The sequence below is a fragment of the Microbacterium lacus genome (assembly GCF_002812805.1).
GTDB lineage: Bacteria > Actinomycetota > Actinomycetes > Actinomycetales > Microbacteriaceae > Microbacterium > Microbacterium lacus_A.
The window spans coordinates 1-55,892 of sequence record NZ_NMUM01000011.1 but is presented as its reverse complement, the minus strand read 5'-3'; the positions used below and the strand labels follow the sequence as shown (position 1 = coordinate 55,892).

56 protein-coding genes and 1 pseudogene (1 of these 57 running past the window's edge) are annotated in these 55,892 nt (G+C 68.3%); 25 read left to right on the top strand and 32 right to left on the bottom strand.

Annotated elements, in window-relative coordinates; genetic code table 11:
- The 3 genes from CGU34_RS04250 to CGU34_RS04240 all read right to left on the bottom strand — a co-directional run.
- Positions 1-561 carry the 5' portion of a PstS family phosphate ABC transporter substrate-binding protein gene (locus CGU34_RS04250; RefSeq protein ID WP_100813366.1) on the bottom strand. It extends 411 nt beyond the left edge of the window, so the window shows 561 of its 972 coding nt (coding positions 1-561); it begins with the start codon at positions 559-561; its stop codon lies off the left edge, out of view.
- Positions 562-631: 70 nt separating this feature from the next.
- A complete protein-coding gene (locus tag CGU34_RS04245) occupies positions 632-1,519 on the bottom strand; it encodes a metalloregulator ArsR/SmtB family transcription factor (RefSeq protein WP_157811221.1) in 888 nt (295 codons plus the stop codon).
- 23 nt (positions 1,520-1,542) lie between these two features.
- Positions 1,543-1,929 carry a MerR family transcriptional regulator gene (locus CGU34_RS04240; protein WP_100813364.1) on the bottom strand — a complete coding sequence of 129 codons (387 nt, stop codon included), beginning with the start codon at positions 1,927-1,929 and terminating at the stop codon, positions 1,543-1,545.
- A gap of 172 nt (positions 1,930-2,101) precedes the next feature.
- Here CGU34_RS04240 and CGU34_RS04235 point away from each other — a divergent pair, with 172 nt between their 5' ends.
- Positions 2,102-3,625, top strand: coding sequence for a SulP family inorganic anion transporter (locus CGU34_RS04235; RefSeq protein WP_036298285.1), 1,524 nt, complete (start codon positions 2,102-2,104; stop codon positions 3,623-3,625).
- 20 nt (positions 3,626-3,645) lie between these two features.
- Here the strand turns inward: CGU34_RS04235 and CGU34_RS04230 are convergent, their stop codons facing one another.
- The 3 genes from CGU34_RS04230 to CGU34_RS17325 are packed head-to-tail and all read right to left on the bottom strand — an operon-like array spanning position 3,646 to position 5,007.
- Positions 3,646-4,401 carry a hypothetical protein gene (locus CGU34_RS04230; protein ID WP_036298283.1) on the bottom strand — a complete coding sequence of 252 codons (756 nt, stop codon included), beginning with the start codon at positions 4,399-4,401 and terminating at the stop codon, positions 3,646-3,648.
- The gene (locus CGU34_RS17675) at positions 4,385-4,531 is read right to left on the bottom strand and encodes a hypothetical protein (RefSeq protein ID WP_369122047.1); all 147 of its coding nucleotides are present in this window, start codon (positions 4,529-4,531) and stop codon (positions 4,385-4,387) included. Before CGU34_RS17675 ends, CGU34_RS04230 begins: the two co-directional genes overlap by 17 nt.
- Before the next feature lie 50 nt (positions 4,532-4,581).
- Positions 4,582-5,007: an RNA polymerase sigma factor gene (locus tag CGU34_RS17325; RefSeq protein ID WP_051513441.1), complete on the bottom strand. Its 426-nt coding sequence runs from the start codon at positions 5,005-5,007 to the stop codon at positions 4,582-4,584.
- Positions 5,008-5,206: 199 nt separating this feature from the next.
- Between CGU34_RS17325 and CGU34_RS04220 the strand changes: the two genes are divergently transcribed.
- Genes CGU34_RS04220 through CGU34_RS04210 form a run of 3 tightly spaced genes read left to right on the top strand, consistent with a single transcriptional unit; the run spans position 5,207 to position 7,488 of the window.
- Positions 5,207-5,908: a CHRD domain-containing protein gene (locus CGU34_RS04220; protein WP_100813363.1), complete on the top strand. Its 702-nt coding sequence runs from the start codon at positions 5,207-5,209 to the stop codon at positions 5,906-5,908.
- Positions 5,905-6,522 (top strand): class F sortase, encoded by a 618-nt coding sequence (locus tag CGU34_RS04215; RefSeq protein ID WP_036298279.1) that lies wholly within the window; start codon positions 5,905-5,907, stop codon positions 6,520-6,522. Before CGU34_RS04220 ends, CGU34_RS04215 begins: the two co-directional genes overlap by 4 nt.
- A 12-nt stretch (positions 6,523-6,534) precedes the next feature.
- A complete protein-coding gene (locus CGU34_RS04210; protein WP_100813362.1) occupies positions 6,535-7,488 on the top strand; it encodes an arsenic resistance protein in 954 nt (317 codons plus the stop codon).
- Between the two features lie 15 nt (positions 7,489-7,503).
- Here CGU34_RS04210 and CGU34_RS04205 read toward each other — a convergent pair whose 3' ends face one another.
- Together CGU34_RS04205 and CGU34_RS04200 are read right to left on the bottom strand one after the other, a co-directional pair.
- On the bottom strand, positions 7,504-8,226 hold the full coding sequence (locus CGU34_RS04205; protein WP_100813361.1) for an aquaporin: 723 nt from the start codon (positions 8,224-8,226) through the stop codon (positions 7,504-7,506).
- Positions 8,223-8,600, bottom strand: coding sequence for an ArsR/SmtB family transcription factor (locus CGU34_RS04200; RefSeq protein WP_036298277.1), 378 nt, complete (start codon positions 8,598-8,600; stop codon positions 8,223-8,225). Before CGU34_RS04200 ends, CGU34_RS04205 begins: the two co-directional genes overlap by 4 nt.
- Positions 8,601-8,683: 83 nt before the next feature.
- On the opposite strand from CGU34_RS04200, the gene CGU34_RS04195 reads away from it, so the two are divergent.
- The 4 genes from CGU34_RS04195 (at position 8,684) to CGU34_RS04180 (ending at position 11,688) form a co-directional block, all read left to right on the top strand.
- A complete protein-coding gene (locus tag CGU34_RS04195; RefSeq protein ID WP_100813360.1) occupies positions 8,684-10,021 on the top strand; it encodes an FAD-dependent oxidoreductase in 1,338 nt (445 codons plus the stop codon).
- The gene (locus CGU34_RS04190) at positions 10,018-10,527 is read left to right on the top strand and encodes a GNAT family N-acetyltransferase (RefSeq protein ID WP_100813359.1); all 510 of its coding nucleotides are present in this window, start codon (positions 10,018-10,020) and stop codon (positions 10,525-10,527) included. Before CGU34_RS04195 ends, CGU34_RS04190 begins: the two co-directional genes overlap by 4 nt.
- 62 nt (positions 10,528-10,589) lie before the next feature.
- Entirely contained in the window at positions 10,590-11,006 is a 417-nt protein-coding gene (locus CGU34_RS04185) for an arsenate reductase ArsC (RefSeq protein ID WP_036298273.1), read from the top strand.
- Positions 11,007-11,067: 61 nt separating this feature from the next.
- The gene (locus tag CGU34_RS04180; RefSeq protein WP_100813358.1) at positions 11,068-11,688 is read left to right on the top strand and encodes a winged helix-turn-helix transcriptional regulator; all 621 of its coding nucleotides are present in this window, start codon (positions 11,068-11,070) and stop codon (positions 11,686-11,688) included.
- Between the two features lie 16 nt (positions 11,689-11,704).
- On the opposite strand, the gene fdhD is transcribed toward CGU34_RS04180, so the two are convergent.
- Together fdhD and moaA are read right to left on the bottom strand one after the other, a co-directional pair.
- The gene (gene fdhD / locus CGU34_RS04175; RefSeq protein ID WP_100813357.1) at positions 11,705-12,580 is read right to left on the bottom strand and encodes a formate dehydrogenase accessory sulfurtransferase FdhD; all 876 of its coding nucleotides are present in this window, start codon (positions 12,578-12,580) and stop codon (positions 11,705-11,707) included.
- Positions 12,581-12,584: 4 nt separating this feature from the next.
- The gene (gene moaA, locus CGU34_RS04170) at positions 12,585-13,667 is read right to left on the bottom strand and encodes a GTP 3',8-cyclase MoaA (RefSeq protein ID WP_036298267.1); all 1,083 of its coding nucleotides are present in this window, start codon (positions 13,665-13,667) and stop codon (positions 12,585-12,587) included.
- A gap of 224 nt (positions 13,668-13,891) precedes the next feature.
- Between moaA and CGU34_RS04165 the strand changes: the two genes are divergently transcribed.
- Genes CGU34_RS04165 through cydC form a run of 4 tightly spaced genes read left to right on the top strand, consistent with a single transcriptional unit; the run spans position 13,892 to position 19,795 of the window.
- Positions 13,892-15,319, top strand: a complete 1,428-nt coding sequence (locus CGU34_RS04165; RefSeq protein ID WP_100813356.1) for a cytochrome ubiquinol oxidase subunit I — start codon at positions 13,892-13,894, stop codon at positions 15,317-15,319.
- Positions 15,320-15,329: 10 nt separating this feature from the next.
- Complete coding sequence (cydB, locus tag CGU34_RS04160) at positions 15,330-16,346, top strand: cytochrome d ubiquinol oxidase subunit II (protein ID WP_100813355.1); 1,017 nt, start codon at positions 15,330-15,332, stop codon at positions 16,344-16,346.
- A gap of 3 nt (positions 16,347-16,349) precedes the next feature.
- On the top strand, positions 16,350-18,119 hold the full coding sequence (gene cydD, locus CGU34_RS04155; RefSeq protein WP_100813354.1) for a thiol reductant ABC exporter subunit CydD: 1,770 nt from the start codon (positions 16,350-16,352) through the stop codon (positions 18,117-18,119).
- Entirely contained in the window at positions 18,116-19,795 is a 1,680-nt protein-coding gene (gene cydC / locus CGU34_RS04150) for a thiol reductant ABC exporter subunit CydC (RefSeq protein ID WP_232711528.1), read from the top strand. Before cydD ends, cydC begins: the two co-directional genes overlap by 4 nt.
- A 3-nt stretch (positions 19,796-19,798) precedes the next feature.
- Here cydC and CGU34_RS04145 read toward each other — a convergent pair whose 3' ends face one another.
- Genes CGU34_RS04145 through CGU34_RS04125 form a run of 5 tightly spaced genes read right to left on the bottom strand, consistent with a single transcriptional unit; the run spans position 19,799 to position 23,568 of the window.
- Positions 19,799-20,407, bottom strand: a complete 609-nt coding sequence (locus tag CGU34_RS04145; protein ID WP_100813352.1) for a GNAT family N-acetyltransferase — start codon at positions 20,405-20,407, stop codon at positions 19,799-19,801.
- On the bottom strand, positions 20,404-21,546 hold the full coding sequence (locus CGU34_RS04140) for a sulfate/molybdate ABC transporter ATP-binding protein (protein WP_100813351.1): 1,143 nt from the start codon (positions 21,544-21,546) through the stop codon (positions 20,404-20,406). The genes CGU34_RS04145 and CGU34_RS04140 overlap by 4 nt, the downstream gene beginning before the upstream one ends.
- Complete coding sequence (locus tag CGU34_RS04135; protein ID WP_198517676.1) at positions 21,543-22,367, bottom strand: ABC transporter permease; 825 nt, start codon at positions 22,365-22,367, stop codon at positions 21,543-21,545. Before CGU34_RS04135 ends, CGU34_RS04140 begins: the two co-directional genes overlap by 4 nt.
- Positions 22,364-23,179, bottom strand: coding sequence for a molybdate ABC transporter substrate-binding protein (modA, locus tag CGU34_RS04130; protein WP_100813350.1), 816 nt, complete (start codon positions 23,177-23,179; stop codon positions 22,364-22,366). Before modA ends, CGU34_RS04135 begins: the two co-directional genes overlap by 4 nt.
- Positions 23,176-23,568, bottom strand: coding sequence for a TOBE domain-containing protein (locus CGU34_RS04125; protein WP_100813349.1), 393 nt, complete (start codon positions 23,566-23,568; stop codon positions 23,176-23,178). The genes modA and CGU34_RS04125 overlap by 4 nt, the downstream gene beginning before the upstream one ends.
- 234 nt (positions 23,569-23,802) lie before the next feature.
- Here CGU34_RS04125 and CGU34_RS04120 point away from each other — a divergent pair, with 234 nt between their 5' ends.
- From CGU34_RS04120 to CGU34_RS04095, 6 genes are all read left to right on the top strand, one after another.
- Complete coding sequence (locus tag CGU34_RS04120) at positions 23,803-24,963, top strand: ThiF family adenylyltransferase (protein ID WP_100813348.1); 1,161 nt, start codon at positions 23,803-23,805, stop codon at positions 24,961-24,963.
- Positions 24,960-26,195, top strand: coding sequence for a molybdopterin molybdotransferase MoeA (locus CGU34_RS04115; protein WP_100813347.1), 1,236 nt, complete (start codon positions 24,960-24,962; stop codon positions 26,193-26,195). The genes CGU34_RS04120 and CGU34_RS04115 overlap by 4 nt, the downstream gene beginning before the upstream one ends.
- Positions 26,192-26,668 (top strand): cyclic pyranopterin monophosphate synthase MoaC, encoded by a 477-nt coding sequence (gene moaC / locus CGU34_RS04110; protein ID WP_036301200.1) that lies wholly within the window; start codon positions 26,192-26,194, stop codon positions 26,666-26,668. The genes CGU34_RS04115 and moaC overlap by 4 nt, the downstream gene beginning before the upstream one ends.
- A complete protein-coding gene (locus CGU34_RS17320) occupies positions 26,644-27,555 on the top strand; it encodes an NTP transferase domain-containing protein (protein ID WP_157811220.1) in 912 nt (303 codons plus the stop codon). The genes moaC and CGU34_RS17320 overlap by 25 nt, the downstream gene beginning before the upstream one ends.
- A complete protein-coding gene (locus tag CGU34_RS04100; RefSeq protein WP_036301206.1) occupies positions 27,555-27,788 on the top strand; it encodes a MoaD/ThiS family protein in 234 nt (77 codons plus the stop codon). The genes CGU34_RS17320 and CGU34_RS04100 overlap by 1 nt, the downstream gene beginning before the upstream one ends.
- 171 nt (positions 27,789-27,959) lie before the next feature.
- On the top strand, positions 27,960-29,228 hold the full coding sequence (locus CGU34_RS04095) for an HNH endonuclease signature motif containing protein (protein WP_157811219.1): 1,269 nt from the start codon (positions 27,960-27,962) through the stop codon (positions 29,226-29,228).
- Between the two features lie 105 nt (positions 29,229-29,333).
- Here CGU34_RS04095 and CGU34_RS04090 read toward each other — a convergent pair whose 3' ends face one another.
- From CGU34_RS04090 to CGU34_RS04060, 7 genes are all read right to left on the bottom strand, one after another.
- Complete coding sequence (locus CGU34_RS04090; protein WP_198517675.1) at positions 29,334-29,780, bottom strand: molybdenum cofactor biosynthesis protein MoaE; 447 nt, start codon at positions 29,778-29,780, stop codon at positions 29,334-29,336.
- Positions 29,777-30,250, bottom strand: coding sequence for a MogA/MoaB family molybdenum cofactor biosynthesis protein (locus CGU34_RS04085; protein WP_232711527.1), 474 nt, complete (start codon positions 30,248-30,250; stop codon positions 29,777-29,779). The genes CGU34_RS04090 and CGU34_RS04085 overlap by 4 nt, the downstream gene beginning before the upstream one ends.
- A gap of 36 nt (positions 30,251-30,286) precedes the next feature.
- Entirely contained in the window at positions 30,287-31,858 is a 1,572-nt protein-coding gene (locus tag CGU34_RS04080; protein ID WP_100813343.1) for an SDR family oxidoreductase, read from the bottom strand.
- A 9-nt stretch (positions 31,859-31,867) separates the two neighbouring features.
- The gene (locus CGU34_RS04075) at positions 31,868-34,315 is read right to left on the bottom strand and encodes an FdhF/YdeP family oxidoreductase (protein ID WP_100813342.1); all 2,448 of its coding nucleotides are present in this window, start codon (positions 34,313-34,315) and stop codon (positions 31,868-31,870) included.
- Between the two features lie 61 nt (positions 34,316-34,376).
- Entirely contained in the window at positions 34,377-36,158 is a 1,782-nt protein-coding gene (locus CGU34_RS04070; RefSeq protein ID WP_100813341.1) for a helicase HerA-like domain-containing protein, read from the bottom strand.
- Complete coding sequence (locus CGU34_RS04065; protein ID WP_100813340.1) at positions 36,155-36,844, bottom strand: phosphatase PAP2 family protein; 690 nt, start codon at positions 36,842-36,844, stop codon at positions 36,155-36,157. The genes CGU34_RS04070 and CGU34_RS04065 overlap by 4 nt, the downstream gene beginning before the upstream one ends.
- A 12-nt stretch (positions 36,845-36,856) precedes the next feature.
- Positions 36,857-38,086: a multidrug effflux MFS transporter gene (locus CGU34_RS04060; protein ID WP_100813388.1), complete on the bottom strand. Its 1,230-nt coding sequence runs from the start codon at positions 38,084-38,086 to the stop codon at positions 36,857-36,859.
- A gap of 258 nt (positions 38,087-38,344) precedes the next feature.
- Between CGU34_RS04060 and CGU34_RS04055 the strand changes: the two genes are divergently transcribed.
- On the top strand, positions 38,345-39,040 hold the full coding sequence (locus CGU34_RS04055; protein ID WP_100813339.1) for a DUF3105 domain-containing protein: 696 nt from the start codon (positions 38,345-38,347) through the stop codon (positions 39,038-39,040).
- A gap of 3 nt (positions 39,041-39,043) precedes the next feature.
- Complete coding sequence (locus tag CGU34_RS04050) at positions 39,044-39,706, top strand: DUF305 domain-containing protein (protein ID WP_100813338.1); 663 nt, start codon at positions 39,044-39,046, stop codon at positions 39,704-39,706.
- A 37-nt stretch (positions 39,707-39,743) separates the two neighbouring features.
- Here CGU34_RS04050 and CGU34_RS04045 read toward each other — a convergent pair whose 3' ends face one another.
- The 5 genes and pseudogenes from CGU34_RS04045 to CGU34_RS04025 all read right to left on the bottom strand — a co-directional run bounded on the left by CGU34_RS04045 (position 39,744) and on the right by CGU34_RS04025 (position 46,134).
- Positions 39,744-40,196 carry a PPC domain-containing DNA-binding protein gene (locus CGU34_RS04045; RefSeq protein WP_157811218.1) on the bottom strand — a complete coding sequence of 151 codons (453 nt, stop codon included), beginning with the start codon at positions 40,194-40,196 and terminating at the stop codon, positions 39,744-39,746.
- Positions 40,197-40,311: 115 nt separating this feature from the next.
- A pseudogene (locus CGU34_RS17315) lies at positions 40,312-42,497 on the bottom strand (HAD-IC family P-type ATPase).
- 91 nt (positions 42,498-42,588) lie between these two features.
- Entirely contained in the window at positions 42,589-43,560 is a 972-nt protein-coding gene (locus tag CGU34_RS04035) for a carbohydrate ABC transporter permease (protein WP_100813336.1), read from the bottom strand.
- Positions 43,560-44,693, bottom strand: coding sequence for a carbohydrate ABC transporter permease (locus CGU34_RS04030; protein ID WP_100813335.1), 1,134 nt, complete (start codon positions 44,691-44,693; stop codon positions 43,560-43,562). Before CGU34_RS04030 ends, CGU34_RS04035 begins: the two co-directional genes overlap by 1 nt.
- Positions 44,694-44,808: 115 nt before the next feature.
- Positions 44,809-46,134, bottom strand: a complete 1,326-nt coding sequence (locus tag CGU34_RS04025) for an ABC transporter substrate-binding protein (protein ID WP_370651753.1) — start codon at positions 46,132-46,134, stop codon at positions 44,809-44,811.
- A 277-nt stretch (positions 46,135-46,411) separates the two neighbouring features.
- On the opposite strand from CGU34_RS04025, the gene CGU34_RS04020 reads away from it, so the two are divergent.
- Positions 46,412-47,413, top strand: a complete 1,002-nt coding sequence (locus tag CGU34_RS04020; RefSeq protein WP_100813386.1) for a LacI family DNA-binding transcriptional regulator — start codon at positions 46,412-46,414, stop codon at positions 47,411-47,413.
- 96 nt (positions 47,414-47,509) lie between these two features.
- Here CGU34_RS04020 and rplL read toward each other — a convergent pair whose 3' ends face one another.
- The 3 genes from rplL to CGU34_RS04005 form a co-directional block, all read right to left on the bottom strand.
- Positions 47,510-47,899, bottom strand: a complete 390-nt coding sequence (gene rplL / locus CGU34_RS04015) for a 50S ribosomal protein L7/L12 (protein WP_100811881.1) — start codon at positions 47,897-47,899, stop codon at positions 47,510-47,512.
- A gap of 51 nt (positions 47,900-47,950) precedes the next feature.
- Positions 47,951-48,466: a 50S ribosomal protein L10 gene (rplJ, locus tag CGU34_RS04010; RefSeq protein WP_100813334.1), complete on the bottom strand. Its 516-nt coding sequence runs from the start codon at positions 48,464-48,466 to the stop codon at positions 47,951-47,953.
- 284 nt (positions 48,467-48,750) lie between these two features.
- Positions 48,751-49,776, bottom strand: a complete 1,026-nt coding sequence (locus CGU34_RS04005; protein WP_232711526.1) for a hypothetical protein — start codon at positions 49,774-49,776, stop codon at positions 48,751-48,753.
- Positions 49,777-50,042: 266 nt separating this feature from the next.
- Between CGU34_RS04005 and CGU34_RS04000 the strand changes: the two genes are divergently transcribed.
- The 4 genes from CGU34_RS04000 to CGU34_RS03985 all read left to right on the top strand — a co-directional run bounded on the left by CGU34_RS04000 (position 50,043) and on the right by CGU34_RS03985 (position 54,213).
- Positions 50,043-50,726 (top strand): YqaJ viral recombinase family protein, encoded by a 684-nt coding sequence (locus tag CGU34_RS04000; protein WP_100813332.1) that lies wholly within the window; start codon positions 50,043-50,045, stop codon positions 50,724-50,726.
- 150 nt (positions 50,727-50,876) lie between these two features.
- Entirely contained in the window at positions 50,877-52,544 is a 1,668-nt protein-coding gene (locus tag CGU34_RS03995; protein WP_440344730.1) for an MDR family MFS transporter, read from the top strand.
- A complete protein-coding gene (locus CGU34_RS03990; protein WP_036302131.1) occupies positions 52,541-53,020 on the top strand; it encodes a MarR family winged helix-turn-helix transcriptional regulator in 480 nt (159 codons plus the stop codon). Before CGU34_RS03995 ends, CGU34_RS03990 begins: the two co-directional genes overlap by 4 nt.
- Positions 53,021-53,193: 173 nt before the next feature.
- Positions 53,194-54,213, top strand: a complete 1,020-nt coding sequence (locus tag CGU34_RS03985) for an NADP-dependent oxidoreductase (protein ID WP_440344729.1) — start codon at positions 53,194-53,196, stop codon at positions 54,211-54,213.
- 10 nt (positions 54,214-54,223) lie between these two features.
- Here the strand turns inward: CGU34_RS03985 and CGU34_RS03980 are convergent, their stop codons facing one another.
- Both CGU34_RS03980 and CGU34_RS03975 read right to left on the bottom strand, forming a co-directional pair.
- Positions 54,224-54,460, bottom strand: a complete 237-nt coding sequence (locus CGU34_RS03980; protein ID WP_100813330.1) for a hypothetical protein — start codon at positions 54,458-54,460, stop codon at positions 54,224-54,226.
- A 47-nt stretch (positions 54,461-54,507) separates the two neighbouring features.
- Complete coding sequence (locus CGU34_RS03975; protein WP_100809674.1) at positions 54,508-55,776, bottom strand: IS256 family transposase; 1,269 nt, start codon at positions 55,774-55,776, stop codon at positions 54,508-54,510.
- Between the last annotated feature and the right edge of the window lie 116 nt (positions 55,777-55,892).

The window sequence follows — 55,892 nt, the reverse complement described above, 5'->3', positions numbered from 1 at the left end:
GCCCGAGTCGCCGCCAGCGCCGAAGAGAACCAGCGGCTCATCCGGAAAATCGGGATCGACCTGGTTCCAGTTCGTGATCTCGCCGTCTGAGTCGGGCGCCCAAATGGTGGCGATTTGCTCGAGGGTGAGATCCGTGGCCCAGTCGTTCTCGGGATTGATGACGACCGACAGGCCATCGTTGGCGACGATGATCTCGGTGAACTCGACGCCGGCCTCCTCGCACGTCGCTATCTCGTCGTCCGAGATCGCACGAGACGCGTTCGAGATGTCGGTCTCGCCATCGCAGAACGCCCGGAACCCGGCCGACGTGCCCGAAATCGTCTCGACCACATCGACGTCTGGCTCCACGGCCTCGAACAGGTACGAGGCGGCGTTGATGAATGGCGCTACGGTCGATGACCCATCGGTGACGACAGCGCCTTCGAGGCTGCCCGTCGACTCGGCGTCCCCCGGCTCGCCTGCGCACGCGCTCAGCGCGAGCGCGCTCGCAACGACCGCGGCGGCAACGACGGTCCGAAGGCGTCGGGTCGGGAACAGGTGCTGGGGTGATACGCCGTTCATGGTGGCTCGCTTTCCTCACTCGAAAGCATAGACCCACATCTATCAATTAGATTGAACGCGAAACCAACGATCAGGACGGAGCGAGCTCGACCAGGAGTTCTCGCACGCGCGACTCGATGTCGTCACGGATGCCCCGCACCGTCTCCAGGGACTTGCCGACCGGATCCTCGAGATCCCAGTCGAGGTATCGGCGACCGGGGTAGACCGGGCACGCGTCCCCGCACCCCATGGTCACGACGACGTCGGCGGCACGGACGGCCTCGTCGGTGAGCGGCTTGGGAAACTCTCCGCCGAGCGAGACGCCGATCTCATCGAGCGCGGCGACGACGGTCGTGCGAACGGCACCGGCGGGCGCGGACCCCGCGGTCCGGACCATCACACGGTCGCCGGCGAGTTGTCGCAGGATCCCCGCGGCGAGCTGCGACCGCCCCGCGTTCTCGACGCAGACGAAGAGGACCTCCGGCACGGCTCCACGGGGCGCGTTCGAACGAGCCAGGGCATCGAGACGACCGGTCGCGAACGCCGCGGTGCGGGACCCGATCAGCGTCGTCGGATTGTTCGCCGACATCAGGTCGTGACTCTCGGTCACATATCGCTCGATCGTCTCTCGGCTGAAGGTTCCGCGGTACCGCTCGGTGAGGCGGTCGATGATGCGGGGCAGATCGAGCTCGACGCGTGGACCCGGAGAATCGGCACCGAGGAGAGCGTCGACACGTTCGGCATTGCGCGGGTCGAGCGAATACCAGACCCGTCGGCCCTCCGGCTGGCGCGCGACGATGCCGCAGGCCGTCAGCTCCTTCATGTGATGACTGACGGTCGGCTGACGGAGTCCGAGCGCTTCCGCAAGACGCCCCACGAGCGCTCGCCCATCCGGCGAATCGCGGATCAGCCTCACGATCCGGGCGCGGGTGGGGTCGCCGAGAATCGTCCACTCCTCAGATCCATCCGCCATACTCATAGATCGAAGTCTATGCGCCGATCTCAGGCACTCGACGGTCGGCGGTCACCGGGAGCCTCGACCGACGCCAACTGGTCCAGGAACTCCTCGGCCATCGCGACCTGCTCGACGAGCTTCCGCCGCCGATCCTCCGCCGCATCGCGGATCTCTCGGATCGCGGCGAGATGCTCGACGGATGCGGGGTCCCGAGCGAGTTCGCCGAACGCGTCGAGCACGGTCCGCATCTCGTCGAGCGAGTAACCGAGCGGCTTCATCCGCCGAACGAGCATGATGCGCGCGACATCCTCTTCGGTGTACAGACGAAAGCCACCCTCGGTGCGGCCGGATGGCACGATCAGACCGATCTCGTCGTAGTGACGAAGCGTCCGCAGCGACAACGATGTGCGCTCGGCCACCTCGCCGATATGCATGGGCGCTGGGCTGGTACTCACGTCACTCCCGAGGACTCGTTCGCGGACAAACCTTACGTTACGGTAGGGTTGGGAATCGGCGCCTCGTCCGCGCCTCCCCCATCTTCTCAGGTCGACATCCTCGACCCCGCGTGCCGTCGCGCACTTCCACCCCTCCCCCGTCAGGAGCGCCATGACCGACGTCATTCCCGTGCACGATCCGAAGTCCCGTTATCGCATCGAGCCGACCGTGATGCAGGCGCTGCGGAGTCCCAGACTGCTGACCCGCGAAGTTCTCGCCGGCCTCGTCGTGGCCATCGCGCTGATCCCCGAGGCGATCGCGTTCTCGCTCATCGCGGGCGTCGATCCGCGCGTCGGCCTGTTCTCGTCGTTCGTGATGGCCGTCGCCATCGCGTTCCTCGGCGGCCGTCCGGCCATGATCACGGCCGCTACCGGTGCCATCGCGCTCGTCGTAGCCCCCGTGGCCCGCGAGTACGGCATGGACTACCTGATCGCCACCGTGCTGCTCGGTGGCGCGATCCAGATCGTGCTGGCCGCGCTCGGCGTGGCAAAGCTCATGCGCTTCATTCCGCGCTCGGTGATGGTCGGGTTCGTCAACGCCCTCGCGATCCTCATCTTCACGTCGCAGTTCCCGCAACTGATCGACGTGCCCTGGCTTGTGTACCCGCTCGTCGTCATCGGGCTGTTGATCATGTACCTGATGCCGATGATCACGAAGGCGATCCCGGCTCCCCTCATCGCGATCGTCCTGCTCACCGCTGCCGCCGTCGTTTTCGGGCTGAACGTGCCGAATGTGGGCGGCGAGGGCGACCTTCCCGAAAGCCTTCCGGAACTCTTCTTCCCCAACGTGCCGCTGACGATGGAGACGCTCGCGATCATCGCGCCCTACGCCGCCGCGGTCGCGATCGTCGGCTTGCTCGAGTCGCTCATGACGGCGAAGCTCGTCGATGAGATCACCGACACCCACTCGCGCAAGACCCGTGAGGCCTTCGGCCAGGGCGCGGCGAACATCCTCTCGGGCGCGTTCGGCGGCATGGGCGGTTGCGCGATGATCGGCCAGACGATGATCAACGTCAAGGCATCCGGCGCTCGCACGCGCATCTCGACCTTTCTCGCCGGCGTCTTCCTGCTCGTGCTCGTACTGGCGCTCGGCGACGTCGTCGCTGTCATCCCGATGGCGGCCCTGGTCGCCGTGATGATCGTCGTCTCGGTCGCGACCTTCGACTGGCACAGTGTGCGCCTGTCGACCCTCAAGCGGATGCCGAAGAGCGAGACCGCGGTCATGCTCATCACCGTCGCAATCACGGTCTGGACCCACAATCTCGCAATTGGCGTGGGAGCGGGTGTGCTGACGGCGATGGTGCTGTTCGCACGTCGCGTCGCGCACTTCGTCTCCGTGACGCGCAAGACCGACCGGGAGGCATCCGTTCCGACCGTTCGCTATACCGTCAACGGCGAACTGTTCTTCGCGTCGAGCAACGATCTGACGACGCAGTTCGAGTACACGCACGACCCCGAGCGCGTGATCATCGACATGACGAACTCGCACATCTGGGATGCCTCGACGGTAGCTGCGCTCGATGCGATCCAGACCAAGTACGAGCATCTCGGCAAGCGCGTGATCATCGAGGGCATGAACGAGGCCACGTCGAAGATGCACGGACGCCTGAGCGGCGGCCTCGGCGCGGGGCACTAGCAAGGAGCGCCCCGGGGCTTTCAGACCTGAGGCAACTCGGCTGCAGCCACCTCAGCACCGTCCGCGTCACGGATCTCGAGCCGGACGACGCTTTCGCGCAGCACCGCGGCGTTGACGCGGCAGTGAATCGCGATCTCCGAGCCGAGCATCGCTCCGGCCGAGAACTCCGCGCCGTCCTCCGCGAGCATCACGATCGAGTAGACCTCGCCGACGTCCAATCCCGAAGCATCCAGGACGGCCTCGGTGCCCCAGGTGTGCGCGACGAGCTCGGCGTCGATCAGCATTCCCTCGGGTTCGCCGGTGACATCGATGCTCTCGATCGCGCCGAGCGTGCCGGGAGGACCGGATTGCGGCGCCGAGATCACACCCGGAATCCCGATGCCGAGGGCCAAGCCGACCGCAAGGCTCGCCGCGCCCAGCGCGACGAGAGCGCCGACGGAGCGGGAACCCGAACGTCGACGACCAGTGCGGTGCCGCCCACCCCGGGCGATCCGATCGGAGGGACCAGCGCCCGCCTCGACCGAGGGAGACCCAGCGCCGATCCCCTCGATGCGAGCGCGAAGATCGGCGCTCGGCTCGGTCTTCAGCCAGGGTGTCAGAGCAGGTGCGCCGAGGCTCAACGTCCCCGCGATGTCACGCAGCTCGGCGAGCTCGCTGTCGATCGTGGGGTCCTCGGCGCGAAGCGCATCGAACTCGGCGCGCTCCGGGGCACTGAGCTCATCGGCGAGCGCTGCCGCAATCAGCTCCGCGCGTCGATCGTCATCGTTGTGCGACATCAGAATCCTCCGGTCCATCGAGGTGGGCTCTCAGCGCTCTGAGCCCGTAGAAGGCGCGCGTACGCAAGGTCGGCACGGGAATGCCGGTTCGTTTCGACAACTCTGCATAGCTCAGGCCGTCGACGTGCACGGCCAGAACGACCTCGCGATGCTCGTCCGAGATCTTCGAGAGTCCCTCGATCAAGCGGAGTCGTTCGAGGGGATCATCATCAACCGCGGGGAGATCGTCGAGGGGGTCCGCGCCGCCGCCGAGCGTCGCCCGCGGGCCGCCAGAGCATCGGCGATCACGTTTCGTGCGATCGCGAACAGCCATGTTCGCTCACTGGCTCGCGCGGGATCGAAGCGAGCGCGCGCCTTCCACGCGCGCAGGAAGACCTCTTGCACACAGTCCTCGCCCAACCCCCGGTCTCGGACCGCGTTGATGGCGAATCCCAGCAGGACACGACCGTGGGCGTCGTAGGCGGCGGCCACGTCGAACTCGGGACGATCGAAGCGGGCGCGCTCTCCGTCGGCACCGGGCATCGGGTCGGGACCGGGCATCACGTCGGGACCGCTCATCACACTCCCGCTCCGCACCGCCGGACTCGTCACCGTCACGGCGACCATTCCCTTCACTGTAAGCGCACGCGCAGGTCTGATCCGGTCGGATCGGCGGGCGTGCACCAGGGTGTACGTCACCGTGCTGTGCTCCGTTCATCCGATTCGAAAGAAATGCGAAACCCGATGAACGCATATCCCGCTCGCGCCGTATGCCCTCCCGACGGACGCACTCCGCCTCCGTCTTCGGACAGGGAGATATACGACGATGAAGACCTCCACCCGCACGTTCACCATCGGTACGATCGCGGGCGCCGCCCTCGCTCTGACAGCCGTCGCGGCACCCGCCTCGGCCGAGACCGAAGTGCCCGAACCGGATTCGTTCACGAGCGCGTTCACGGTCATGGCGACGCCCGACCAGGTGATCAACAACGACGGCGTGGCGACGCCGGGTCAGCCGGGAGCGGCGGGCGAGTTCACCTTCCGCATCAATTCCGAGCTTGAGATCATCTGCTACGACATCACCCTCACGGGTGTCTCGGGCGACTACCAGAGCCCGGCCAAGACAGCCACACACATCCACGAGGCGGCTGCCGGGCAGGCCGGGCCGCCGCGCATCTCGTTCCCGAACCCGGCACCCGTCGGTGACGGCCCGCGAACGAGCTCCGGATGCTTGCAGGGGCCCTTCACCACGGGCGTGATGGCGAACGGTGCGGACACCGGCACGGGCTTCACGCTCGCCCAGATCGAGGCGAACCCCGCCGGCTTCACGGGCGATTCGCACACGGTCGACTTCGCCGCGGGTGTCGTCCGCGGCCAGCTCACCCAGGTCCCGGTCGGCGGCCTCGAGACGGGTGCGGGCACCGCGCAGAGCAACGACATGCTCGGCTTCGGACTCGCGACAGCGGGCGTCCTCGCCGCCGCGGGCGGAGCCGCGTTCGTGCTGCGCCGCCGTGCGCGTACCGAGTGAGCGGATACCGGTGGGCGGCGATCGGTGCAGTTGCGCTGGTCGTCGCCCTCACCGTGACGTCGTGCGCGTCCGCCCCGGCCGCACAGCCGGCGCCGACCGTCTCGCCGAGACCCGCGGCATCCGAATCCCCGACGCCGACACCCGTGGCGGAGCCGCTGCCGGCACCACCGGTCGGGCTCGCTCCGGCGGGCGTCGTGATCCCCTCGATCGGCATCGATGAATCGCTGATCGATCTCGGGATCCAGGCCTCCGGCGAGATGGAGGTGCCCGAGGACTACAACGCGCTGGGATGGTTCACCGGCGGCGGACGCCCGGGCGGAACCGGACCGACCGTCATCGCGGGTCACGTGGACGACGGGTACGGACCGGCGGTGTTCCATCGGCTCGACGAGCTCGCCCCCGGCGACGAGGTGAGTGTGACGGATGTCGCGGGCACGAGGTTCCGATATGTCGTGACCGAGGTCGCCGATTACGCGAAGGCGCAGTTTCCGACGGCAAGGGTTTTCGGGGCGTCACTGCGGGACGAGCTGCGCCTGATCACCTGCATCGACTGGGACCGTGGCGCGCGGACATATGTCCAGAACCGGGTCGTCTTCGCGGAGCGGGTCGACTGACAGACTGGACGGATGCCGCGGATCATCGAGTGGGGAGAGCGGCACCAGGTCGCTCTCTACCTGGCGGCGATCGCGATCGGTGTGGCCGTCGGGCTGGGACTCCCGGCTGCGGCGCCCGCGCTCGAGGTCGCGATCACGCCCGTGCTCGGGCTTCTCCTCTACGCGACCTTCCTGGGCGTACCGTTCGCGCGGCTCGCCGGCGCCTTCCGCGACGGGCGGTTCGTCGCCACCGTACTGATCCTCAACTTCGTGATCGTGCCCCCGATCGCATTCGGGCTGTCGCGTTTCGTCGCGTTCGATCAGTCCCTGGTGGTCGGTGTGCTGCTCGTGCTGCTCACCCCGTGCGTCGACTACGTCATCGTCTTCACGGGACTCGCGGGCGGGTCGAGGGAGCGGCTGCTCGCGGCGACGCCCCTGTTGATGCTCGCGCAGATGGCACTGCTGCCCCTCTACCTGTGGGTGATGGTCGGGCCCGAGTTTGCGGCATCCGTCGATTTGCGGCCGTTCGTCGAGGCTTTCGTGTTGCTGATCGTGTTGCCCCTCACTCTCGCGGCGATCACGCAGGCGCTCGCGGTTCGGACGCGATTCGGGCGCGCGCTGACCACGGTCGGTCTCGCAGCGATGGTGCCGTTGATGATGCTGACGCTCACGGTGGTCGTCGGTTCGCAGGTCGCGGCGGTGACCGGATCGCTCGGCCCGCTGCTCGCCGTCGTGCCCCTCTTCGTCGCTTTCGCCGTGATCATGCTGGTGCTGGGGGGCATGGCCGGGCGGGTCGCGCGCTTCGACAGGCCGGCGCAGCGAGCGGTGGTGTTCAGCGGCGTCACGCGCAACTCGCTCGTCGTGCTTCCGCTCGCGCTCGCCCTGCCACCGGCCTTCGCGCTGACCCCGCTCGTCGTGGTCACTCAGACCCTCGTCGAACTGGTCGTGATGGTGGTGCTCGTCGCGGCGTTCTCTCGTCGCCGATAGGTTCTCGCGTCGCCGTTAGGAGCGCGGGCCCGCTTCCGCGACGACACCGACGACATCCACGCCGTCGGGGGCACGTTTCGCCAGCGGAAACAGCACGAGAGCGAGGGCAACACCGACGGCCGCCCCGACGATCTGAGCGCCGATGAAGGGCAGCACGGATGTCGGGGCGATTCCGGCGAAGGTGTCGCTGAATGCTCGACCGATCGTGATGGCGGGGTTGGCGAAGCTGGTCGACGAGGTGAAGAAGTAGGCGGCGCCGATATAGGCGCCGACGGCGGGCGCCGCGAGGCTGCCGCGCCCCGTGCGGACCAGCGCGAAGATCAGGAACACCAGGCCGGCGGTCGCGACGACCTCGGACAGCAGGCGGGGACCGTCGGCGCGATCGGTCGTGCTCCACGACACCGCAGCGCGCCCGAACATCAGGTTGGCGAGCATGGCCCCCGCGATGCATCCGGCGATCTGTGCGGGGAGGTAGACACCCGCAACCGACCAGGGACGACGGTGCAGCACGATGTCGGCGAGGGTCACGACGGGGTTGAAGTGGGCGCCCGACACCGGTTGCAGGATCAGGATCAGCACGCCCAGGCCGAGGGCTGTGGCGAAGGCGTTCTCGAAGAGCTGCAGTCCCACATCGCTGGGTGAGAGTTGGGCAGCCATGATGCCGGATCCGATGACGATGGCCGCGAGCAGGGCGCTGCCGAGGAATTCCGCGCCGACGGCGCGGACGGTCGCCCTCACGAGCTCGCTCCGCCCGACCCGATCAGCAGACGCGAGACGCGGTCCAGGGCACCCGGGACCAGACCGTAGTACGCCCACGTGCCACGCTTGCTGCGGGTCAGGAACCCCGCCTCGGTAAGAACCTTCAGGTGATGCGACACGGTTGGCTGGCTCAGCCCGACCGGTTCGGTCAGGTCGCAAACGCAGGCCTCCGCACCCTCCGACGCCGCAACGATCGACAGCAACCGAAGGCGGGCCGGATCGGCGAGGGCCTTCATGGTGTGCGCGAGCGCAATGGCCTGGTCGGCATCAAGAGGCTCGCGAACGAGCGCCGTGCCGCACGCGGGTGCCGACACATCCGTCACGGATACATCGGTGAGGGGAAGAAGAGTCACGCATCGATGCTAATCGATATTGACACCCATCGATAGACGGCGGATACTCGGACATCGAACACCATCGATATTCAAGGGGAATCATGACCCTGCTCGACCTCACGCCGCGAACCTCGCGCGCCAGCCGTCTCGATACTCTGCCCGTCGCGATCATCGGCGCGGGACCGATCGGGCTTGCGGCCGCCGCGCATCTGACCGAGCGGGGCATCGACTTCACGATCTTCGAGGCGGGCGACGAGGTCGGAGCAAGCGTCCGAGCCTGGGGACACACCCGCCTCTTCTCGCCGTGGGAGCACCTCATCGACCCCGCCTCGGGGCGGCTTCTCGAGGCATCCGGATGGCAGGCGCCAGCGGCATCCCGCATCCCCACCGGCGCCGAGCTTGTCTCGCGGTACCTGATGCCGTTGGCCCAGCTCGGCGCGATCGCGTCCCGCACCCAGACAGGAACCGAGGTCCTGGCCGTAACGCGCGAGGGCATGGACCGCACGCGCACGCGGGCACGCGCCGTCACCCCGTTCGCCCTGCGCATTCGGCACACCGACGGTTCGATCGAGGATGTCCCGGCCCGCGCGGTGATCGATGCCTCGGGCACGTACCGCACACCCAACAGCCTCGGCTCGAGCGGGCTGGATCCCCTGGGCCTCGGCGACGTCGCCGATCGCGTCTCGCCCGCGCTGCCCGATGTACTGGGCCGGGATCGTGCGCGATTCGCGGGCAGGCACACGACCGTCGTCGGCGCCGGACACTCCGCCGCGAACACGCTGCTCGCGCTGGTGAAGCTCGCGGCCGAGGCGCCCGGCACACGCGTCACGTGGCTGATCCGCAACGCGCGAGCCGCACGGGTCACGACGGCGCCCGACGACGAGCTCGCGGGTCGCGCCGAGCTCGGCGGACGGGTCGAGGAGCTGGTTCGCTCGGGCGCCATCGACCTCGTCGACGGGTTCGAGATCGTCGGGGCTCGTCGCGCTGCGGCCGAGAGCCATGGCGAGGCTGAGAACGGGGTCGAGCTCGTCGGGCTGCGACGCGGCGAGAGCGTGACCCACCGCACCGACGAGGTCGTGAACGCGACAGGCTTCCGCCCCGACCTCGGCATGCTGCGCGAACTCCGCCTCGAACTCGACGACATCGTCGAGGCGCCGCGACGGCTCGCGCCCCTGATCGACCCGAACGTACACTCCTGCGGAACCGTCGAGCCCCACGGGTTCCGTGAGCTCACTCATCCCGAGCAGAACTTCTTCATCGTCGGCATGAAGTCCTACGGACGCGCTCCCACGTTCTTGCTCGCGACCGGGTACGAGCAGGTCCGTTCGGTCGCGGCGCACCTCGCGGGCGATACCGAGAGCGCGCTGCAGGTCGCGCTCACCCTGCCGACCACGGGGGTGTGCTCGACCGACATCGGAGGAGGAGCCTGCTGCACATGACGACCGTTCGCCCGATGCACGCCTCGGACTGGGATGCGGTCGCCCGGATCTACGGCGAAGGCATCGAAGACGGTGAGGCGACTTTCGAGGTCGAAGTGCCGACCTGGGCTTCTTTCGATGGGTCCCGCCTGCCGGACCTTCGTCTCGTCGCGGACGACAGCGGAACGATCCTGGGCTGGGCCGCGGCAAGCCCCGTCTCGACCCGCGCCGCCTACCGTGGCGTGATCGAGCATTCCGTCTATGTTTCGCGAGAGGCGCGCGGACGCGGCGTCGGACGGATGCTGCTCTCGGCGCTCATCGACGCCGCCGAGGACGCTGGGGTCTGGTGCATCCAGTCCAGCATCTTCCCCGAGAACACGGCAAGCCTCGCGCTGCACGAGCGCGCGGGGTTCCGCACGGTCGGCCGCCGCGAACGTATCGCGCGCTCGGGACGGGGGCCACACACGGGTCACTGGCGCGACACGGTGCTGATCGAGCGCCGCAGCCAGATCAACGGCCGGGACTGACACCGGTTCGCAATCCATAGATATTCGCCTATGCTTCTACTGACGAGAGAAAGCGAGTCCCGATGACCGACAAGCCCACTGTCCTGTTCGTCTGCGTCCACAACGCGGGCCGCTCACAGATGGCCGCCGGGTACCTGCGCGCACTCGCGGGCGACTCGATCGAGGTCCTCTCTGCCGGGTCCGCTCCGAAAGACAGCATCAACCCGGTCGCCGTCGACGCCATGGCCGAAGAGGGCATCGACATCGCGCACAACACCCCGAAGGTGCTGACGGTCGAGGCCGTGCGCGAATCGGATGTCGTCATCACGATGGGCTGCGGCGACGCCTGCCCGATCTTCCCCGGCAAGCGTTACGAGGACTGGGAGCTCGACGACCCAGCCGGCCAGGGGATCGAATCCGTGCGACCGATCCGCGATGACATCCGCGCGCGCGTCGAAGCCCTGATCGCGGAGTTGCTGCCGACGGGCACGTCTGCCTGATCCCCAGCTCGTAGGACTTTAGTCACAGAACCCCCCGAGCGGGGCCGTGGATAATAGGGCCATGGGCACCCCGAGCGTCGGATATAGCGCGATCTCCAGCTACAGTCGGGTCGAGATCCTGCACCTCATTCAGGTGGAAGCACGGCAGACCGTCGCGGGCCTCGCGGCCGCGACGGCGCTACATCCCAACACCGTCCGTGAGCACCTCGAGCGTCTGCTCGAGGCCGGACACATCGTGCGCGAGACCGAGCACCGCACGACGCGCGGTCGGCCGCGGGTGCTCTACAGCGCGGCGACCGGCGCGGCCGAGGCATCCAGCCCCATTGCCCGACGCAAGGCGCGCGCGGCCGCCGAGCGCGGCGACATCATGCGGCGCGTCATGCCGTGGACCGGGGCATCCGTTCGCGAACTCGGCACCGAGAGCACGCACCAGCTCGACGCCATCGCCGATCACCTCTCCGAGTCCGGCTTCGACCCGCTGATCAACGAGCGCGACCTCACGATCGATCTCACTCCATGCCCCCACGCAACCGCGCAGTCCGCCCACCGCGAGACGCTCTGCTCGGTGCACCTCGGCATCATGCAGGGCGTGCTCGCCGAGGCGCGCGGTCCGCTCGTGGTCGAAGGCATGCGGCCGTCGTGCGACCCGACGCACTGCGTCGTGCAACTCGCGACGGCGTAGGCCCACACCCACGGGATCAGGCGGTGGTGAGTTCCTGCATCGCCGGGACCCGGATGCGGTCCGCTCGTGCGTAGACGTTCATCGACGACCCGCGGAGGAAGCCGACGAGGGTCAGACCGGATGCGTCGGCGAGCTCGACCGCCAGCGATGAGGGAGCGGACACGGCCGACAGGATCGGAAGCCCCGCCATGATCGCCTTCTGCACGAGCTCGAAGCTGGCGCGTCCGGACACCATGAGCACGTGACCCGACAGCGGCAACCTGTCGTTCAGGATCGCCCAGCCGACGACCTTATCGACGGCGTTGTGGCGTCCGACATCCTCGCGCAGCACGACCAGCTCGCCCGTCTTCGCGTCGAACAACGCCGCAGCGTGCAGCCCGCCGGTCTTGTCGAAGACCGCCTGCTGTTCCCGCAGCTTGTCGGGGAAGGTCGCCAGCATCTCGGCCGAAAGAACCGCAGCGTCCGCAGCGACGTCGTAGACCGAGACGGTCTCGACGGCCTCGATCGAGGCTTTGCCGCAGAGCCCGCACGAGCTCGTCGTGTAGAAGTTGCGGGCCAGGTCGGGGTCGGGCGGCGCGACGCCCGGGGCGAGGGTGACGTCGAGAACGTTGTAGGTGTTCTCGGTGTTGCCCGCCAGGGGTCCGCCCGTACCGGGACCTCCGCAGTGGATCGCCCCGCGGAAGTGCTCCCCTGCCGAGATCACGCCCTCCGAGACGAGAAAGCCTGCCGCGAGCTCGACATCGTGGCCGGGCGTACGCATCGTGATGGCGAGGGACGTGCCGCCGACGCGGATCTCGAGCGGCTCTTCGACCGCGAGGGTGTCGGAGCGGCGCACCGGCTCACCCCCGAGGGTGATCTTCGTCACCGGACGACGGGTCGTGATGCGTCCCATGCTGTCAACCGCCGATCGCGTTCATGCCGCGCAGCGGCTGGAGGAAAGAAGGGTCATTGATCGCGTGCCCCGGCAGCTTGCCGCGCACGCTTGATCGCAGCATCTCGTCGAGGGCGGCATCACTCGATCCCTCGGCGCGCAGGATGGGCAGCAGGTCGTACTCGGTGGTCGAGAAGAGGCAGTTGCGGATCTGCCCGTCCGCCGTCAGCCGCAGTCGGTCGCAGTCACCGCAGAACGGCGCGGTCACCGAGGCGATGACCCCGACCGTGTGCGGGCCGCCGTCCAGCGCCCAGCGCTCCGCCGGCGCGCCACCTCGGCCCGGGATCGGCACGAGCGTCCAGCGGGTCGCGAGCGCGTCGAGGATCTCTTCCCGCGTCACCATGGATGTGCGATCCCACGTGTGCCCGGCGTCGAGAGGCATCTGCTCGATGAAACGCAACTGCGCATCGTGCGCGATCGCGAACTCGGTCAGCTCGACGATCTCATCGTCGTTCACGCCGCGCATGGCGACGGCGTTGAGCTTGAGGGGACGGAGGCCGGATGCCTGGGCCGCGGCGATGCCCTCGAGCACGTCGTCGAGGCGATCGCGGCGGGTCAGCTCGTGGAAACGATCGCGCCGGATGGTGTCGATGCTGATGTTCAGCCGCTGCAGCCCCGCGTCGATGAGGTCAGGGAGGAACTCGGGCAAGCGGATACCGTTGGTCGTCATCGCGATCTGCACGGGTCCGTCCGGGCTGTCAATCGCGGCGAGGCGCCGCACGACATCGACGATGTCGGCACGAAGAAGGGGTTCGCCCCCGGTCAGGCGGAAGGTCGTGATGCCCGCCGCGGCGCCGACCCGCGCGATCCGTTCGATCTCGTCCAGGGTCAAGATGCTCGTGCGCGCCAGCCACTCATTGCCCTGCTCGGGCATGCAGTACGTGCAGCGCAGGGAACAGCGGTCGGTCAGCGAGATACGCATGTCGCGGTGCACCCGACCGTGGGTGTCGACCAGCGGACCGGATGCGCCGGCCACCGACACCGGATCACCGGCGGCCCCAGCCGGGCGCTCGACGCGGCGGGCGATCGTGACGGGCACGGCGGTCATCGGCCGCCGCCCCCTCGTCTTCCGCACACACGCATGGGTCGAGCCTATCCGCGGGTCCCCGGAAGAGGGCCGGGAAAGATGCCGGAGCCACGTTCTTTTTACACGGCCCGCGAAGCACCCCGGGCATCCCTCCGTCTGAGATCCTTGAACTACCGCGTCGGACGGAGCCCGAGCTCGTGTGACCGGTGCAACGTGGCCCGACGCGCACCGAAGGAGCGTCGCCCATGGATTTTCTCGACCCGCTGCTGCTCGCCCGTTGGCAGTTCGGCCTGACGACGCTCTATCACTACCTCTTCGTCCCCCTCACCCTGGGACTGGCGCTCGTCGTGGCGATCTTCCAGACGGCCTGGCACCGGAACGGCGACGTGAAGTGGCTGCACCTGACGCGGCTCTTCGGCAAGATCTTCCTGATCAACTTCGCGATGGGCGTCGTCACGGGCATCGTGCAGGAGTTCCAGTTCGGCATGAACTGGTCGGCCTATTCGCGCTTCGTCGGTGATGTCTTCGGCGCGCCGCTCGCCTTCGAGGGACTCATGGCGTTCTTCTTCGAGGCGACATTCATCGGGTTGTGGATCTTCGGATGGGACCGACTCCCCCGCGCCCTGCATCTCGCGTCCATCTGGATGGTCGTGCTCGGGTCGACCCTCTCGGCGTACTTCATCCTCGCCGCGAACGCCTTCATGCAGAACCCCATCGGGTACCAGATGGCGGCGGATGGCGGACGCGCCGAGCTGATCGACTTCGGTGCCGTCCTGACCAACCCCGTCGTGCTCGCGGCCTTCCCCCATACGATCTTCGCCGCATGGATGTTCGCGGCAGCCGTTGTGATCGCGGTCTCGGCCTGGCACCTCTCGCGCGGTCAGCACCTCGTCACGATGCGCTCGTCGCTCCGGTTCGGCCTCTGGTTCATGATCATCTCGTTCGCGGGCACCGCTTTGTCGGGCGACCAGCTGGGCCTCGTGATGGTCTCGACGCAGCCGATGAAGATGGCGGCGGCCGAGGCGCTGTGGAATAGCGCGTGCGGCGCGGATGCATCGTTCTCGATCTTCTCGCTCGGCACACCGGACGGCTCGGAAGAGATCTGGTCGCTTCGAGTGCCATACCTGCTGTCATTCCTGTCGACACACACGCTGGACGGATGCGTCGAGGGCCTCAACGACCTGCAGGCGCAGTACGAGACGCAGTTCGGCGAGGGCGTCAGCTACATGCCGATCATCTGGGTGACCTACTGGTCGTTCCGCTGGATGATCGGGCTGGGCGGTGCGGCCACCCTGATCGCCGTCGCGGGCCTCTGGGTGACACGAAAGAACGCCAAGCGCCCCGTCGCGAAGTGGATGTGGAAGGTCGCGATCTGGGCCGCTCCCCTGCCACTGCTCGGCAGCCTGGTCGGCTGGGTCTTCACCGAGATGGGCCGTCAACCCTGGATCGTCTTCAGCCTGATGCTCACCGAGGACGGAGTCTCGCCGAACGTTCCGGGCTGGACGGTCCTCATATCGCTCATCGCCTTCACCGCGATCTACGCCTCTCTCGCTGTCGTCGAGTTCGGGCTGATCCTCAAGGCGGCGCAGAAGGGTCCGGATCCGCTACCCGACCCGAATGATCCGGACGCCGACGGCGACCGATCCCCCCAACTCACGACGACGGTCTACTAGGAGCATCGACATGGACCTCGCCTACCTCTGGTTCTGGATCATCGGATTCTTCTTCATCGGGTACTTCCTGCTCGACGGGTTCGACTTCGGTGTCGGGATGTCCCTGCCCTTCCTCGGCAAGGACGACATCGGACGCCGCCAGATCATCAACACGATCGGGCCCGTCTGGGACCTCAACGAGACCTGGCTGATCGTCGCGGGCGCGGCTCTGTTCGCCGCGTTCCCCGAGTGGTACGCCACGCTCTTCAGCGGCTTCTATCTCGCTTTGCTGCTGATCCTCCTGGCGCTGATCCTGCGCGGGGTCTCGTTCGAGTACCGGCATCAGCGCGACAGCCTGCGCTGGAAGAAGGGATTCGACACGATGATCGTCGTCGGATCCGCCGTGCCCGCCCTGCTCTGGGGCGTCGCGTTCGCGAACATCGTGCAGGGTGTGCCCATCGATCAGGACTTCGAGTTCACCGGCACGCTGCTGACGCTGCTCAACCCGTACGCGCTTCTCGGTGGCGTGACGACCCTGCTGCTGTTCTTCACATACGGCGTGAGCTTCGTGGCGCTGAAGACCGACGGCCAGGTGCACGACGATGCTCGCAAGCTCGCCACCCGCTCGGGATTCCTCACCATCATCGTCGCGGCCGCGTTCCTGCTCTGGACGGTCATCGCGCACCCCGAGGTTCCGGTCATGGTGTTGGCGATCGCCGCGGCCGTGTTCCTCATCCTCTCGGTCGGCGCGAATCTGCGTGATCGCGAGGGGTGGGCCTTTGGCTTCGCCGCCGCGACAGTCGTTTCGGCCGTCGGCACGCTGTGGTTCGCCCTCTATCCCTACGTCATGCCCTCGACGACGGATCCCGCGTTCAGCCTGACGATCGAGAACGCCTCGAGCACGGACTACACCCTGACGATCATGTCGTGGGCCGCGCTGGTCTTCCTCCCCCTGGTGCTGGCGTACCAGGGCTGGACGTACTGGGTGTTCCGCCGCCGTGTTTCGCGCTCACACATCGAGAGCGCCGCGGAGGCAGCAGCGCACTGACGCATGGACACCGGAATCATCGGAAACCCCGGTATCTTCGACAGCGCTGTGACTCAGGATCAGGATGTCTCGGATGCGCCGTCGGCGCGGACGCCACCCGTCGACCCCCGACTGCTGAAGTACGCGACGGCGTCCCGGGCATTCTTCGCGATCATCGCGGCGATCGCCCTGCTGCAGACGGCCGTGATCGTCGCCTTCGCATGGCTTCTCACGCGAGCGATCGTCGGCGTCATCGAGGGAATGCCCGCGTCGGATCTCGCGGCGACGCTCGGGGCGCTCGCGGGGGTCGTCGCGCTGCGTGCCCTGCTCGCGTGGGTGCGGGAGCGGAGTGCCGCGGGCGCCGCGGCACGTGTTCAGTCCCAGCTACGCGCGGGGTTGCTCGATGCGATCGGGGCGCTCGGACCCGGATGGCTCGACGGTCGTAATTCGGCGAAGCTCGCCCTGACCGCGGGTCATGGACTCGACGCACTCGAAGCCTACTTCGGACGATACCTGCCGCAGCTCGTCCAGACGGCGATCGCGACCCCGGTGATCATCCTCGTGATGTGGTGGCAGGACTGGATCAGCGGTCTGACCGTCCTGCTGACGATCCCGCTGATCCCGATCTTCATGATTCTGATCGGTCTCGCGACGCGGGCGGTGCAGAAGCGACAGTGGGGCACTCTGCAGCAGCTGGCGGCCCGTTTTGCCGACACGGTCGAAGGGCTCGGCACGCTGAAAGTCTTCGGACGTCAACACCGGGCCGCAGCATCCATCGCGTCGGTGACAGAAACGTACCGCGTCGAGACCATGCGCGTGCTGCGGGTGTCGTTCCTATCCGGCTTCGCCCTCGAGTTCCTCGCGAGCATCTCGGTCGCGATCATCGCCGTGTCGATCGGGTTCCGCCTGGTCGATGGGGCGTTGCCGCTCTCGATCGGCCTGTTCGTGCTGCTTCTCGCACCCGAGGCGTACGTGCCGCTGCGTCAGGTCGGCGTGCAATTCCACGCCGCCGCGGAGGGGGTGGCGGCGACCGACGACGTCTTCGCGGTCCTCGACAGCGCGAAGGTGCCCGTTCTGCCCGCGAGAGTGCCCGTTTTGCCCGCGAGAGTGCCCGTTCCCGGCACTCTCGACGCCGAAACGGGCACCCTCGGCCGCGAAACGGGCACTCTCGCGCTGCAGGGCGTGCGGGTACGACGCGGGGATCGGATGCTCCCCGCGGTGACGTTTACCGCAGCTCCCGGGCAGATCGCGCTGATCGAGGGGCCGAGCGGAGCCGGCAAGACAAGCCTGGTCGCGGCCCTGCGCGGCGCGGCCGAGTGGGAGGGCAGCGCGACGCTCGGAGACACGGATCTGCGGGACATTTCTCCTTCGACCTGGCTCGCGTGGGCCGGACAACAACCCGGCCTCATCGCGGGGACCGTTACCGACAACGTCACCCTCGGCGACCCGACGCCCGACCCCGCCCGTGTCGACCGAGCGCTCGCGCTCGCGCAGGCGGACGGCATCGACGCATCCCTCCCCCTCGGTGTGCGGGGTGCAGGGCTCTCGGGGGGCCAGGCACAGCGTGTCGCGGTGGCTCGCGCTCTCTACCGGCACCTCGCGGGACGTGCGCCGGTGATCGCGCTCGACGAACCGAGTTCGGCTCTCGATGCCGCGACCGAGGCCGCCCTCTGGCGGAGCCTGCGTGGCATGGCGGATGCCGGGGCCACCATTCTGCTCGTCTCGCACCGCCGGAGCGCACGCGAGATCGCCGATGTCATCGTCGCCCTGCAGCCCGCGGGGGTGACCCGATGACGGCACCGCCCGCCCCGACCATGGGCACCACGTCGGCCGAGGTGCTGCGTGGCGCCATGCCGCCCGCACGCCGCTTCTGGCCCGCCCTCGCATCCGGCTTTCTCACCGAGGCCTCCGCCGTCGCGCTCCTCGCGGTGAGCGCGTGGCTGATTGTCCGAGCCAGCGAACAGCCGCCCGTCCTCTACCTCTCGGTCGCCGTCGTGGGCGTGCGTCTCTTCGCGCTCACCCGGGCGAGTTTCCGCTACCTGGAACGACTGACGGGACACGACGCGGCGCTCCGGCAGCTCGCGGCGACCCGCAGCGGCCTGGTCCGCCGGTTGATCCCGCTCGCCCCCGACGGCTTGGCACGAACACGCCGCGGCTCGGTTCTCGGCGCCCTCGTCGACGATGTCGATGACCTGCAGAACTTGCCCCTGCGCGTCGTCGAACCCCTCGCAGGGTCCGCTCTCGTCGTCATCGGCTCCGTCGTGCTCGTGACGATCGTCTATCCACCCGCCGGGCTCACACTGGCGGCCTGCCTCGTCGCCGCGGGGCTCGTCGCAACGCTCTGGGGCTGGGGGGTCGGCGGCCGGGCCGAGCGATCCATCGCTCCCCTGCGCGCGCGGCTCACCGATGCCCTGCTCGATCATTTCGGTTCGCTCGACGTGCTGGTGGCGTACGGCGCCCAGTCGGCCAGCCGTGAGCGGATCCGGTCCGCCGACGCCGCGGTGCGTCGCGCGGTCGTCCGTCGCTCGGTCGCCCAGGCAGGAACCACGGCGCTCGTCACACTTCTGGCGGGGGCGGCATCACTTGCAGCGGTCGCGGTGGCAGCACCGGCGGGGCTCGATGGCCCCTGGCTGGCGGTCATCGTGCTGGTGCCGATGGCCGTCTTCGAGGTCTTCTCGTCGGTGCCGCTCGCCGCCGCGGCCTGGCGCCAGGTGCGGGCCAGCGCCACACGAATCGCGGGGGCCCTGCCCGACGCACTCCCCTCGGGGCTGGTCGCCGAATCCGTCGCGCCTACCGGAATCGCTCCGCCGCTCGGAGCCGGTCTGAACCTGCGGGATGTCTCGGCCCGCTGGCCGCACGCCGACGGCCCGGCACTCCGCGGAGTCGACCTCGATGTCGCCCCCGGCGAGCGCCTGCTGGTCGTGGGGTCGAGCGGTGCGGGCAAGACCACGCTCGCGCACGTGCTCGTGCGCTTCCTCGATTGCGGCGGAACGTACGAGATCGGCGGCACACCCGTCGGCCAGATCGCGGGCGACGACCTGCGCCTGACGATCGGGCTCTGCGAGCAGCGGCCCATGCTCTTCGATGAGAGCATCCGACAGAACCTCTTGTTCGCACGCGAGACGGCGACGGATGCCGAGCTCGAAGCATCCCTCGATCGTGTCGGCCTCGGCACCTGGCTGCGCGAGCGCGGCGGGCTGGATGCCCGCGTCGGCGAGCGGGGTGCCCTGGTGTCGGGCGGTCAGGCGCAGCGGATCGCGCTCGCCCGCGCGCTGCTGCGCGAGTTCCCCGTGCTGGTGCTGGACGAGCCGACCGCCGGGGTCGACGCCGAGGCATCCGATGCCCTCCTGGAGGACCTGCTCACGGCTGTGCCCGCCGACAGGGCGGTCGTGTTGATCTCGCACGTCACCGTGCCAGACGGACTCGTCGACCGGGTCGTGCGCCTGGAGCATGGCCGCACAAGCGCCTGAGGGCTACAGGATCATCCCGAACGCCCGCGCGCCCTCGTCCGAGGGCAGGGCTTCGAACCCCACGCGCGGGTAGAACGCGACGGCCCCGGTGTTTGCGGAGCTCGCGATGAGGTACAGCCCCGTCACTCCTGACGCCCGCAACTTCTCGGCGAGGATCCGGATCAGCGAGCGCCCCAGTCCGCTGCCCTGGGCTTCGGGAAGGAGGTCGATGTGCAGGTGCGCCGGGTAGCGAGCCGCGTGCTCTTCGGCGCCCGCCCGGAGGCCATCGGCGTGGGCCACGAAGTGCGCATCTCGCGGGTCGAGCGCACCCGTGGCGTCGGCGTAGCGGGTGCGGCGGGCGGGCCACCACTCCTGCCGGAACCATTCGTAGAAGGCATCCGTGTTGGGTGCAGCGACGATGTACCCCGCGACGCCATTCGGGCCATCGACCACGAAGGCGAAATCCGGGTGCCTCGTCACATACGGCAGGACGAACAGATCGGGCAGGAGCGAGTCCGACGAGTACTGCCCGGACGCGTCCGCTCCCGCGTCTCCGGTCCCCACGCAGATCTCCGCGAGCCGCCCCTCATCGCCGACGAGAAACGGGCGGATGGCATATGCCGTCTGGTTCATGCGCCCGCCGGGGGCGCGAACAACCGCACGACCGCGGGCTCGACTCGGACCCGGACGGGGGCTCCCGGCGCAAAGCCCGCGTCGACGATGTCGTCGGCCGAGACATCAGCAGCGACGGCCGGTTCGGCGGTGTGCACACGTGCGCCCGCCGGCGTCTGCTCGACGCGGACGACCCGCGCGAGCCACGTTCCCGGCGTCGATTGCTCCTCCGCCGCGAGCCGCAGCGCGCCCGTCCACGTGGACTCGACGGCGCGTTCCAGGCGCACATCCGATGGCCGGAACACCGCGGCCAGGGGCGCGCCCTCCGCGGCGGACGCTGCCAGCGACACGTCGTCCGCGGCCCCGATGAGCACCTCGGGGGAAGCGGACCGCGCACGCCAACGCCCATCGTGGGCGACGCCGTGGATCAGATTCACTCCCGCCACCGTCGCCACGAAGCGCGTGGCCGGGGCCCGAAGCACGTCACGGACCGCCCCGTGCTGGGTGACACGCCCGCCCTCGACAACCATCAGGCGCGTCGCGAGGGCCGCCGCATCAACGGCGTCGTGCGTCACGACGACCGCGGTCGCGTGTGTCGCCGCGAGCTGATCGTGCAGCATGGCGCGGACATCGGCAGCCGTCTCGGGATCGAGCGACGTGAGCGGTTCGTCGAGCAGCAGCACCTGAGGCGAGGTCGCGAGCGCACGTGCGATCGCGACCCGCTGCTGTTGACCACCCGATAGTTGAGCGGGCCGACGGTCGCCCATTCCCGGCAGGCCGACGCGCCACAGCCAGTCGTCCGCATCGCCGAGCGCCACCTTGCGATCGATGCCGCGGGCGCGGGGACCGAACGCGATGTTCTCACGCGCCGTCAGGTGCGGGAACAGACGGGCGTCTTGACCCAGAAGCACCGCGCCGCGCTGGGCCGCCGGGATGTGCCGACGCGGTCTCGCGACGGATGCGACATCCCGTTCGCCGATCCGGATGTTCCCCTCGCTCAACCGGGTCAACCCCGCGATCGCCGCGAGCAGGGTCGACTTGCCCGCCCCGCTCGGGCCCATCACGGCCACGACCTCACCGGGCGCGCACGCGATCTTCGCCTCGAGCCGGAAATCTTTACGCGTCACGACGATGTCGGCGGCGAGCGCTGCGCCGGTCATCCCGCGACCCCCGTCGTTCCGCGACTCGGACGCCAAGCGCGCACGAGCAGCAGCACCAGAATCGCGGTCACGAGCAGGAGAAGGGAGAGGGCGACGGCGGTCCCCTGCCCCACCCCTGAACCGTTGAAGGCCGTGTAGATCGCGAGGGGCATCGTCTGGGTCACGCCCGGTGCATTGCCGGCGAACAGCGCTGTCGCCCCGAACTCCCCGATCGCGCGAGCGAACGCCAGGATCACGCCGGCAACCAGCCCGGGCGCGGCGAGGGGCAACGTGACCCGCCAGAGGATCCGCCATCGACCCGCCCCGAGCGTCGAGGCGGTGCGCTCGAATTCGACGCCCGCTGTGCGCATCGATCCCTCGAGGGCGAGCACGAGGAAGGGCAGCGCGACGAACGTCTGCGCGAGCACGACCGCGGTCGTCGAGAAGGGGATCTGGATGCCCCAGGTCTCCAGCGCCTGTCCGAGAGGGCCGGTGCGTCCGAACAAGAAGAGCAGCGCGACCCCGCCCACCATCGGCGGCAGCACGAGCGGCACCGTCACGATGACGCGCAGCAGCGCCGAGATGCGCGGACCCGAACGGGCGATCACGAGCGCGAGCGGAACGCCGAGGATGACGCAGATCCCGGTGGCGATGATTCCGGTGCGGAGCGACAGCCAGAGCGCGTCGAGCGCCACGGGCGATGTGATGTCGGCCCACAGCGTCGACCACTCGACCCGGGCGACGAGCGCCCCCAGGGGCACGATCAGCAGCGCGAGGCCGAGAACCGCCGGGAGAGCGAGGATCGGTGGGACGAATCCTCCCGTGGCGCGGGCAAGCCTCACGGCGTCCCGAACCCTGAGTCGGCGAGGATCTTCTGCCCTCGGGCACCCAGCACGAAGCCGACGAACGCTGCGGCTGCCTCGGGGTTGGCGGCGTCCGCGAGCGCGGCGATCGGATACCTGTTGACGACCTCCGCCGCTCCGTCGGGCACGATCGACTCGACGTCGTCGCGGTCGACGACATCCGTCCGGTAGACGAGCCCCGCGTCCGCCTCGCCCGTCGCGACCTTGGTCAGGACCGCCGTGACGTTCTGTTCGACGCTCACGGGCTGGACCTCGACGCCGGCACCGGCACCGGCAGCGGCGAGCAGCGCTGTGGAAGCGGCGCCGCACGGCACCTCGGGAGCGCACAGGACGATCGACAGATCGGGGTCCGCCAGGTCACCGAGCGATGTCACTCCCCCCGGGTTGCCGGCGGGAACGACGATCACGAGCGTGTTGCTGGCGAACAACTCGGCGGAACCGGCGACCAGCCCGGCGTCTTCAACGGTCGTCATGTTCGTCTCGTCGGCCGCCGCGAAGACGTCCGCGGGCGCTCCCTCGACGATCTGCCGCGCGAGTGTGCTCGATCCGTCGTACACGAGGGGAAGAATATCGACCCTGGGGTTCTCCGCCTCGAACTCCTCGGCGATCCGGTCGAATGCCGTCGCGAGCGAGGCCGCCGCGTAGACGGACAGAGTGCCCGAGAGTTCCCCGGAATCGGATGCCTCGGGCTCCGACCCGGGCGTCGCCGCGCATCCGGCGAGGGTGATCGCGGCGGCTGCGGCCAGCGCGGCAAACCGCGCCGGCCCCCGCACAGCGCCGCGTGCACTCATTCGCGCGGGGCTTCGACGATGACGTTGGTCGCCTTGACGACGGCCACCGCGAGGGATCCGACCTCGAGGTTCATCTCGCGAACGGCCTCCGCCGAGAGTAGAGACACGACGCGGTGCGGGCCCGCCTGAATGTCGAGCTGGGCCATGACGCCGTCGAGCTGCACGTGCGTCACGAGCCCCACGAAGCGGTTGCGGGCGCTGGAGAGGATGTCGGTCGGGTCTGCGGCGGCGCGGGCGAGCTCGACCGCGCGGGCGGCGAGTTCCGGGCCGGGGATCTCGGCGGGCGTGGCACCCGTGGTGGGGAGCAGCTCCTGCTCGACCCAGCGGCGCAGGGTGTCGTCGCTCACCCCGAGCAGCCGTGCCGCCTCGGCGATCTTGTAACTGCGCATCTCCCGATCCTAGCTCCGCATTTGCGTGTTTGTCTCGGCATTATCTCCGCTCGTGCGGATGCAGCGTGCCTCCGCCCGCGCGACGCCCTCGGCTCACCCGGTGCCGTCCGCACGATCCATCCGGCGACACCCCGCGACGGGCCCGGATGCACCGGCGTGTCGGCGACCTGTCGTGCGGACGGCACGGCGATCCCGGCCGCCCCGACCGCTCAGCCACCGGATTACCCTGGGCTCATGCCTCTCCCACCCCTCGTCGAGCCCGTCGCCGCCCTGAGCGAGAGCGAGCGCGCGCGCACCGTCCGGCACGCCAGCCTCGCCGGGTTCGGTGAACTCGGACAGCGTCGGTTGCGAGCCGCGCACGTCGCGGTCGTGGGCGCCGGGGGGCTCGGCTCGCCCGTCCTGCTCGCCCTCGCGGCCGCCGGGGTCGGCACGCTCACGGTCATCGATGACGATGTGGTCGAGGCATCCAATCTGCAACGTCAGGTGATTCACTCCCTCGCGGATGTCGGCGAACCGAAGGTCGACAGCGCCGCCCGACGGATCGCGGGGCTCTCACCCGAGACCCAGGTGGACGGCCGGAAGACCCGCATCGACCCCGCCAACGCGAAGGACCTGCTCGCGGGGGCCGACCTCGTGATCGACGGCAGCGATACCTTCGACACGCGCGAGGCCGTCGCGGCAGCCTGCGAGGCGCTGGGCACGCCGCTCGTGTGGGGCACGGTGCAGGAGTTCGCCGCCCAGGTCACCGTTTTCTGGAGCGCGCCTCCCGCGGGCACGGACCCCATTCGCCTTGGTGACCTCTACCCCTCGGGAAGCGTCGGCTTCGTGCCGACCTGCGCCGACGTCGGTGTGCTGGGGGCGCTCTGCCTGCAGGTGGGTGGCCTGATGGCGATCGAGGCGATCAAGCTCATCGCCGGTATCGGCGAACCCCTGCTCGGCCGTGTGCTCGTGATCGACAGCCTGCGCGCCCGGCAGCGCGAGGTGCCGCTGCGTCCCGCTGGTGCCGAGGCATCCGTCCCGCCGGCACCTTCCTCCCCCGCCGCGACACCGCCGATCCTCGAGATCTCGGCGCACGGACTGAGCGCAGCCCTCGCCGCAGGCACAGCCCCGACGATGATCGACGTACGGGAACAGCACGAACTCGCGAGCGGCACGGTCCCGGGCTCGCATCACCTTCCCCTGGGCGCCGTACTCGCCGACCCGAACGCATTCGCGGAGACGATCGGCGGTCCCGTCGTCGTGATCTGCCAGGCCGGTATCCGGGCCACCCGGGCGGCGCGAGCGTTGGCCGCCGTCGGCGTCGAGGCGATCGTGCTGACGGGCGGGATGGATGCCTGGGCGGCGTCCGACCTCGCGCGCCACCTCGCGACCTCCCTCACGACGGCTGACGCATGAGCCTCCGCACGGTCGAAGAGCACCTCGCCGAGATCCTCGCCGCCGTCAGCCTGACCGACACCGTCGACCTCCCGCTGGCCGCGGCATCCGGTCGCACCCTCGCCGCGCCGGTCCTCGCGCGCGTCGATATCCCCGTCTTCGACAATTCGGCGATGGATGGCTTCGCCGTTCGTTTCGCCGACGTTCGGTCGGCGACGGCCGAGGCGCCCGTGGCCCTCCGGGTCGTCGCCGATCTGCCGGCGGGCACGGATCTTGATCCCCCGCTCGGTCCCGGCGAAGCGGCCCGCATCATGACGGGGTCGCCCCTGCCCACGGCCGCCGATACGGTCGTGCCGTTCGAGGACACGGTCGGCGGCCTCGACGATTCCCTGGATCAGGCGGTTGTGCTCGTCGCGCCACGTGCGGACGGCGCCCACGTGCGGCGGCGCGGCGGCGACGCCCACACCGGTGACGAGATCATCCCCGCAGGCGTTCCGCTCAGAGCCCTGCAGCTGGCGGCCGCCGCCGCGGCGGGCGTGCCGCGCGTATCGGTCTGCCGCGCACCGCGCGTGGTCGTCCTCTCGACGGGCACCGAGCTCGCCGAACCCGGCACCGAGCTCCGCCGCGGGCAGATCCCCGAGTCCAACTCGGTGCTGCTGTCGGAACTCGCGCGTGAGGCCGGAGCCGACGTCATCCATGTCGGAAGCGTCGGGGATGACGAAGACGACTTCCGCGCTGTCCTGGCTTCCGCCGTCGACGCGGATGTCGTGATCACGTCGGGTGGGGTGAGCGCCGGCGCTTACGAGGTCGTCAAGAACGCCTTCGGTTCGGATGCTGCGATCTCGTTCGTGAAGGTCGCGATGCAGCCCGGCAAGCCGCAGGGCTTCGGAGTGCTGCCCGGGGGCGCATTGTTCTTCGGATTGCCCGGCAACCCGGTCAGCTCGGCGGTGTCGTTCGAGACCTTCGTTCGTCCCGCCCTCTTCGCGATGCAGGGACGCACGGACCTGCATCGTCCGCTCCTGCGACTGCCCGCATCCGAGGGCTGGTCGACCCCGCCCGGTCGCCGTCAGTATCTGCCGGCGGCGATCGATCGCACCGACCCCGCACGCTGGACCGTCCGCCCGGCAACGGCGGGTGGCTCGGGCTCGCACCTGGCCGGCGGTCTCGCCCGCGCCGAGGCCTACGCGATCGTGGCGGCTGAGCTCTCGCGAGTAGAACCCGGCGACGCGGTCGATGTCATGCTGGTGTCATGAGCTTCACCCATCTGGATTCCTCCGGTAATGCGCGCATGGTCGACGTCACCGACAAGCAGCCGACCGTGCGGTCAGCGACAGCCCGCGGATTCGTGCGCTGCGCCCCCGAGGTCGTCGCGTCGCTCCGCGACGGCAGTGTGCCGAAGGGCGATGTGCTCGCCGTCGCCCGCATCGCGGGCATCCAGGGCGCCAAGCGCTGCGCCGAGCTGCTCCCCCTCGCGCACATCATCGGCGTGCACGGCGCATCCGTCGACCTCGTCGTCGAAGACAGGGGCGTCGCCATCGAAGCGACCGTCCGCACCGCCGACCGCACGGGCGTCGAGATGGAGGCCCTCACGGCCGTTTCGGTCGCCGCGCTCGCGATCGTCGACATGGTGAAGGGACTCGACAAGTCGAGCTCGATCGAGAACGTCCGGATCACGGCCAAAGAAGGCGGACGATCGGGATCGTGGAAGCGCCCCGGCGAGGCGTGACGCCCGGCGGGTTCGACGCGATCGTCCTCGCGGGCGGACGGGCGTCCCGATTGGGCGGCGCGCAGAAACCACTGCTCGAGGTTGGCGGCACCGCTCTCCTGACCCGAACGATCGCCGCGGCGCGTTCCGCGGGCGCGGAACGGATCATCGTCGCGGCAGAGCAGATGCTCGATGACCCGCGGGTGCAGTGGGTCCGCGAGGACCCGCCGTTCGGCGGTCCGGTCGCGGCGATCATCGCCGCTCTCCCCCGCGTCGAGGCCGAGTGGACGCTCGTGCTCGCCTGTGACCTACCCGGAGTCGATCAGGCGCTCGCGCTGCTGCCGCTCGACGCACCGAATCAGGATGGGGCGCATCTGACGGATGCGTCGGGTCGGTCGCAGTGGCTGACCGCCCTGTACCGGACCGCCGCCTTGCGCGATGCCGCCGCATCCGTGCCCGATAGCGGACGCGACGCCCCCGTCCGAGCCCTCGTCAGCGGGCTGCGCCTGGTGGCGGTCGAAGCGCCCCTGGCCGCGACCCGGGATGTCGACACGTGGGAGGATCTTGAGTGGGCTCGTCGTCTTTCGGACGCGCCCGGAGAGGACGTCACTGTGTCTGAATCAAAGACGCCGCCTGAAGGGTCTGACCGCACCCTTCCGCCCGAGGCGCTGGATGAGTGGGCGAATGCCCTCGGCGAGCGCTTCGAACTGGCGAACGACGACGTCCACGTCTCGCTCATCCTCGATCTGGCGCGCGATGTGGCGAACGGTGTGGCTCGTCCCGCCGCGCCCGTCAGCGCGTTCGTTGCCGGACTCGTTGCCGGCCGGGCCGGTGGTTCACCCGAGTCCGTGCGCGAAGCCGTCCGCGCGATCACGGAACTCGCCGAAAAGTGGGCGGAGAAGCGCTAGTGGCGCGCGTCCGCTATTTCGCCGCCGCCGAAGAGGCCGCCGGCCGCGAAGAAGAGGTACGTTCCGAGCCGACGCTCGGTGACCTCCGTGCCGCGCTCACGAACGATTACCCCGAGCTGGGACGCATCCTTCCCCGCTGCGCCGTGCTGGTCGGCGGTTCCCGGGCGGGCGACGACGAAGCGCTCGCGAGCGATGTGCTCGTGGACGTTCTGCCCCCCTTCGCCGGGGGCTGAGTCGCGAACAGGTCACTGAGCTTGTGCCTCACGGACACTGAGCCTGTCGAAGTGACCCGCCGCATCGCCTCCCCGAAGATGTGAGAACTCTCATGTTTTCGGCGTAGTTCCGGGCTGAAATGGGCGCTTTTTGCCCTTCGGATGTCGGAGGTCGCCCGTAGAGTTTCGAACATGTATTCGATCATTCGCGAGGTCGACACCGAGTTCCGTGAACTCGCGCACGACATCGACGAAGCGCGCGCCGCGGTCGCGCAAGCCCAGGCCGCGGAAGCCCGCGTGTTCGCCCGCGCAGCCGCCGTCGGGGCGCGTCGGGTAGCAGCACTCGGCTCGCCCTCCTCCCGCGAGGCGGAGCTACCGCTGCGGGCACTGGCGGCAGAACTAGGCGCAGCTGCGCGCATGTCCGATCGGACCGTGCAACGCCACATGAACGACGCCGCCACCCTGACCGAGAAGTTCCCCGCCACATTCAACGCCTGGGAACAGGGACGAGTCAACACCGGGCACGTTCGCACGATCATGGAACACGGCCTGCCCCTCACGGACCCCGACGCGCGTGCCCTGTTCGAAACTGAAGCGCTCCTGCGTGCCGAAGAAACCACGCCGGGACGGCTGGGGGCGTCGCTCGCACGGCTTGCGGAGTCGTTGCAGCCTCGGACCTTGACCGAACGGCATCAGGAGGCGCGGGCGTCGCGGGGTGCGAGTGTGCGGGACATCGGGGACGGAATGGCGGAGTTCAGCACCATCCAGCCCGCGGTGCTTGCGCACGCGATGCACGACCGTCTCACCCAGCAAGCAAAAACGCTGAAGAACGCCGATCCGACCGACACTCGCACGCTGGATCAGATCCGGGCCGACCTCGTCGCCGACATGCTCCTCACGACGACCCCCACAGTGGAGACTGGTGCGGGGCTCTCGGACGGTTTCGGCGGACTGGGCGCGATCCGCGGGATCGTGAACGTTACCGTCCCCGCTCTCGCGCTGGCCGGCGTGACCGACGAGCCGGCCGAGTTGGTCGGGCGGTGCCCGATCGACCCCGCCACCGCTCGTCAGCTCGCCGGACACGCCACCGGGTGGGATCGGGTCTTGGCTGACCCGATCACCGGGTGTGTTCTCGCCGTCGACCGCTACACGCCCTCGGCGGACATGAAACGGTTCCTGCGGGCGAGGGATCAGCACTGCCGGTTCCCCGGATGCCGGCAACCCGCCCACCGGTGCGACCGCGATCACACCCTCGACTACGCCCTGGGCGGCGAAACCAGCACCTGCAACCTCGCCTGCCTCTGCAAGCGTCACCACACCCTGAAGGGCGAAACCGCCTGGTCGGTCCGCCAGCTCGGCGGCGGAGTTCTGGAATGGACCTCGCCCGGCGGACACGTCTACATCGACAGGCCGCCTCCAGCGATTTACTTCGTCCCGAACACGGATCCACCCCCGTTCTGAAGCACGCCGCTGCGCCCTCCGGTCACTGAGCCTGTCGAAGTGACCCGCCCCACCCTGCCCGCGGTCACTGAGCCTGTCGAAGTGACACGCAGCACTACGAGCGACTCAGCCGCCGAGGCCCTTCCATGCGGTTGTGCCGTCGGCCTCGACCTGACGCTTCCAGACCGGCAACTCGGACTTGATCGCCTCGATCACCGTGCGGCTGACCTCGTAGGCCTCCGCCCGGTGGGGCGAAGCGACGGCAATGATGACGGCGGCGTCGCCCACACTGAGCCTCCCGATGCGGTGGCTGACGGCGACGATCGCCTCGGACGATCCGATCGCCTCGGACGCGATCCGGTGCAGGGTCATCTCGGCGTCGGGGTGAGCGGTGTACTCCAGCGCGACGACGGCACCCGAGGCATCCGGATCGTGATCGCGAACGCGGCCGACAAAGGTCGTCACCGCACCGGCCGACGCGTCCTCGACGGCCGTGAGATGGCTACCGAGCTCAATCGGTTCGGTGCTGATGCGCGCCAGGCGCACACCGTCCGCACTGTGCGTGTCGGTCACGTGTGGTCCCCTCCGGCAAGTTGGTCGATGACATGGCGCGCGATCGACAGGATGACGGGGATGCCCGAGCCGACGGCCGCGGTGGAGCCGGGCAGATTCACCACGAGCGCCCCGCCACCGTCAGCGTCGACGACCCCGGCCAACCCGCGCGACAGCATGCCGCCGGGTTTCTCGGATGCGCCGATGCGACGAAGTTCCTCCGCGATGCCGGGGATCTCCCGCGTGATGACGCGAGCGGTTCCCTCCGGCGTCACGTCGCGTGGACTGACACCCGTGCCACCGGTGGTGACGATCAGCCGCGCGCCCTCGGCGAGTGCAGCGCGCAACGCCGACTCGACGCTGTCGGCGCCATCCGGCACGATGACGGGATCGGCACAGTCGAAACCGCCCACCCGCAGACCCGCGACGGCCGCGGGGCCGCTCCGGTCCTCGCGCAAGCCCGCAGCCGAACGGTCTGAGACCGTGATCACGACTGCACGATACGGGTTGGCGTTCACCCGCCCAGCCTATTCGGCGTTCGCGGGGGCGGCGCCGGCCGTCGCCTGCTCGGCGGCCGCCACGATCCGGGCCGCCATCCCGGCGAAGATGAACCCGTGGAACGGCAGCACCGCGATCCAGTACAAGCGGCCCGAGAGCCCGCGGGGGAAGAACACCGCACGCTGCTCGTAGCGCGATCCCGCACCCTCGGGGACGGCCTTCATCTCGAGCCACGCAAGGCCGGGCACCTTCATCTCGGCGCGCAGGCGCAGGACGGATGGCTCATCCCGGCCCCCGCGCTCGAGAGACTCGACGCGCCAGAAGTCCAGGGCATCGCCGACGGCGAGGCGGTCGGGGTTGCGGCGACCACGCCGGAGTCCCACTCCGCCGACGAAGCGGTCCATCCATCCGCGCACCGCCCAAGCGAGCGGCCACGAGTACCAACCGCGCGTGCCGCCGATGCCCTCGATGACGCGCCAGAGCGACTCGGCCGAGGCCGACGTCTGGGCGACGCGCGCGTCGGTGAACACCGTGCGCCCCGACCAGTCCGGGTCGGCGGGCAAGGGATCGCTCGGTGCGTTGTGGACCGCCGCGTCCAGCCAGCTGGTCTCGATGACACCCTCGCGTTCACGACCGAGAGCCAGGGCGACCGCGCGACGATACGGCGTGAGCCCACCCTCGGGCTGCGGGATCAGGTCGTCCACGTCGTGATTCGCCATGACGCAGTCATTCTGCAGCGACTCGACGAGGGGACGTGCGAGCGCGGCCGGGATGGGGGTGACAACGCCGACCCAGTGCGAAGCCAAGCGAGGCGTCAGCACCGGCAGCGGTGCGATGGGACGCTGCGGTAGGCCCGCCTCGACCGCGTAGCCGTTCATCATCTGCCCGTATCGCAGGACGTCAGGTCCGCCGATGTCGACGGTCCGCGATACCTCGGGATCGACCCGAGCGGCACCCAGCAGATAGTGCAGGACGTCCCGCACGGCGATGGGCTGAATGTGGTTGCGCACCCATTTCGGCGCCGGCATGTACGGCAGCACCTCGGTCAGGTGGCGCACCATCTCGAACGACGCGGAGCCCGATCCGATGACGACGCCGGCCTGCAGCACGAGCGTCGGCACGCCGCTGTCGAGCAGCGCCTCGCCGACCTCCACCCGGGAACGCAGGTGGCGCGAGAGCTCGACGTCCTGGGGATGCAGGCCTCCGAGATAAACGATGCGTCGCACGCCCGCCTCGGCCGATGACGACGCCACAGCACGCGCGGCGGCGAGGTCGACGTCGGCGAAATTCTTGCCCGCCGCCATCGAATGGACGAGGTAGTAGAGCACGTCGACGTCCTCGACGGCCCGAGTCACGGCCTCGGGGTCCGCGGCGTCACCCACGACGACTTCGACGTCGGAGCCCCACTCGTACGCGGCGACGCGGGATGCCTGGCGCGCCAGGACGCGGACGCGATAGCCCGCCGAGATCAGGCGCGGCACGAGGCGCGCCCCGATGTACCCCGTCGAGCCGATCACGAGAGCGCGCGGCGCCTCGCCATCCGGGCGCGGTGACGCCTGCAGTGCATCTTCACGGCCGGTGGGTGTTGCGAGGGCGCTCACCTCTTTACTTTATGCAACGTCCCGGTGCTCGAGGCGGATGATGACGGACTTGGATGTCGGAGTGCCCGAGACATCCGCCGTCGAATCCAGGGGCACGAGCACATTGGTCTCCGGATAGTACGCCGCCGCGTTGGCGCGCGGGGTGCTGTACGCGACGATGCGGAACTCCTCGGCCCGGCGCTCCTCGAGCGTCCCGTCCGGCCGACGCCACTCCGAAACGAGGTCGACGATCTCGTCTTCAGCGAAGCCGAGCGCGGCGATGTCGTCGGCGTTGACCATGACCACGCGGCGCCCGCCGTGGATGCCGCGGTACCGGTCGTCCTTGCCGTAGATCGTGGTGTTGTACTGATCGTGCGAGCGGAGCGTCTGCAGCAGCAGTCGCCCTTCGGGGATGATCGGGTACTCGAGGTCGTTGACCGTGAACATGGCCTTGCCGGTCTCGGTCGCGAACGACAGCTCATCACGGGGACCGTTGGGCAGGTAGAACGTCCGACCCTTGGCGATGCGACGGTCGTATTCCTCGAACCCGGGGATCACGTGCTCGATGTGCAGCCGGATCTGCGAGTAGTCGCGCTCGAGAGCGGCCCAGTCGGCGCGCGGGTAGTTCGCGGGGGTTCCGGCCTCCGGCGGGTCGGTCTTCGGTTCGCGCTCCTCCTGCGGCGAGCGCTCCGGATAGCCGCGATCATGGTTCCCGTTGTGCACCGGCGGCTGGCCGGACGGGTCCGACGACGGATCCGGGCGAAACAGCAGACCCGAAAGTCGCGTGAGAATCGCCACCTCGCTCAGCATGTCCTCGGCGGGGGGCACGAGCCGCCCTCGCGAGCCGTGGACGGCACCCATCGAATCCTCGACCGTGACGCGCTGCTCGACTCCGCCGCGGACGTCGCGGTCCGTGCGTCCGAGCGTCGGCAGAATGATCGCCCGGCGTCCCGTCACGAGGTGCGAGCGGTTGAGCTTGGTCGAGACCTGCACGGTCAGCTCGGTGCGGCGGAGAGCCGCCTCGGTGACTGCGGTGTCGGGCGTCGCGCTGACGAAGTTGCCCCCCATGCCCATGAACACGCGAACCCTGCCGTCGCGCATGGCCCGGATCGCCTCGACCGTGTCGTAGCCGTGCTCGCGCGGCGCGCTGAAGCCGAACTCGGCGTCGAGGGCGTCGAGGAACGCTGTGGACGGCTTCTCGTAGATGCCCATCGTGCGGTCGCCCTGGACGTTCGAGTGGCCGCGCACGGGGCAGACCCCGGCGCCGGGACGCCCGATGTTGCCCTGCAGCAGCAGAACGTTGACGACATCTCGCAGCGTCGCGACCGAGTGCTTGTGCTGGGTCAGGCCCATCGCCCAGCAGACGATCGTCGCCTTCGACAGGCGAACGCTCTCGCCCACTTCGCGGAGTTCCTTTTCGGAGACGCCGGTCGCCGTGACCAGCTCGCTCCACGGCACCTGGCGGATGAAGGCGTCGAACTCGGCGAAGCCGCTCGTGTGCGCCGCGATGAACGCTCGGTCGATGACGCCCTCGGCCTCATCGGATGCGTCGTCCGCCTCGATGAGGTGCTTGGCGATGGCCTGGAACAGCGCCTGGTCGCCGCCCAGGCGGATCTGCACGAACTGATCGGCGAGCTTCGTCCCGCCGAGAACCATGCCCTTCGGCGTCTGCGGATTCTCGAAACGCATCAGCCCGGCCTCGGGCAACGGGTTGACGGCGATGATCTTCGCGCCGCGCTCCTTGGCCTTCTCGAGCGCGCTCAGCATGCGCGGGTGGTTGGTGCCCGGGTTCTGCCCGGCCACGATCAGCAGGTCCGCCTCGTGCATGTCGGTGATCGACACCGTGCCCTTGCCGATTCCGAGCGTCTGCGTGAGCGCCGAGCCACTCGACTCGTGGCACATGTTCGAGCAGTCCGGCAGGTTGTTCGTACCCAGCCCGCGCACGAGCAACTGGTAGAGGAACGCCGCCTCGTTCGACGTGCGCCCCGAGGTGTAGAAAACGGCCTGGTCGGGATCGTCCAGGCTCGAGAGCTCATCGGCGATGGTGCGGAGCGCGTCGTCCCACGAGATCGGTCGGTAGTGCGTGGCGCCGTCGTCGAGGATCATCGGATGCGTCAGCCGCCCCTGCTGCCCGAGCCAGTAGTCGTCGTGCCCGTACAGGTCGGCGATCGAGTGCTCGGCGAAGAAGGCCGGCGGAACACGGCGGATCGTCGCCTCTTCGGCGACGGCCTTCGCTCCGTTCTCGCAGAACTCCGCAATGTGCCGCTTGTCCTCTTCGGGCCACGCGCATCCGGGACAGTCGAAACCGTCCTTCTGGTTGACCTTCAGAAGCGTCTGCGCCGTACGCGCGACACCCATCTGATCGACCGAGATCTGGAGGGCGTGCAGCACCGCCGGGATGCCGACCGCGACCTTCTTGGGGCGGGTGACATGCACGCGGGACTCGTCGATATCTGATGCGGGGGGCTTCGTCGCCATAGCGCCATCGTACGCCGACTCAGGGCGGTGTACCTCTGTCGATAGGTATTAGCGTCGGGAACTAACGCCGACCGGTTCCAAAGATCCCCCGGATGACTCCGCCCAGGATGGTCTGCGTCGCCTTCGATCCGAGCACCTGCTCGATGGTCGACTTCTGCGATCGCGAAGTCGAGGAGCGCGCCTTCTTCGTTGCCGCGGCATCCGCTCGCTCGATCGCGGCCCGCTGCTTGGCGAGTTCGGCGTCGATCTTCGCCTGGGCTTCGGCGGCGTCTTCTGCCATCTGTGCGGCGTGCGCCGCGTTCATCCGGGTCGCCAGGATTTCGCGAGCGGACTCGCGGTCGATCGCATCCCGGTATCGGGGCAGGAGCGCCGATGCCGCGATGGTCGACTCGATCACGGCTCCAGGGGCGGGCGACATCAACCCCAGTGGCGCGCGCAACCGCGTCCAGGCGACCGGCGACGGGGCACCCTTCTCGTTCATGACGGTCACGATCGCCTCGCCGGTGCCGAGCTCTTGCAGCACGCGCTCGAGGTCGTAGCCCGAGGTGGGATACGTGCCGACCGTGGCGCGCAGCGCCTTGGCATCGTCCGGAGTGAAGGCACGCAGCGCGTGCTGCACCCGCGAGCCGAGCTGCGCGAGCACGTCGCTCGGCACGTCCTTCGGGGTCTGGGTGACGAAGAACACCCCCACCCCCTTCGACCGGATGAGGCGCACCGTCTGGGTGATCGCGGCCAAGAAGTCCTTCGACGCGTCACGGAAGAGCAAGTGAGCCTCGTCGAAGAAGAAGACGAGCTTGGGCTTGTCGAGATCGCCCACCTCGGGCAGCAGCTCGAACAGCTCCGCGAGCAGATACATCAGGAACGTCGAGAAGAGCGCGGGGCGCTCGATCACGCCCGGAACCTCGAGCAGGCTGATCACCCCGCGCCCGTCGGGCGCCGTTCGCAGGAAGTCCGTCACATCGAACTCGGGCTCACCGAAGAAGACGTCGGCCCCGCCATCCGCGAACGTGATCAGCTCGCGCAGGATGACACCGGCCGTGGCCTTGGACAGACCGCCCAGCCCCTCGAGCTCGGCCTTGCCCTCGTCGCTCGTCAGATAGCTGAGCACCGAGCGCAGGTCGGACAGGTCGACCAGGGCCAGGCCGTTCCGGTCGGCGTAATGGAACACCAGTCCGAGGCTCGATTCCTGGGTCTGATTGAGGCCGAGCACCTTCGACAGGAGGAGGGGACCGAACCCCGAGACCGTCGCTCGCACGGGTACGCCCGAACCGACGCCGCCCAGTGCAAAGAACTCCGCCACGGATGCCTCGGGCCTCCAGTCCTGCCCGATCGCCGCCGTGCGAGCCAAGAGCTTCTCGCTCGACTCGCCCGCCACGGCGACCCCGCTCAGGTCGCCCTTGATGTCGGCCGCGAAGACCGGCACACCGTGCGCGGCCAGCTGCTCCGCGAGACCTTGCAGCGTTCGGGTCTTGCCCGTGCCCGTCGCCCCGGCCACGAGGCCATGCCGGTTTGTCATCGCGAGGGGGATGCGCACCTGCGCGCCCGGTACCGCCTCACCGTTGACCAGTGCGCCGAGATCGAGCGCAGCCTCGGCGAAGGAGTATCCCCGCGTGATGGTTTCGACCTGCTCGGCACTCAGCGGCCCGGCGCTCGCAGCGGGCGCAGCGGACGCAGCAGTCGATCCCGTCCCCGTCGTCGTCACGCCCAGCCGAGCGGCCGTTGCCTCGGCGTTAGCGAGCGCCGCCCGTGCCTGTGCCGCCGCAAGCTGCGCCTCTGCCAACTCGGCCTCGGCGCGGAGTCTCGCGAGTTCGACGGGGGAAACGTCCGGCGAGGGCTCACTCATGGGGTGAGCTTACCGACGCGCTCCCGTCCGGTGAGAGGGATGACTCGCGCGAATACGGCCGCCAGGATGAGCGCGGCACCCGCACCGGCGAGCGCTCCACCGAGCGTGTCGCTCAGCCAGTGCGCGCCCAGGTAGGTGCGCGAGAAGGCCATCAGCAGGACCCACGCAACTCCCGTGAGGATGACCCACAGGCGCGGGAAGATCACGGCAAACGCCACGGCGATCGTCGCCGCGTTCGCGACATGCCCCGAGGGGAACGATCCGAAGTCCGAGAACACGATGATCTCTTCGGGACGCGCGCGCCCGAACAAGCGTTTCAGGATTTGCACGACGAGCGCCGACGCCGCCGACGCCGCAAGGAAATACGCGGCCGCCCACCATCGCCTGCGGAGCGCGAACAGGCCGACAACCACGAGCGGGACGACCAGGATGCCGAACCAGCCGCCGCCCAGCCAGTTCATCGCGAACGACACCCAGAGCAGGAATGGGGTGCGACCGTCGGCCAGCCAACTCGCCCACAGGGCGTCGACCGTGAACGGGGCGTTGCCCCGGCCGACCGCGATCCACGCGCCGAGTCCGGCCGCCAGGGCGAGAAGCACGACACCCGTGATGAGCAGGGTTGTCGTGGTGCGTCTGGACGGTGCGGATGACGACGGTGCAGTTGGCGACGGGGCGGATGACGGCATCCGTCGATTCTGTCAGGGAGTGAGCGATTGCACCGAGCGTGGGCGCACGACCAGCCACAACCCGAGTACGCCGATCACCGAGCATCCGACCATCACGACGGCCATCGTGGTCGCCGTGATACCCGTGTCTCCGGCAATCCAGCCCACAAGCGGCGACACAAAACCGGCGACTCCGAAGTTGACGGCCCCGAGGATGGATGCCGCGGTACCGGCGGCCTTGCCGTGCCGGTCGAGAGCCAGGACCTGCACACACGGGAACGTGAATCCGCACGCCGTCATGAAGACGAAGAGGGGCACGAGGATGCCCCAGAGGCCCAGGCCGATCTGATCGGCGAGGATGATCGCGACGCCGGCGACGACCAGCGTCGACGTGGACCATGCCAGCACCCACTGCGGTCCATACCGGGCGGCGAGGCGCGAGGCGATCTGCACGCCGGCCACGAGTCCCAGCGAGTTCGCGGCGAAAAGGAGCCCGTACTGCTGCGCATCGAACCCGAACGACTGCTGGAAGAGGAAGGACGATGCGGAGAGGTACGAGAACAGGCCGCTGAACGTCATGCCTCCGATGATCAGCACGCCGAGGAACACGCGGTCGGTCAGGACGCTGCGATACCGCTGGCCCACGGTGGTGGACCCCAACTCGTGGCGCCGCGCGCGCGGCAGCGTCTCGGGCACCAGCGCGATCGCCGCCACGAGCATGACCGCACCGTAGATCGCGAGCACGACGAAGAGGCCGCGCCACGACATCACCAGCAGGAGCGCCGAGCCGATGAGGGGCGCGATAACGGGTGCCGCACCGCTGACGAGCGCAAGGCGCGAGAGCATGACGACAAGACGTCGACCGCCGAAGAGGTCGCGGACGATCGCCATCGCGACGACGCCGCCCGCCGCGGCACCCGCACCCATCACGACACGTGAGACGCCGAGCAGCATCAGCGTCGGGGCGATCGCGGCCGCCGCGCTCGCGAGCACGTGCAGCGCCGTCACGCCGATCAGGGGCAGGCGTCGCCCGACCTTGTCGCTGAGCGGGCCGACGAGGAGTTGACCGACGCCGAACCCGATCATCGTGCCCGTGAGGGTCAGCTGGATCGCGGCGGCGGTCGTGTCGAAGTCGGCCTCGAGCACCGGGAATGCGGGCAGATAGAGGTCGATCGTGAACGGACCGAGGGCCGTCAACGCCCCCAACAGGATGACGTAGACGATGCGACGGCCGGTCGAGATGCGATCGCCGGGGTGCAGCATGATCGGCGCTGTCGCGGGGTTCGGCCCGAGGGTACGGATGGCGCCGGTGGCGGAGTGATCGGGCACGAAGAAACCTCGGAAGAGACGGAGCGGTCGCGGAACCCGAAGAACGACGTCGCGGCATCGAATCGATTCGGTGACCCTATCCTACAGCTGCAGCGACGACGCCCAGCCCGCTCACGGATGCGGGCGAATACACTTGCAGCACACCCGCGCGCGAGCGCGACTCCCGACGCAACCCGAGCCGAGAGCCCCCGCATGTCCCCGAAGAGCACGAGCGGTAACCCCGCGAACAAGGCCCAGGCCGACCTCACGATCAAGCAGCAGCGTGAGAAGCGGCGGCAAGAGAAGCTCGCCGAGTATCAGCGCCAGGTCGCCAAGCGGCGCCGACGCGGTCTCATGTGGTGGATCGTCGGCGGGGTCGCCGCTCTCACGATTGCCGGCGTGGTCGTCGCATCCATCGTCTTCGCACCCGAGCCCGCACCCACCTTCGAGGCCGGGGGAACGGGCGCTCAGATCGAGGGTGTCGAGACGTTCACGAACGAAACCACGCACGTCGAAGGCGTCGTCGATTACGAGCAGTCCCCGCCCGCCGGCGGCCCGCACAACCAGGTCTGGCTCAACTGCGGCATCTACACCGAGCCGCAGCAGAACGAGTACGCGGTGCACTCCCTCGAGCACGGCGCCGTGTGGGTCACCTACGACCCCGCGCTCGTCCAGGGCGACGAGCTCGCGGCGCTCGAAAGCCAGCTGCCCTCGAGCTACGTCATCCTCTCGCCCTACGAGGGTCTCGACAGCCCGATCGTTCTGAGCGCCTGGAACGCGCAGCTGAAGCTCGACTCGGCCGGCGACGAGCGGGTCAGCGAGTTCTTCGAGGAGTACTGGCGCAACCAGAACGCTCCCGAGCCGAACGCGGCGTGCACGGGCGCGATCGACGGCCCCGGTAAGCAGTAGCGGATGACGGCGGAGCGGACGGGTCCCCCGCGCTGGCTGCTCATCACCCTGGCGGCCGTCGCCGTCGCCGCGCTCGCGTTCGCGATCGGCCGCTTCTCGACGTTCGGCGTGGCGGCCGAGGCATCCGCTCCCACGACCGACTCCGCAGAGGCTGGATTCGCGCGTGACATGCAGGTGCACCACGCTCAGGCAGTCGACATGGCCATGACGCTCTACCGCGAGACCGACGATGCCGACCTGCGGGCGCTCGCGTACGACATCGCCACGGCGCAGTCGGCGCAAGCGGGCGAGATGTACTCGTGGCTGGTCTCGTGGGGTCTGCCTCAGCGCGGTGGAACGCTGATGGCATGGATGGCCGACGATCCCGGCCACTTGGACCACGGTTCGTCCGCCGCGCCCGCGACCGAGGCCGAGCTGCTGCGCGATATGGGCATGGCGACCGAGGAAGAACTCGACGCGTTCGAGGCCGCTTCGGGCGTCGACGCGGACTGCCAATTCTTGACGCTCATGACGCGACACCACGAGGGTGCCATCGACATGGTCGATGCGGTCCTGCGCCTCGGGTCCGAGCCTCGGGTGCTTCAGGTCGCCCAGTCGATGAAGGACGTGCAGCAGTTCGAGCTCGACTCGATGGCCGCCGCCGCGCTCCGCCTGGGATGCTCGTAAACCTGCGGCCGACGAGGGCTTGACGAAAAAGTTTCACTCACTCGAAGAAGAGGCATCCGATCCCGTGCGCGCGAGGATCGACACGGAGGGTGAGTTCGGGAGACAGCACCTCTTGCACGACGACCTCCACCGTGTAGTGCACCTCGGCCGACAGCAGATGGCCGGCATAGGCGGCACCACCCGCGCTCTTGACGCCCGCCGCGACGTGGAGATGCACCCGTGCCGAACCGTCCTTCTGGGCGATCGAACCCGAGCCGATGCCCTCGAGATAGGCAACCTCGACCGACGTGGGCAGCGGCAGTTCCGGGTCCACGGTGTCGTCCCGACCCGCGATGAGTGTCACCGAACGGAACGCGCCGAAGAAGAGGTCGACGGTGCCCGCGCGGACTCCCGTTCGCGCACACCACTCGTCGAGGGCAGCGATGACCTCCTCGCCGGGCTCGAGAACCAGAATCCAGCGCCGCCCGAGCACGAGCTCCGTCTCGCGCACGTCAGCTGTCCAAACCGGCGAGTAGAAGAGCGTCGACCTCCGCGGCCCACACCGCGAGGTCAAGCTTCCCAGCGCCATGAATATGCAGTTCAGCGGTCGCCCACATAGATCACCCTCAGTCGTTTCCGGAGTTCAACCGACGCTCGGGAAGGCTCGTGAGCTGGCGGCGAATGTAGGTCTGCTGCACGGCACGGATGATGCCGATCAGCACGATGCCCACGGCACAGAGTCCGGCGATCAGCATCACGGCGACCTCGCGCGGCCAGACGAGCTGAAAGAAGTCGATCGCGATCGGCACATTGAGGATGATCGTGAGCCCGCCGATCATCGCGACGAGGATGGCGGCCTTGGTCCAACTGAGCGGCAGAGAGATCAGCGCCAGCACCCAGATACCCAGCACGGCGACGATGATGGTCGACCCCGTACGCAGCTCTTCAATGGGCACACCCCACAGATGCCCGGCGATGCGAGAGAACACGGTGAGGGCGAGGCCGACGACGAACCCCGCGGGAATGGCGAAACTCAGCGAACGCCTGAGGAAGCCGGGGATGTAGCGCTGCGTGTTCGGCAGCAGCGCCAGGAAGAAGGCGGGGATGCCGATCGTCAGGCCATCCGTGATCGAGAGCTGCCGTGGCAGGAACGGGATCTCCATGATCATGATGCCGAACAGGATCGCGATCGTGGTGGCGTAGGCGGTTTTCGTCAGGAACACCATCGAAACGCGTTCCATGTTCGCGATCACGCGCCGGCCCTCGGCCACCACCGCCGGCAGATGGGAGAACTTTCCGTCGAGCAGCACGAGCCGCGCGACAGCCTTCGTGGCGGCGGACCCGGAGTTCATCGCGATGCCGATGTCGGCCTGTTTGATCGCCAGCGCGTCGTTCACGCCGTCACCGGTCATCGCCACAACACGGCCTCGGGACTGCAGCGCGACGACGATGCCCTTCTTCTGCTCGGGCGAGACCCGGCCGAATACCGTGTGCTGGCTCAGCACGTCCGCGAGCGCATCGCTGTCCTCCGGCAGCTCACGCGCATCGAACCCGTGCGGCACGTCAAGTCCCAGGTCGCGCGCGATCGCGGCGACCGTCTGCGGGCTGTCCCCGGAGATGATCTTGACGTCGACGCCCTGCTCCACTTGCGCTTGGACGAGAACGGGATTTCGCGCTCCGCGACCAAGGCTGCGCCCGCGGGGAATCCTTCGGCGAGGCTCCGGGCGGTCGCGTTCGCATCGGGCGCGCGGCCGAACCAGCCGAGGGCGTCCCGCCAGCCCGTCGCGCGATCATCGAACGGGTACACCGCATCGAAGGCGATGTCGCCGTAGGTGAGCGTTCCGGTCTTGTCGAGACAGATGATGTCGACGCGGGCGAGGCCCTCCACCGCGGGGAGTTCTTGCACCAGAACCTTCTCGGCCGCGAGGCGCGCCGCTCCGACCGCGAACGCAATGCTGGTCAGCAGTACGAGCCCCAGCGGGATCATGGCAGTGATGACGGCGATCGAATCCACCGCCGCCTGGCGCCAGGACCCATCCGCGAAGGCTTCGTCCCACCCGCCCTGAACCTGCACCTGGGCGTTGGTGACCAGCAGTGCAATCGGCCCGATGCCCCACGCGACCCAGGCGAGCACCCTGTTGACGCCGCGCCGCAACTCCGATTGGACGAGCGAGAATCGCTTGGCCTCACCCGCGAATCTGTTCGCGTACGAGTCCGCGCCCACCTGCGTCGCCCGGGCATCGGCGCGCCCCGAGACCACGATCGAGGCGCTGAGGAGCTGCCCGCCCGGATGCTTGTCGATCGGGTCCGATTCACCGGTCAGCATCGACTCGTCGACCTGCAGTCCCTGCTCGCTCAGCACTTCTGCGTCCGCGGGCACCTGATCGCCGGCCCGCAGGACGAGGATGTCGTCCTGCACGACATCGGCGGGCGCTATCTCGGCCTCGACCCCGTCGCGCCGCACCCGCGCACGCGGGGCATTGAGCAGGGCGAGACGGTCGAGGGCGATCTTGGCTCGAATCTCCTGGTAGCAACCGATCAGGGCATTGAAGATCGCCGCGAGCCCGAACAGCGCATCCTGCCACCGGCCGAGTGCGAGCAACGCCGCGAAGCACGCGAACACGATCGCGTTGAAGAGGGTGAAGACGTTCGCGCGGATGATGCTCCACCAGGTGCGACTGGTGTCTGCATCGAATGCGTTCGTGCGCCCAGAGGCGACCCGCTCCGCGACATCCGCGGCGCTCAGGCCGGCTGCCGTCCGCCCCGCGCGATCGACTGCAGAAACGGTGGCCGGCGCATCCGGAACATCCATGGCACTCACCATATCGGCGGCATCCTCGAGTGCCCGGGTATGACGACGGGACGGGCGGCCCCCCGTTGCGCCGCCCGTCCCGTCCGCACAATCAGCCCTTCGTCGAGCCCGCCAGCAGGCCGCGCACGAAGAACCTCTGCAGCGCGAGGAACACGATCAGCGGCACGACGATCGCGATGAAGGCGCCCGCGGTGAGCAGGTACCAGTCCTGACCGCGGTTACCGGTGAGCTCGGCCAGCAGCTTCGTGATCGGCGCGACATTGCCGTCCGCGAAGATCAGGGCCACGAGCAGGTCGTTCCACACCCACAGGAACTGGAAGATCGCGATGGATGCGAGAGCGGGCACCGTCAACGGCAGAACGATCCGGAAATAGATCTGTCCGTGCCCGGCCCCGTCCACGCGGGCCGCCTCGATCACGTCGCCCGGGATCTCAGACGTGAAGTTGTGCAGCAGATAGATCGCCAGGGGAAGGGCGAAGATCGTGTGCGCGATCCATACCTGCGAATATCCGGACGCCCCGATCGCCTGGATCACCGGGACTCCGAAGATCGACCCCTGGGAGAAGAGCTGCAGAAGCGGGATCAGCGCCATCTGGATCGGCACGATCTGCAGCGCGAAGACGAACAGGAAGAGCAGGTTTCTGCCCTTGAAGTTCATCCACGCGAACGCGTACGCGGCGAGAGACGCGATCACGATCGGGATGACCGTCGCCGGCAGGGTGATCGCGATCGAGTTCACGAACGCGCCCGCCATGTTCAGCTGACTGTTGCCCGACTGCAGCGCCGTGCCGTAGTTGTCGAGGGTGAAGCCCCAGTTCTCGAAGATCGTCCACCACCCGGTGGTCTGGATCAACTCCCGGGGACGGAACGAGGTGATGAACAACCCGAAGGTCGGGATCGTCCACAGGATCGCGATGACGAGCGCGGCCACGGTCGCCCAGCGCGACGTCAAACGCTTCTTGGTGCGGCCGAGCATCTCCCGCTCGACCTTGCGCTCACCGCGCGAGAGCTCTTCGCGAGCCTCCTTGTCCAGCGGCAATTCGACCGGTTGTACCGCGCTCATCAGCGCACCTCCCTCTGCTTGGAGAGCTGTCTTGCGTTGTAGATGATGATCGGCATCACCAGGAGGAACAGCACCACGGCGAAGGCGGCGGATCGGCCCGTCTCGAAGCTGCGGAACTGCGTGTACATCTCATTCGCGATGACGGAGGTGCCGTTGGCCCCCGCCGTCATCGTGCGGACGATGTCGAAGACCTTCAGCGACGCGATGGAGATCGTCGTCAGGACGACGATCAGCGAGGGGCGGATCGCCGGCACGATGACGTTGATGAAGCTCTGCCATCCATTCGTGCCGTCCAACTGCGCGGCCTCGAGCTGCTCGGCGGGAACGCCCTTGATGGCGGCGGAAAGCACGACCATCGCGAAACCCGTCTGCACCCAGATCAGCACGACGATGAGGAACAGGGTGTTCCACGGCTCGGCGGCGAGGAAGTTGATCGGCTGCCCACCGAACCACACGATGATCTGGTTGAGGAATCCGATCTGATTCTGATCGTCGGGGCGCGCCGTGTACATGAAGCGCCAGATGATCGATGCACCGACGAACGAGATGGCCATCGGCAGGAACACGAGGATCTTGTAGTACTTCTCGCCGCGGGTCTTGTCGATGAAGTAGGCGTAGGCGAGACCCGCGATCGTCGAGACGATCGGGGCGACAAGCACCCAGACGATCGTGTTCAGGACGGTGCGGATACCGTTTTCGGTCGAGAAGATCCACGCGAAATTGTCGAGACCGACGAACGCCGTGCCGCGCGAGTTCATGAATGCCTGCACGATCGTCTGGATCGACGGGACCACGAGTCCAACGATGAGCAGGATGAGCGCGGGGCTCAGGAACCCGACGAGCTGGAACAGGTATCCCGCGCCGGACTTCGCGCGCATGTCGAGCCAGAAGAAGAGCAGTCCGAGCACACCCGCGGCGAGGATCGCCCAGGTGTAGGACTGCAGCACCCACAGCACGATGAGCGGGATCAGGATGCACGCCGCGAGGCGAATGATGGTGTACTTGCGGCCCTTCCGAGGGGCTATTTCGATGAAGAAGAGCAGGAGACCGATCACCACGACGAACGCGCCGATGATGATGGGAATCTCCAGCCAGGGTGAGAGGGTGCTCAACCACTGCAGGAAAGCGGCCACGGGAATCCTTTCGAGTGCTTCGTTGAACTCGGGGCGGGGCGCGAACGCTCAGCCTGCCCTCAGAGTACGGAGGTGGGGCCGCCCCTGAATAGGGGCGGCCCCGGATTCCTTCCGGTCAGCTGGACGGCCAGCCGGCTTCGATCTGTTCGAGCACGGTCTGTGTCGGAGTTCCGCCGACCCAGTCCCGCATTCCCGCGAAGAACGTTCCCACACCGACAGCACCGGGCATCAGGTCCGAAGCGTCGAAGCGGAACGTCGTCTCGGGGTCCTGCAGCAGCTCGATCGCGGCGACCAGGATCTCGCTCGACGCGTTCTCCGGGTCGAGTCCGTTGTTCGCCGAGATCACGCCACCGAGCGCGACGCGGCTGTTGGCCCATTCGGGGCTGGACAGGTACGCCTGTACCTGCTGCACGGCCTCGCGGTCGCTGAACGCGCCGACGATCTCGCCGCCACCGGTCACGACCGAACCCTCGGCACCTTCCTCGAAGGGAGGCGTCAGGAACGCCCAGATGTCGCCGTCTTCGGCCACTGTGCCGCCGGCGTCCACGATGAACCCGTCGTAGAACGAAGCCTGGTGGTGGAGCAGGCAGTCACCCGCGACAAGCGCCGTGGCCGGGTCGCCGAACGGCGTCGTGCCGATCGACTGGACGTCGCCGTAGCCGGCGTTGACATAGTCCGGGTTGAGGATGATCTTGCCGACCTCGTCGAACGCCGACGCGATCTGCGGGTCGGTGAACGAGATCTCGTTCGTGACCCACTGGTCGTAGACGTCCGTGCCCGACTGACGGAGCACGACGTCCTCGATCCAGTCGGTGCCCGGCCATCCGGTGGCCGCGTCCGAACCGAACCCGACGCACCAGGGCGCGGCGCCGGTCGTCGACTGGATCTCTGCCGTCAGGTCGAGAAGTCCCTGCCACGTGGTGGGGACCTCCCAGCCGTTCTCGGCGAAGGTCGCGGGCGAGTACCAGACCCAACCCTTCACGCTGGCCATGAGGGGCGCCCCGTAAAGGGTGCCGTCCACGGTGCCGTACGCGGCCCAGTCCTCGGACCAGTACTCCGCGACGTTCTCCTGGACGCTCTCGGGCGCGGGCACGAGGTATCCGCGGTCCGCCATGTCTGCCAGGAGCCCGGGCTGCGGGAAGATCGCGAGGTCGGGCGGGTTACCACCCTGGGCACGAACCGCGATCTGCGCCTCGAACTCCTGAGAGGCTTCGTACTCGATGTCGATGCCGTTCTCTTCTTCCCACTCCGCCCACGATTCGTTGAGCAGATCGGCCTCGGTGTTGCTGATGGTGCCGTAGACCGTGACGACGTTGTCGTCGCCGCCGTCGCCACCGCCGTTCGATTCCCCGGGTCCGCCCGTGCAGCCGGCGAGCGTGAGGCCGCCGATCGCGAGCATGGATCCCAGGACGAGGATCCTGCCCCGTCGCATTGTCTTCATCTGGTCCTCCTCATCGAGTGCGCGCGTAGTCGCGCCGAAGAATCGTCCGGTCCATACGGGCCTTGGAACCGATTCCATCACCACCGTAGATGACTCCAGACCGGCCCACAATCGACACAAAGTCACGACTCGATAACCCTCAAGAATTGAGCAATTTGCGCCGTGATATGGTCACCCTGAGGGTCTCGATCTCCCTGCTCGCCGTCGCATGCCGTATGGAAACGATTCCTTCACCGAGGCTATCCGCGCCTCCGCGGGCTACATCAAGGGAGATGCGATGAGCGGTATCGCCGATGTGGCGAGCCGGGCCGGCGTGTCGAAGGCCACGGCCAGCCGGGCGCTCACCGGCCATGGTTATGTCGCACCGGAGACTCGCGAGCGGGTTCAGCAGGCAGCGCGCGACCTGGGATATGTCGCGTCGAGCAGCGCCGCGAGCCTGGTCACGGGGCGGACTCACACGATCGCCCTCGTCGTACCCCGGGTCGGGCGCTGGTACTTCGGCGAGATCATCGAGGGAATAGAGCGCTCGCTCATGCGGTTGGGTTACGACCTCACGCTTTACGTGGCCGAGCCTGACTCGCGCGACCGGGACCGCCTGTATCGGCATTTCCTGGCCCGCAAGCGATTCGATGGGGTGATCGCCGTTGCACTCGAGCCCGACGATTCCGATCTCGAGAGCCTGGTCGGATTTGCCAAACCCACCGTCTGCATCGGCAACACGTTGGCGGGGATCGTCACCCTCGGCATCGACAATGTCGCCATCGGTCGCATGATCACGCAGCACCTGCTGGCGCTCGGCCACACGAGGGTCGCCTTCATCGGCGCGACGCCGGAGGGCGACCCGCCTGCCCGCGATGTCGACGACCGACAAGAGGGCTACGTCCAGGCCATGCGTGAGGCGGGGCTCCCGGTGACGGTGCACCCCTCAGCCCTCACCATCACCGCGGGCTATTCCGCCGCGACGTCCGCCCTCGCTGATGCCGACGCCCGCCCGACGGCAATTGTGGGGGCGTGTGACGAGGTCGCGATCGGGGCGATCATCGCCGCTCAGCGCCTGGGGATCGCCGTCCCCTCGCAGTTGAGCGCAATCGGCGTGGATGGGCACGACTATGCGGAGATGTTCGCCCTCACCACGGTCGAGCAGGACCCGTGTCGTCAGGGCGAAGATGCGGTCGCGATGCTCATGTCGATGATGGACGGCACCCAACCCCCCGAGCGCACGACCGCTCCCGCCCGTATGGTGATGCGCGCGTCGACGGCGGCTCCGCCAAGCACCTGACGTACCCGGGCACGCAGAAAGCCCCGGATGCGGACATCCGAGGCTTTCTGACGGGAGACGATTTCGGGGCGTTGAACGCCCGTCGATCGTTCCGAATTACTTGAGGGTGACGGTTGCGCCGGCCTCTTCGAGCGAAGCCTTCGCCTTCTCGGCGGCTTCCTTGGTCGCGCCCTCGAGCACAGCCTTCGGGGCACCGTCGACGACAGCCTTCGCCTCGCCGAGACCCAGGCTGGTCAGCTCGCGAACGACCTTGATGACCTGGATCTTCTTCTCGCCAGCAGCCTCGAGGACGACGTCGAAGGAATCCTTCTCTTCGACCTCTTCAGCAGCGGCACCCGCGCCACCGGCGGCGGGGCCGGCCACGGCGACGGGAGCAGCGGCGGTGACCTCGAAGGTCTCCTCGAACTTCTTCACGAACTCGCTGAGCTCGATGAGCGTGAGCTCCTTGAACGCGTCGAGCAGCTCCTCGGTGGTGAGCTTTGCCATGATGTTTCTCCTTGTGTTGGTTTTACGTGCTTGCCGCGCCTGACCCGAGGGTCAGGCTGCGGATTCCTGCTTCTCACGCAGCGCGTCGACCGTGCGAACGGCCTTCGACAGCGGTGCGTTGAACAGATAGGCGGCTCCGAACAGCGAGGCCTTCATCGCGCCGGCGAGCTTCGCCAGCAGGACTTCACGGCTTTCGAGGTTGGCGAGCTTGCCGACCTCTTCCGCAGTCAGGGGGTTACCGTCGAAGTAACCGCCCTTGACGACCAGAAGAGGGTGTGCCTTGGCGAAGTCGCGCAGGCCCTTCGCAACGGCGACGGGGTCGCCGTGCACGAACGCGATGGCGGACGGGCCCTGAAGCTCGTCATCCAGCGAGGAGATCCCGGCCTTGTTGGCCGCGATCTTGGTCAGCGTGTTCTTCACCACGGCGTAGCTGGCGTGCTCACGGATGTTGTTGCGAAGCTCCTTGAGCTCGGCAACCGTGAGCCCGCGGTATTCGGTCAGCAGTACGGCGGTCGAGCTCTCGAAGTTCTTCGTGAGTTCGGCAACCGATGCGTCCTTCTGCGCCATGGCCACTCCTTGTGTGTACGAGGGGCCCCGCGATGGCGGGACACCGGCCACAGAAACCGGTTCCGCACATGAAAAAAGCTCCGGCGCAAGCGCACGGAGCTGGACGACCCTCTCGGGCTGTGTCGTTCGTGTCACCTGCGCGGGCCCCTGCATGTGCAGAGCTTCGATTGCCATGCGCTTGCGCGCACGCCAATGACCAGCGGTCTGTGGTTACCCCCAGGGTACGCCATCCCCGCATCCGCGCCAAATCTTGCGAGTCCGCCGGTTGCCAACGAGGCAGCCCGTTATTGCCCGTACGCAAGGGGACGTCTCGGCAACAACAGGCGGTCTCGCCGATCCGGCAGCGCGACCCCGAAGCTCGCGAGCCGCGCAGCCAGTGCCTCCGGTGACGCCGCGTGCGCGCTGCCGCCACGTAGGACACGTTTGCCTGTGGTCCCACGAACCCAATCCTCGCGCTGCTTCTCCGCGAGAAGTACCTGTTCGAGGGTGCGTCCAGACCTCATCGCTTCGTCCGTGTACTTGGTCTCACCGTCGCACTCGTAGAAGGCACCGGCCTCATCGAGCTCGATATCCATCCAGAACCATCCGTCCTTCGGCGCCCGCACCGGAACCTGCAGCCGAGGGGCGCGAAATCCGAGGCGGCGTAACTGCAGCTTGGTGATGCTTTCTAGAGGCAGCTGCGAGCGACCGTCGATCACCTCGATCAGCATGCGCGCGTGTCGGATGCCGCGCACACCTCGTGCGGCATCGATGCGCGCCGCCATCTCTGCCAACCATGCTTCGGCGGCAGTCGCGTCGTATTCGCGGGGGTCGCCACCGATGCGACCGAGCTGCGCGTCGGCGCACGCAAGCGCGACCTCTGCGCTCGCGTGCCGCGCCAAATCGTAGATCGTGCGCTCGGGGGACGTGCAGAGGATGCCGCCAATGTCGATGACATCTGCATCGTTAACTCTGCCCTGATGCCGGATGGTCCCCGCAACCGTGCGGCGAGCGACATCGGGGTACAGCGTGTGAACTCGATCGACGACCACGCGATGCAACGGAAGCCCATGCACCGCGGCAGCCGACGTGAACGCGAACACCGGGGGGACGCGTGCGCCATCGTTCACCGCAACGACGTGAGCGAGGTGTCGAGACGCGGGCCACAGTTCCCGCCACTCCGCGCCCGCCATGTACCACCCTCTCCGCACGCGGTGGAGCTGCCCTGCCGCAACATCCCGTTCGATCCGTCGATCGGACCATCCGTCAGCCATCAGCTGCTCTCGGGTGAGGAGCAGGCGCCGGGCTGCAGGGATGTCGAGGGTTCGCATCGCCATAGGATCGCGCCGTGGTATCCCAGCCACGCCCATCCGCCCTCGATTTGCGCTGTGGGGCTCCCCCGCGCACGCTGTGGAGGAACAGGATGCCCCATCGAGACCGCCGGGTATTCACGAGCCCGCCCCTTATTCGCCGGCAAGAACGGGCGGAGTCGGCACGAACCGGCGGACTCGCCGGACTTCGGCGCGGGGGCGTCTGGGGCGGGCCTCGTCCGCGTGCCGGGGCGGGGCGCGGGACGCCGCGGGGTTAGGGTCGATTCGTGCTTCCCGAACTCGCCGCCCGCATCGTCGCGGACTCGCGCGACCGGGTGGCCTGGGTGCGGGCACGTTCCCGCGGCATCACCGCGACCGACGTCGCGAGCCTCACGAGCGAGAACGCGATAGCGAAGGCCGCAGACGCCAAGCTCATCGGAACGCGCTTCAGCGGCAATGCCTTCACCGACCACGGCCGAAAGCGCGAGCCCGAGATCGCGGCGTGGGTAGCCGCAACCCACGGCATCCTCCCCTCCTCGGCCCTGTTCCACGCGGTCGCGGAGAGGCGGCACCTCGCCACTCCGGACGGCGTTGCCACGACGCCCAGCGGATCGATCACGCTGGCCGAGATCAAGACCACGAACAAGGCGTGGCGATCCATCCCCCGCTCGTACATGCGTCAGATCTGGTGGCAGCAGCACGTGCTCGGCGCCGAGCGCACACTCGTGGCGTGGGAACAGCACGACGGCTTCGTGCCGATCGGCGACGAACCCCGCTGCGCGTGGGTGGACCGCGACGACCGCGAGATCGCCCGCCTCATCCGCCTCGCTGATGCGCTGATCGACGAACTGCATCGCCGCACCACACGACCCGCAACGCCTCCCCCGGTACGAACGCTCGAGTTCGTCGAAGAGCGGATGCCTCGCGTCGCCCCGCGGCAGCCGTTCCGCGCGCTCGCCCTCGCGGACTGACGCACTCCTCCCTCGGCCTCCGGATCATGGGGCCGGGCGCCGGCGTGCGCCCGCGCGATTTAGTTGACTTTACTCAACGAAGATATATAGTTGACTTTACTCAACTTTCGCGCCACGCCTCGTGGTGCTCGCTCCGCAGGAAAGGGCCCTATGGCCACCTCGACTTCCGCGTCCACCGACGCCGCACCACCCGCTCCGATGTCGCGACGAAAGGTCCTGGAGGCCCTCTCCGGGCTGCTGCTCGGGATGTTCGTCTCGATGCTCGCGGCCACCGTCGTATCGACGTCGCTCCCGGTCATCGTGCACGACCTGCAGGGCGACCAGACCGTGTTCACCTGGGTCGTCACCGCCACCCTTCTGACCACGGCGATCTCGACGCCGATCTGGGGCAAGCTCGCCGATCTGTTCGACCGCAAGCTGCTGATCCAGTTGGCTCTCGCGCTGTTCGTGCTCGCGACCGCTGCGGCGGGCTTCTCGCAGGACGCCGCCACCCTGATCGCGTTCCGCGCCGTGCAGGGCCTGGGCGCCGGTGGACTCGCCGCCCTCAGCCAGGTGTTGATGGCCGACATCATCAGCCCGCGCGAACGTGGCCGCTACATGGGGCTCTTCGGCGCCGTGATGGCCCTGGCCACAGTCGGCGGGCCGCTCCTCGGCGGATTCATCACGGACGGAATCGGATGGCGGTGGAACTTCTTCGTCGCGATCCCGTTCGCCATCGCCGCCTTCGTGATCCTGCAGCGCACCCTGCACGTACCGCGCGTTCGGCGCGGCAAGGTCCGGATCGACTACCTCGGAATCGTCCTGCTCTCGACCGCCGTGTCGCTGCTGCTCGTCTGGATCACCAACGCCGGCAAGAACTACGACTGGTGGAGCGTCGAGACGGGGCTCATGGTCGGCGGGGTCGTCGTCGCCACCGCCTTGTTCATCGTGGTCGAACTGCGCTCGCGCGAGCCGCTCATCCCGCTCTCGCTGTTCCGCAACCGCACCTTCACACTCTCGGTGATCGCTTCGATCGCGACGGGGCTCGCGATGTTCGGGGCAGCCGTGTTCCTGGGCCAATACATGCAGATGTCGCGCGGCGCGACTCCCGCCGAGGCCGGACTGCTCACGATCCCGATGATGGGCGGGCTGTTGGTGACCTCGATCCTCATCGGCCAACTCATCAGTCGCTTCGGCCGCTGGAAGGCGTACATGATCGGCGGCGCCCTGTCGCTCATCGCCGGCTCGGTGCTGCTCTCGACGCTGCACTACGACACCCCGTACCCCCTCGTCGCGCTGTACATGTTTCTGCTCGGCGCGGGCGTCGGCGCAACAATGCAGAACCTCGTGCTCGTCGTGCAGAACACGGCCAAGCCCGAAGAGATGGGCGCCGCGAGCTCCGGCGTCACGTTCTTCCGGAGCCTGGGCGGCACGATCGGCGTGTCCGTCATGGGGGCTGCGCTCGCGTCGAGCGTGGCCGACGGCTTCGTCCGGTACCGGGATGCGATCGGTGCCGCACTCGCCCCGCTCGGCGACGCGGGCCTCGCGGTTGCAGCTCAGCTGCAGTCCGGCACGCTCCCCGCGGTGAACACCCTTCCCGACGGCGTTCGCGTCATCGTCGAGGACATCTACGCACAGGGCATCGCGCACTCGTTCCTGTTCGCGGTCCCACTGGCGATCATCAGCTTCATCGCGATCGTCTTCCTCCCCAATCGGCCGCTGACCCGCATGACCACGACCGAGCGGCTGGCCGCGGGCGAGGCGGATCTCGCCACTTTCACCGCGAGCGAGGGCATGGAGTCGATCCCCGCGTCGGGGAAGGGTACCGTCGAGCGATGACCGATCAGCCGCAACGCGTCTCGAACCCGGACTGGCACGAGGCGGTGCGGGAGCTCGAATCGGAGTTCGGTGAACTCTCGGTACGGATGCGTCAGGTCATGGCGGCCCGCGCCGACAGGCTGAGCCCGGGAATGCTGCCCGGCGCGTACAAGGTGTTCACAACGATCGTCAAGCACGGGCCGATCAGTCCCTCCGTGCTCGCCGAGACACTCGTCGCCGATAAGGGCCAGGTGAGCCGGACGGTGCGCGAGCTCGAGCAGGCGGGCCTGATCGAGCGTGCCGCAGATCCGGCAGACGGCCGCTCGGCGCGACTGACGGCGACGCCAGAAGGTGTGGAGCGGCTCGCAGCCGCCCGGAGCGCCGACCCGCACGCCCTGCACGATCGACTCGCGGACTGGGACGTCTCAGACATCCGAACCCTGACGCGGCTGCTCCGCGCGGCGTCGACCGGCGAAACCCCGTCCGGCTCCGCCTGACGACCCGTATGGCGTAGCGGCACGTTAGCACCTGCGTAACACCGTCGAGACAATCCCCGGCTTTACTGGGACCAGTCCGATCCTCGGGGCAATAGCGCCCCCGGGCCAGGTGTGCATCATGCCTCATGTGCACGCGTGCCGGTTTGCAGGATCGCGCAGAATGGAGCACCGCCATGGCAGTTCGCCCCCCACGACCCGCGGGAGCGCCCGCCGAGGCGCCAAGCGTTCCGGACACGATGCGCGCCGTCGTGTTCGACGAGCCGGGAGACGCGGATTCGTTGCACCTCACCGAGGTCGCCACCCCGGCTCCCGTCATGAGCGAACTGCTCGTGCGGGTCGTCGCCGCGGGCGTGAACCCCATCGACGCCAAGACGCGCTCGGGTCGTGGCGTGTCATCAGCGATCGCGTCGTACCCCGCGGTCCTCGGTTTCGACTTCAGCGGGATCGTCGTGCGTGCGCCCTTCGAGACGCACCCCCTTCAGCCGGGTACGCCCGTATACGGCATGGCGGCGTTCCCCCGCACGCCCGGCAGCTACGCGGAGTATGCGGTCGTGTCCTCACTCTCGGTCGCCAAGATGCCGACGGGCCTCTCTCACGTGGAGGCCGCGGGTGTGCCGCTGGCCGCGCTCACCGCCTGGGGCCTCATCGTCGAAACTGCGCACGCGCACGAGGGCCAGCGGATCCTGATCCACGCGGGCAGCGGCGGCGTCGGACACTTCGCCGTGCAGTTCGCGTCGTATTTCGGCGCGCACGTCACGGCGACGGCGTCGGGGCGGAACGCCGCGTGGCTGCGTGAACTCGGAGCATCCGTCGTCATCGATCACACCTCGACGAAGTTCGAGGATGTCGTGGCCGACGTCGATGTGGTGATCGACCTGGTCGGCAACACGCTCGACGCCACGGGCAGCCGCTCGCTCGGGGTCCTGCGGCGGGGCGGACTGATCGTGAATGTGCCGACGGGAAGCTGGCCGACGTTCGAAGAGGATGCCGCGGCGGCGGACGTCCGCGCGTCCACCTACAAGGTGATCCCGGACGGCGGGGCACTCGCGACGATCGCTCGCCTGCTCGCCTCGGGATCAGTGCAGGTCTACATCGACCGCGTGTTCGAGCTGGGGGACGCCGCCGAGGCGCATCGCGAGATCGAGGACGGCCACACGCGCGGCAAGATCGTGCTGCGCGTGAGCGACGACTAGTCAGGCCGCCTCACGCTGGGCTGAGCGCCCGCCGCGCCTCGTCGACGACGACGCGGGCAACGCGGTCGAGCAGGGGTGATCGCAGATCCCACTGCTGCCAGAAGAGCGGCACGTCGATCGGATCGCCCTCGAGCACCACGATCTCGCCCGCGGCGATCGGCCCATCCGCTTGCAGGGGCGGGAGCATTCCCCACCCGAGTCCCGACCGCACCGCGGCCGCGAAGTCGTGCGATGCGGGGACGGTCAAGTCCCGTGTTGTGGTGTCAATCCGGCTGCTTCCTTGATGGGTGAGGGTCAGGCGGTGAGGAACAGGTCGGGGCGCTCAGGCTCGGCGTGGTCTTGGAGTGTGTGGACGAGTTTGCGCATGGAGATGTCGGAGAGGTAGCGGCGTTCACCGTATTGCCATTCCTCGTGCTGCTCCTGCAGGACGGCGCCGATGAGGCGGGTGACGGAGTCGCGGTCGGGGAAGATCTGCACGACGTCGGCGCGGCGTTTGATCTCACGGTTGAGGCGCTCGATCGGGTTGTTGGACCAGACCTTCTGCCAATGCTCACGCGGGAGCGGCGCGAATCCGGTGAGGTCTGCTTCGGCAGCATTGAGCATGTCTGCGATCTCCGGGAACGACCCGCGGAGGGACGTGGAGACCTGGTGATACTGGGCGATCACGGCCTCGGGGGTGGTCTGCGCGAAGATCGTCGAGATCAGCGCGTTGACGGGCTTGGAGCGTGCCGATCCGAGCTTCTGGGTGACGTTACGAGCGAAGTGGACGCGGCATCTCTGCCAGCCCGATCCGGGGAGGATCGCTTTGACGGCGGCTTTGATGCCGGCGTGAGCGTCGGACGTGACGAGGGTCACGCCGAGCGGGTCTGTGTCGGTGGAGACTTTCAGACCGCGGTCGCGGAGGGAGCGGAGGAACTCGGTCCAGAAGTCCGTCGTCTCCGCGTCGCCGAGAGCCATCCCGAGGATCTCCCGACGGCCGTCGCCGCTGACCCCGGTCGCGACGATGAGGGCTTGGGAGAGAACCCGGCCACGGTGGCGCACGTCGAGGTAGGTGGCGTCCAGGAACAGGTACGGGAACCAGGTGTGATCGAGCCGGCGGTGCAGAAACTCGTGCACCACCTCATCGATCTCGGAGCAGATGCGGGAGACGGTGGACCGGCTGATGCCGGTGTCGTTGCCCAGCGCGCGGACGAGCTGGTCGACCTTGCGGGTGGAGACTCCGTCGATCCAGGCCTGGCAGATCACCGCGTAGAGCGCCTTGTCGACACGGCGGCGTGGGCTGAGCAGGCTCGGGAAGAACGACCCCTCCCGCAGCTTCGGAATCTGAATGTCGACCTCCCCCGCGGGCGTGGCGAGCGTCTTCGCGCGAGCACCGTTGCGACGCGTGGTGCGCTCCGCCGTGCGTTCGTAACGGGCCGCGCCGATCTTCGCGGTCGCTTCCGCGTCAACAAGGTCCTGCAGCCCCGCCTGCAGCATCCGACGGAACACGTCGGAATGGGCGAGGTCAGGATCGGCGAGGACTTCTGCGATCAGGGTCGTCAAGGCAGACTGATTCTGGGTCATCGTGGGATCTCTTCTTTGCTTCTTGGCGGAAACAACTGGTCATCCCACGATGGCCCTCCTACGTCAACGACGACGAGAACCCCGCAGGAATTGACACCAAGCTACGAGACGCACCC

Bases quoted from the DNA above. Each gene is read 5' to 3' on its own strand.
- CGU34_RS04245 (WP_157811221.1), bottom strand. From the start codon at position 1,519: ATGAGTATGGCGGATGGATCTGAGGAGTGGACGATTCTCGGCGACCCC.
- CGU34_RS04240 (WP_100813364.1), bottom strand. From the start codon at position 1,929: ATGCATATCGGCGAGGTGGCCGAGCGCACATCGTTGTCGCTGCGGACG.
- CGU34_RS04235 (WP_036298285.1), top strand. From the start codon at position 2,102: ATGACCGACGTCATTCCCGTGCACGATCCGAAGTCCCGTTATCGCATC.
- CGU34_RS04230 (WP_036298283.1), bottom strand. From the start codon at position 4,401: ATGTCGCACAACGATGACGATCGACGCGCGGAGCTGATTGCGGCAGCG.
- CGU34_RS17325 (WP_051513441.1), bottom strand. From the start codon at position 5,007: ATGGTCGCCGTGACGGTGACGAGTCCGGCGGTGCGGAGCGGGAGTGTG.
- CGU34_RS04220 (WP_100813363.1), top strand. From the start codon at position 5,207: ATGAAGACCTCCACCCGCACGTTCACCATCGGTACGATCGCGGGCGCC.
- CGU34_RS04210 (WP_100813362.1), top strand. From the start codon at position 6,535: ATGCCGCGGATCATCGAGTGGGGAGAGCGGCACCAGGTCGCTCTCTAC.
- CGU34_RS04195 (WP_100813360.1), top strand. From the start codon at position 8,684: ATGACCCTGCTCGACCTCACGCCGCGAACCTCGCGCGCCAGCCGTCTC.
- CGU34_RS04190 (WP_100813359.1), top strand. From the start codon at position 10,018: ATGACGACCGTTCGCCCGATGCACGCCTCGGACTGGGATGCGGTCGCC.
- CGU34_RS04185 (WP_036298273.1), top strand. From the start codon at position 10,590: ATGACCGACAAGCCCACTGTCCTGTTCGTCTGCGTCCACAACGCGGGC.
- CGU34_RS04180 (WP_100813358.1), top strand. From the start codon at position 11,068: ATGGGCACCCCGAGCGTCGGATATAGCGCGATCTCCAGCTACAGTCGG.
- fdhD (WP_100813357.1), bottom strand. From the start codon at position 12,580: ATGGGACGCATCACGACCCGTCGTCCGGTGACGAAGATCACCCTCGGG.
- moaA (WP_036298267.1), bottom strand. From the start codon at position 13,667: ATGACCGCCGTGCCCGTCACGATCGCCCGCCGCGTCGAGCGCCCGGCT.
- CGU34_RS04165 (WP_100813356.1), top strand. From the start codon at position 13,892: ATGGATTTTCTCGACCCGCTGCTGCTCGCCCGTTGGCAGTTCGGCCTG.
- cydB (WP_100813355.1), top strand. From the start codon at position 15,330: ATGGACCTCGCCTACCTCTGGTTCTGGATCATCGGATTCTTCTTCATC.
- cydD (WP_100813354.1), top strand. From the start codon at position 16,350: ATGGACACCGGAATCATCGGAAACCCCGGTATCTTCGACAGCGCTGTG.
- cydC (WP_232711528.1), top strand. From the start codon at position 18,116: ATGACGGCACCGCCCGCCCCGACCATGGGCACCACGTCGGCCGAGGTG.
- CGU34_RS04145 (WP_100813352.1), bottom strand. From the start codon at position 20,407: ATGAACCAGACGGCATATGCCATCCGCCCGTTTCTCGTCGGCGATGAG.
- CGU34_RS04140 (WP_100813351.1), bottom strand. From the start codon at position 21,546: ATGACCGGCGCAGCGCTCGCCGCCGACATCGTCGTGACGCGTAAAGAT.
- modA (WP_100813350.1), bottom strand. From the start codon at position 23,179: ATGAGTGCACGCGGCGCTGTGCGGGGGCCGGCGCGGTTTGCCGCGCTG.
- CGU34_RS04125 (WP_100813349.1), bottom strand. From the start codon at position 23,568: ATGCGCAGTTACAAGATCGCCGAGGCGGCACGGCTGCTCGGGGTGAGC.
- CGU34_RS04120 (WP_100813348.1), top strand. From the start codon at position 23,803: ATGCCTCTCCCACCCCTCGTCGAGCCCGTCGCCGCCCTGAGCGAGAGC.
- CGU34_RS04115 (WP_100813347.1), top strand. From the start codon at position 24,960: ATGAGCCTCCGCACGGTCGAAGAGCACCTCGCCGAGATCCTCGCCGCC.
- moaC (WP_036301200.1), top strand. From the start codon at position 26,192: ATGAGCTTCACCCATCTGGATTCCTCCGGTAATGCGCGCATGGTCGAC.
- CGU34_RS04095 (WP_157811219.1), top strand. From the start codon at position 27,960: ATGTATTCGATCATTCGCGAGGTCGACACCGAGTTCCGTGAACTCGCG.
- CGU34_RS04075 (WP_100813342.1), bottom strand. From the start codon at position 34,315: ATGGCGACGAAGCCCCCCGCATCAGATATCGACGAGTCCCGCGTGCAT.
- CGU34_RS04070 (WP_100813341.1), bottom strand. From the start codon at position 36,158: ATGAGTGAGCCCTCGCCGGACGTTTCCCCCGTCGAACTCGCGAGACTC.
- CGU34_RS04065 (WP_100813340.1), bottom strand. From the start codon at position 36,844: ATGCCGTCATCCGCCCCGTCGCCAACTGCACCGTCGTCATCCGCACCG.
- CGU34_RS04060 (WP_100813388.1), bottom strand. From the start codon at position 38,086: ATGCTGCACCCCGGCGATCGCATCTCGACCGGCCGTCGCATCGTCTAC.
- CGU34_RS04055 (WP_100813339.1), top strand. From the start codon at position 38,345: ATGTCCCCGAAGAGCACGAGCGGTAACCCCGCGAACAAGGCCCAGGCC.
- CGU34_RS04050 (WP_100813338.1), top strand. From the start codon at position 39,044: ATGACGGCGGAGCGGACGGGTCCCCCGCGCTGGCTGCTCATCACCCTG.
- CGU34_RS04035 (WP_100813336.1), bottom strand. From the start codon at position 43,560: ATGAGCGCGGTACAACCGGTCGAATTGCCGCTGGACAAGGAGGCTCGC.
- CGU34_RS04025 (WP_370651753.1), bottom strand. From the start codon at position 46,134: ATGAAGACAATGCGACGGGGCAGGATCCTCGTCCTGGGATCCATGCTC.
- CGU34_RS04020 (WP_100813386.1), top strand. From the start codon at position 46,412: ATGAGCGGTATCGCCGATGTGGCGAGCCGGGCCGGCGTGTCGAAGGCC.
- rplL (WP_100811881.1), bottom strand. From the start codon at position 47,899: ATGGCAAAGCTCACCACCGAGGAGCTGCTCGACGCGTTCAAGGAGCTC.
- rplJ (WP_100813334.1), bottom strand. From the start codon at position 48,466: ATGGCGCAGAAGGACGCATCGGTTGCCGAACTCACGAAGAACTTCGAG.
- CGU34_RS04005 (WP_232711526.1), bottom strand. From the start codon at position 49,776: ATGCGAACCCTCGACATCCCTGCAGCCCGGCGCCTGCTCCTCACCCGA.
- CGU34_RS03995 (WP_440344730.1), top strand. From the start codon at position 50,877: ATGGCCACCTCGACTTCCGCGTCCACCGACGCCGCACCACCCGCTCCG.
- CGU34_RS03990 (WP_036302131.1), top strand. From the start codon at position 52,541: ATGACCGATCAGCCGCAACGCGTCTCGAACCCGGACTGGCACGAGGCG.
- CGU34_RS03985 (WP_440344729.1), top strand. From the start codon at position 53,194: ATGGCAGTTCGCCCCCCACGACCCGCGGGAGCGCCCGCCGAGGCGCCA.
- CGU34_RS03975 (WP_100809674.1), bottom strand. From the start codon at position 55,776: ATGACCCAGAATCAGTCTGCCTTGACGACCCTGATCGCAGAAGTCCTC.